This is a genomic window from Burkholderia sp. YHN3-13, assembly GCF_055810675.1.
This window is the reverse complement of the sequence record NZ_JBVVNQ010000017.1, coordinates 1-54999: the sequence shown is the minus strand read 5'-3', so window position 1 is coordinate 54999 and position 54999 is coordinate 1. Positions and strand designations below refer to the sequence as shown.

Sequence of the window (54999 nt, the reverse complement as noted above, 5' to 3'; positions counted from 1 at the left end):
GATGCTCGCAAGGACCGAGAACTACTGGCTCGAGTGGTCGGGCCGCTGCCAGGTGCAGGGCCGCTACGCGGCGGCCGTGCGCCGCTCGCTGATCACGCTGAAGGCGCTCGCGTACGAGCCGACCGGCGGCATCGTCGCGGCGCCGACCACGTCGCTGCCCGAGAAGATCGGCGGCAACCGCAACTGGGACTACCGCTACTGCTGGCTGCGCGACGCGACGATCACGCTGCTCGCGCTGATGCGCGGCGGCTACTACGACGAGGCGCGCGCGTGGCGCACGTGGCTCGGCCGCGTGATGGCCGGCTCGCCCGAGCAGATCCAGATCATGTACGGGATCGCCGGCGAGCGCCGGCTGCCGGAAATGGAGCTCGACTGGCTGCCCGGCTACCAGGATTCGAAGCCGGTCCGCGTCGGCAACGGCGCCGCGAACCAGCTTCAGCTCGACGTGTTCGGCGAGGTGATGGCCGCGCTGCACCTCGCGCGCGTGGGCGGCCTGCAGGCCGACGACACGGTCTGGTCCGTGCAGTGCGCGCTGCTCGACCATCTCGAGAAGATCTGGCAGGAACCCGACGAAGGGATTTGGGAAACGCGCGGCGGCCGCCTGCATTTCACGTTCTCGAAGGTGATGGCATGGGTCGCGTTCGACCGCGCGATCAAGTCTGCGGAAATGTTCCGGCTGCCCGGCTCGCTCGACCGCTGGCGCGCGCTGCGCGAGCGGATCCATGCCGACGTCTGCGCCAACGCGTGGCACGCGGGCAAACAGGCGTTCGCGCAGAGCTACGGCAGCGACGAGCTCGACGCGAGCGTGCTGCTGATGCCGCTGCTCGGCTTCCTGCCGCCGGAAGACCCGCGCATCGTCGGCACGGTCGAGGCGATCGAGCGCGAACTGCTGCACGACGGGCTCGTGATGCGCTACCGGACGACCGAGTACGACGACGGCCTGCCGCCCGGCGAAGGCACGTTTCTCGCGTGCAGCTTCTGGCTGGTCGACAACTACGCGCTGCTCGGCCGGATCGACGACGCGCACCGGCTGTTCAGCCGGCTGCTCGCGCTGTCGAACGACCTCGGGCTGCTCGCGGAGGAGTACGACCCGGTCGCCGGGCGGCTCGTCGGCAACTTCCCGCAGGCGTTCTCGCACGTGGCGCTCGTGCATACCGCGATGAACCTGATGCACCACGAGGACGCGATGGCGCGGGCCGCCGGCCAGCCCGCGCCGGCCGTGGCGACCGGGCGTTGACGGACGTTGGCGGGGTGTCGGGCGGCGGCACGGGCGGCTTGGTCAGAGATCGTCAAATCGCAAAATTTTGATGAAAAATCGGGGAAATGTTGCATTGCACCACCCATCGTTGTCCGATATGATCGACGCGATTGTCCGGCCGCACTGCAATATGGCCGGCCGCTGACCCACACGGCACGCCGCGACGCCCCACGCCGCCCTTGCGCTCCGTCCCCCACGCGGGAGTAGTCTGCATGCTTTACCAATTGCACGAATTCCAGCGCGCCATGCTGAGCCCGCTGACGGCCTGGGCCCAGGCCGCGTCCAAATCGTTCGCCAACCCGTCCAGCCCGTTCTCGCTGATGCCCGGCGCGCCGCGCATGGCCGCCGCGTACGAACTGATGTACCGGCTCGGCAAGGATTACGAGAAGCCCGAATTCAACATTCATCAGATCGTCAAGGACGGCCACAACATCCCGATCGTCGAGCAGACGATCGTCGAGAAGCCGTTCTGCCGGCTGCTGCGCTTCAAGCGCTATTCGGACGACGCCGACGCCGTCACGCAACTGAAGGACGAGCCGGTCGTGCTGGTCTGCGCGCCGCTGTCGGGCCACCACTCGACGCTGCTGCGCGACACGGTGCGCACGCTGCTGCAGGACCACAAGGTCTACATCACTGACTGGATCGACGCGCGGATGGTGCCGGTCGAGACGGGTCCGTTCCACCTGCACGACTACATCGCGTACATCCAGGATTTCATCCGTCACATCGGCGCGCGCAACCTGCACGTGATCTCGGTGTGCCAGCCGACGGTGCCGGTGCTCGCGGCGATCTCGCTGATGGCGAGCCGCGGCGAGGATACGCCGCTCACGATGACGATGATGGGCGGCCCGATCGACGCGCGCCGCAGCCCGACGTCGGTGAACTCGCTCGCCACGCAGCACTCGACCGCGTGGTTCGAGAACAACGTGATCCACACGGTGCCCGCGAACTATCCGGGCGAAGGCCGCCAGGTGTATCCGGGCTTCCTGCAGCATACGGGCTTCGTCGCGATGAACCCGGAACGGCACGCGCAATCGCATTGGGATTTCTACCAGAGCCTGCTGCGCGGTGACGAGGACGACGCCGAGGCGCACCGCCGCTTCTACGACGAGTACAACGCGGTGCTCGACATGGCCGCCGAGTATTACCTCGAGACGATCCGCGTCGTGTTCCAGGAATTCCGGCTCGCGGAAGGCACGTGGGACGTCGAAGGCGAACGCGTGCGGCCGCAGGACATCAAGCACACCGCGCTGATGACGATCGAGGGCGAACTCGACGACATCTCGGGCAGCGGCCAGACGCACGTCGCGCACGAGCTGTGCACGGGCATCCCGCAAGACGATCGCCGCACCCTGACCGCCGAGAAATGCGGCCACTACGGGATCTTCTCCGGCCGCCGCTGGCGCACGATCATCTACCCGCAACTGCGCGACTTCATCCGCGAGCATGCGCCGGAGCCGAAACACGGCACGACGAAGGATCATCCGGACGCGCCGGCGGCCACGACGCTCGCGGCCGTGCCGGCCGCCAACGCACCGACCGAGGCGACACGCGCCACGGTCGCGAAGCGCACGCGCGCCAAGGCGCCGGCCAAGGCCGCCGCCCCCGCCAAGGCCGCACCGGCCGCGAAGCGGGCCGCCGAAACCCCGCGCGCAAAAACCGTCCGCACGCGCAAGGCAGCCTGACGCGCTGCGTTCCGACGCAAAAACGCCGCCGTTGCCTGCGCACGGCGGCGTTTTTACATGCGGCGCCCGCTCGCCGGCACGTCAGCGCCGCAGCAGGTACGCGAGCAGCACCTCGGTGTTCATCCGGACCATCTCCGCGCGCTCGTCGGTATCGGTGAAGTCGCGACCGAGCGTCGCGGCGAGCGTGAAGCGGTTCGACACGATGTAGTAGCCGAGCCCCGACAGCGTCACGTAGAAGCGCAGCGGATCGACGTCGCCGCGGAACAGCCCGGCCTTCTGGCCGCGCATCAGCACGTTGCCGAGCTTCGCGACGATCGGCGACATCATCTCGCGGATCCGCGTCGACTTGTGCAGGTAGCGCGCTTCGTGCAGGTTCTCGTTGTTGATGAGCCTGAGCAGCTCCGGATGGTCGCGGTAGTAGTCCCAAACGAAATGCGCGAGCCGCGTGACGGCTTCGACCGGCGCGACGCCGTCGAGATCGAGCACGCGCTCGGCCTCGGTCAGCGCGGAGAACGCGTGTTCGAGCACGGCCGTGAACAGCTGTTCCTTGCTGCCGAAGTAGTAATAGAGCATGCGCTCGTTGGTTTCGGCCCGGCGCGCAATCTGGTCGACGCGTGCGCCGAACAGCCCTCCACTCGCGAACTCTTCGGCGGCCGCCATCAAGATGCGGCGGCGCGTACCTTCAGGATCTCTTTTGATTTTTGGCTGATTCATGGTGGCGTTTTGCTATGTGAGCCGCTTGATCCGGACCGGCACCCCCACCGCCTCGGCGCCGGCCGCCCTGGAACGGGCGCGCCGCGTGCGGCCGCCCTCCTGCTGAGCCCCTGCAAAAAAGCGGTTCGATTATGCGCACAGACGGCGTCCAGCGCAATGCGGGAAATCGGCGATAATCGAGCTTTGGCAAACCTTTCCGGCCGCGCCCCGCACGGCCGAGAGCCATTCGGCGCTGCTGCGCCCGTTGTCACCGTGACCGATTCCAAAACTCTCGCGGATCGCATCGAAGATCTGCTGCCCCAGACGCAATGCACGAAGTGCGGCTATAACGGCTGCCGTCCGTACGCCGAGGCGATCGCCGCCGGCGACGCGAACTACAACCAGTGCCCGCCCGGCGGCGCCGAAGGCATCGCGCGCCTCGCGGGCCTGCTCGGCAAGCCGGTGATCCCGCTGAATCCCGTCAATGGCAGCGAACATCCGCGCGCGGTCGCCTTCATCGACGAAAGCCTGTGCATCGGTTGCACGCTGTGCATGCAGGCGTGCCCGGTCGACGCGATCGTCGGCGCGCCGAAGCAGATGCACACGATCATCGAAGCGCAGTGCACCGGTTGCGATCTGTGCGTGCCGCCGTGCCCGGTCGACTGCATCGCGATGCTGCCCGTGACGGGTGAGCGCACCGGCTGGGATGCGTGGTCGCAGGAGCAGGCCGACGCCGCGCGCGAACGCCACGACCTGCGGCTCGCACGCCAGCGCCGCGAACGCGAAGCCGCCGAGGCCCGCGCCGCCGCCCGCCGCGCGGCCAGTGCCGCGAAGCCGGCCGCGGGCCCTCACCCGGCGGCCCCGCCGGACGCCCCGGACGCCCCGGACGCCCCGGCCGCCGACGACGCCGAAGCGAAGAAACGCGCGATCATCGCCGCCGCGCTCGAACGCGCGCGCAAGAAGAAGGAAGAATTGTCCGGGCAAGGCGCCGGGCCGAAGAACACCGAAGGCGTGAGCGCAGCCGTCCAGGCCCAGATCGACGCGGCCGAGGCGCGCCGCAAACGGCTCGTCGAACAGCAGGCGCGGCGCGACGCCGACGCCGCGGCGGCAAGCGGCAACGATCAACCGAACGACGCAGGCAACGACGACCCAGGCAGCCCATCCGCGCCGCCCGACCAGAACGCCCCATGAACGCCAGCAAACGACGCGCGATCTACGAAACGCTGCAGAGCCTCAATCCGCATCCCACCACCGAACTCGAATACTCGACGCCGTTCGAGTTGCTGATCGCCGTGATGCTGTCCGCGCAGGCGACCGACGTATCGGTCAACAAGGCGATGCGGAAGATGTTCCCGGTCGCGAACACCCCGCGACAAATCGTCGCGCTTGGCGAGGAAGGCGTCACCGAGTACATCAAGACGATCGGCCTGTACCGGACCAAGGCGAAGAACGTGGTCGCGACGAGCCGGATCCTGCTCGAGCGCTACGACGGCGAGGTGCCGGCCGATCGCGAAGCGCTCGAAGGCTTGCCGGGCGTCGGCCGCAAGACCGCGAACGTCGTGCTGAACACTGCGTTCGGCCAGCCGACGATCGCGGTCGACACGCACATCTTCCGCGTCGCGAACCGCACGGGGCTCGCGCCGGGCAAGGACGTGCGGGCCGTCGAGACCGCACTCGAGAAGTTCACGCCGAAGGAATTCCTGCAGGACGCGCATCACTGGCTGATCCTGCACGGGCGCTATGTATGCAAGGCCCGCAAGCCCGAATGCTGGCACTGCGCGATCGAGCCGTTGTGCGAATTCCGGCCGAAGACGCCGCCGCCCAACGAGTAAGCGTCAGGCCCGCCGGCGACACGCGATGCGGGCCGGCACCGCAGGCGCCGACGCGGCGCCCGCGTCGCGCCCCTCCCCGACTACGCGTTCGACGTCGCGGTCGCATCGTCGGCGGCCGCGCCGCCTGCGCGCACGAGCGCCAGCACCGCCGCCAGAATCGCGACGCCGCCCGCCCACTGCAGCGGCGACAACGCTTCCCCGAACAGCAGCGCCGCGAGCGCGACCGTCACGACCGGCTCGAGCGTCGACAGCATCGACGTCCGCGCGGCCCCGAGCCGTTCGAGCCCGGAGAAGAACGCGAGCATGGCCGCAACCGTCGACACCAGCGCGATCGCGAGCATCGCCGCCCAGCCGCCGCTCGTCGCGGGCCAGCGCGGTGGCGCGCCGAACGCGGCGGTCCGCACGACGGCGATCACCACGAGCGTGGCGGTCGCCGACAGGCAGATGATCGCCGTCGTCGCGAGCGGATCGACGCCGCGCGTCGCCTTCGTGCCGCCGACGATGTACAGCGAATAGATCACCGCGGCCGCCAGCGCGAGCGCGATCCCGAGCGGCTCGCCATGCCCGCCGCCGACCATCAGCGCGGAACCCGCGACGCACAGCACGAGCGCGACGGCCTTCGCGCGCGTCAGGCGCTCGCCCAGCCACCACGCGGCCAGCAGCGTGACGAACGCCGGATACAGGTACAGCAGCAGCGCGACGAGGCTCGCCTGCGCGTGCTGCAGCGCGCTGAAATAGCAGAACGACTGCCCGACGTAGCCGAGCGCGCCCATCGCGACGAGCGGCACGAGCGCGCGTCCGCGCGGCCAGGCGACGCGACGGCGCTTCGCGATCGCGGCCAGCACCGCGCCGCCGATCGCGAAGCGCACGATCAGCAGCCCGAGCACGTCGACACCGGCCGCATACGCGTAGCGGCCGAAAATCGCCATCGCGCCGAACGCGGCCGCGGATAGCGCGACATAAAGCGCGCCCTGCAGGGCGGCGGACGACGGGCGGGCGGTGGCGGTCATGATGAAACGGGCGAGCGAGGCGCCGGGGCAGGAACCGTCGGAGTGTAGCGGCGCGGCGGCCGCCCGCCTAGCCCGCGCTTGCCCGCGCTTGCCCGCCGCGCCGCGCGGGGCAGCCGCGACCGGTGCTGGCGGCACCGCCGCGCCGCCAGCGCCGTCCGCCGACCCGGCGTACAATGCCCGACGCGGCATGAGGCCGCCCGAATCACGACGTTTCCCCACCATGTTCAATCCAAGTCGCGACGACGTGCGTCGCTTTTTCACCGAGACCTGGCGCAAGCAGCGCGCGGGCGAGATCCTGACGCCGCTGGAAGCGATGGCCGCCGACTGGATCGTCGAGCATCCCGAATACCACGACGAACTCGCCGACGCCGACGGCGCGGCCGCGCGCAACTACACGCCCGAGGAAGGCCGGACGAACCCGTTCCTGCACCTGTCGATGCACCTCGCGATCAGCGAGCAGCTGTCGATCGACCAGCCGCCCGGCATCCGCGCCGCGCACGACAAGCTGGCCGCGAAGCTCGACTCGACCCACGACGCGCAACACGCGATCATGGAATGCCTCGGCGAAACGATCTGGGAAGCGCAGCGCACGAACACGCCGCCCGATACCGACGCGTACCTGCAGCGCATCCTGCGCCGCGCGTCCCGCGACTGAGCGCCGGGACCGGCCCGATCGCGGACAAAAAAATACCCCGCCGAGGCGGGGCATGCTTGCTGCGCGGGCCGCCGAGGCCCGGCACGCTTACTTCTTGAACACGAGGTCGGTTTCCTTCAGCGACTCGATGTAGGCCGCGATGTCCTTCATGTCGCTGACCGACAGGTTCTGCACCTGGGCCTGCATGATCGCGTTGTTGCGGCCGAGCAGCGGGTTCGTCAGCCCCATCTGGTACTGGCGCATCGACCACACGAGGTAGTCGGCGTGCTGGCCGGCCAGGCGCGGATATTCGGCGTTGATCGGCTTGTTCAGCTGCGCGCCGTGGCAGGCCGCGCAGTTGTGCGACTCGACCAGTTCCTTGCCCTTCGAGATGTCCGCTGCGTGCGCGGTACCGATCGCGAGGCCGGCCGCCAGTGCAACCGCCGCCGTCTTGAATGCGTTGTTCATGAATGCTCCTGTCCCGCCGGGAAGATCGGCGGCGCGCGCTTTACTTGTAGGGATTGTCCTTCGTGTCGGCCTTCTGGGCGGCGTAGTAGGCCGCCAGATCCGCGATGTCCTGGTCCGTCAGCGAACCGGCGATCGCATTCATCGACGGGAAGTGACGATCCTTCTTGCGGTAGGCCTTCAGCGCGTTCTCGAGGTATTGCTGGTTCTGGCCGCCCAGGACAGGCACCCGGTAGACCTCCGGATACGCCGCGCGGTAGTCCTGGATGCCGTGGCAACCGATACACATGGCGGCCTTGCTCGCCCCGTCCTTCGGGTTGCCGACCACACCGGCCGCCTGCGCGCTGCCCGCGAGCGCCACGAGCGCTGCGACAACGACGTGTTTGCCGACGAATTTGTTCATAGCTCTTGTAACCTAGCTTGAGGGGAAACTGGCGCCGAAGCGGCAACGGCCCGCGCCGTTTTGCTTGTCGGTCGCCACGCAGGCCAAAAAAAACGGCCAGATTGTACCGCGTCGGCAGGGAACGCGTCCATACGGCGCCCCCGTTCGCCCCGCCACAGCCCCGCAACGATACGCGGGCGCGGCCCAACCGGACAGCCCTTCTGACTTATACTGGGTTTTTTTCCCGATGAAGAAGAGCGCCGCCATGCGTTTCGAAGGGTCCTCGCACTACGTCGCCACCGACGATCTGAAGCTCGCGGTCAATGCCGCGCTGACGCTGCAACGCCCGCTGCTGATCAAGGGCGAGCCCGGCACCGGCAAGACCATGCTCGCAGAGGAAGTGGCCGCCGCGCTCGACATGCCGCTGCTGCAGTGGCACATCAAGTCGACCACCAAGGCGCAGCAGGGCCTGTACGAATACGACGCGGTGTCGCGGCTGCGCGATTCGCAGCTCGGCGACGAGCGCGTGAAGGACATCTCGAACTACATCGTGAAGGGCGTGCTGTGGCAGGCGTTCGACGCCGAGCATCCGAGCGTGCTGCTGATCGACGAGATCGACAAGGCCGACATCGAATTCCCGAACGACCTGCTGCGCGAGCTCGACCGGATGGAATTCCACGTGTACGAGACGCGCGAGACGGTGCGCGCGAAGCACCGCCCGCTCGTGATCATCACGTCGAACAACGAAAAGGAGCTGCCCGACGCGTTCCTGCGCCGCTGCTTCTTCCACTACATCCAGTTTCCCGACCCGTCGACGATGCAGAAGATCGTCGCGGTGCACTTTCCCGACATCCGCGAGGAGCTGCTGCGCGCGGCGCTCGAGAGTTTCTTCGAATTGCGCGGCGTGTCGGGCCTGAAGAAGAAGCCGTCGACGTCCGAGCTGCTCGACTGGCTCAAGCTGCTGCTCGCCGAGAACATCCCGGCCGACGCGCTGCGCGGCGCGGACGCGAAGCAGATCGTGCCGCCGCTCGCGGGCGCGCTGCTGAAGAACGAGCAGGATCTGAGCCTGCTCGAACGGCTCGTCTACATGAACCGGCACAACCGGTAATCCACTCACCCGCGAAGGCCCGGCCATGCTGCTCAATTTCTTCTACGCGCTGCGCGCAGCCAAGCTGCCCGTCTCGGTGAAGGAATACCTGACGCTGCTCGAATCGCTGAAGGCCGGGCTGATCTCGCCGTCGATCGACGCGTTCTACTTCCTCGCGCGGATGACGCTCGTCAAGGACGAGCAGTATTTCGACAAGTTCGACCAGGCGTTCGGCGCGTATTTCCACGGCGTGTCCGCGCTGCCGTCCGAGGCGTTCGACATTCCGCTCGACTGGCTCGAGAAGCGCCTCGAGCGCGAGCTGTCGCCGGAGGAAAAGGCGCAGATCGAGGCGATGGGCGGGCTCGACAAGCTGATGGAGCGGCTGAAGGCGCTGCTCGACGAGCAGAAGGAACGCCACGAAGGCGGCAACAAGTGGATCGGCACGGGCGGCACGTCGCCGTTCGGGCACGGCGGCTACAACCCCGAAGGCGTGCGCATCGGCGGCCCGTCGAACGGCAACCGCACCGCGGTGAAGGTGTGGGAGGCACGCGCCTATCGCGACTACGACGATTCGGTCGAGATCGGCACGCGCAACATCAAGGTCGCGCTGCGGCGGCTGCGCCGCTTCGCGCGCGAAGGCGCGGCGGAAGAGCTCGACCTGCCCGGCACGATCCGCAGCACGGCCGCGAACGCGGGCTGGCTCGACCTGCGGATGGTGCCCGAGCGCCACAACAACGTGAAGGTGCTGATGCTGCTCGACGTCGGCGGCTCGATGGACGACCACATCAAGCGCACCGAAGAGCTGTTCTCGGCCGCGAAGGCCGAATTCAAGCATCTCGAATTCTTCTACTTCCACAACTGCGTGTACGACCACCTGTGGAAGAACAACCGCCGCCGCCACTCGGAGCGCACCGCGACGTGGGACGTGCTGCACAAGTTCACGCCCGACTACAAGCTGATCTTCGTCGGCGACGCGACGATGAGCCCGTACGAAGTGCTGCAGCCCGGCGGCTCGGTCGAATACAACAACCCGGAGGCCGGCGCCGTATGGCTGCGCCGGCTGGCCGACCAGTTCCCCCATCATGCATGGCTGAACCCCGAGCCCGAGCGGCTATGGGAGTACCGGCAGTCGGTCGCGGTGATCCGCGACCTGCTCGGCCATCGCATGTATCCGCTCACGCTCGCGGGCCTCGAAACCGCGATGCGCGCACTCAGCAAGTAACGCCACCCCACTCGCACCAAACAAGGGCCGCGTCCGAGCGGCCTCCCCCGGAGATAGCATGAATCCCTCGCCCACCGCGAGCGCCAGCCGCGCCGGCGGCCGCCGCTTTTTCGCCGATACGTCCGTGTCGGCGCTCGTCGCCGGCTTCGTCGCGATGATGACCGGCTACACGAGTTCGCTCGTGCTGATGTTCCAGGCCGGCCGCGCCGCCCACCTCACCGACGCGCAGATCTCGTCGTGGATCTGGGCGCTGTCGATCGGCATGGCGCTGACGACGATCGGCCTGTCGCTGCGGTTTCGCGCGCCCGTCGTCGTCGCGTGGTCGACGCCCGGCGCCGCGCTGCTGATCGCGTCGCTGCCCGGCGTGCCCTACGCCGAGGCGATCGGCGCGTTCGTCGTGTGCGCGCTGCTGCTGACGGCCGTCGGCATGAGCGGCCTGTTCGACACGCTGATGCGCCGGATTCCGGCCGGCATCGCCGCCGCGCTGCTCGCGGGCATCCTGTTCGAGATCGGCATCGAGATCTTTCGCGCCGCGCAGTTCCAGACCGCGCTCGTGCTCGCGATGTTCTTCACCTACCTGATCGTCAAGCGGCTCGCGCCGCGTTATGCGATCGTGACCACGCTGATCGTCGGCACGGCGGTGGCCGGCGGCCTCGGCCTGCTCGACTTCAGCCGCTTCCACATCGCGCTCGCGCAACCGGTGTTCACGATGCCCGCGCTCTCGATCGCGTCGATCGTCAGCATCGGCATTCCGCTGTTCGTCGTCGCGATGGCGTCGCAGAACGTGCCGGGCATCGCGGTGCTGCGCGCGGACGGCTACCCGACACCGTCGTCGCCGCTGATCGCGACGACCGGCCTCGCGTCGCTGCTGCTCGCGCCGTTCGGCTCGCACGGCGTGAACCTCGCGGCGATCACGGCCGCGATCTGTACGGGCCCCGAAGCGCACGAGGATCACGCGAAGCGCTACACGGCCGCCGTGTGGTGCGGCATGTTCTACCTGGTCGCCGGCATCTTCGGCGCGACGATCGCCGCGCTGTTCGCGGCGCTGCCGAAGGCGCTCGTGGTATCGGTCGCCGCGCTCGCGCTGTTCGGCTCGATCATGAGCGGGCTCGCGAACGCGATGCAGGACGTGAAGCAGCGCGAGGCCGCGCTCGTCACGTTCATGGTCACCGCGTCGGGCCTCACGCTGCTGTCGATCGGCTCGGCGTTCTGGGGGCTCGTCGCGGGGATCGTCACGCAGGTGATCCTGAACGCGCGGCGCCCCGCGTGACGCGGCTCGCGGCCTGTCGCGGCGTGCCTCGGGCACGCCAAAACGTGCTCGACACGAATCGGGCCTAAAATGATGGATCCGGAAGCGGCGCCGCGCGCCGCTTCGCTTCGCCGCCGCGCTCGCGCGGCCCGTGAGAACCCGGCGCCCCGCGCCCTTCTTCCGAATCGCCATGACTACCGCACTCGACCAGCTGAAGCAGTACACGACCGTCGTCGCCGACACGGGCGACTTCCAGCAGCTTGCGCAATACAAGCCGCAGGACGCGACCACGAACCCGTCGCTGATCCTGAAGGCCGTCCAGAAGGATGCGTACAAGCCGATCCTCGAGAAAACCGTCCGCGATCACCGCAACGAAAGCACCGATTTCATCATCGACCGCCTGCTGATCGCCTTCGGCACCGAGATCCTGAAGCTGATCCCGGGCCGTGTGTCGACCGAAGTCGACGCGCGCCTGTCGTTCGACACGCAACGCTCGATCGACAAGGGCCGCGAGCTCATCAAGCTGTACGAAGCAGCCGGCATCGGCCGCGACCGCATCCTGATCAAGCTCGCGTCGACGTGGGAAGGCATCCGCGCGGCCGAGGTGCTGCAGAAGGAAGGGATCAAGTGCAACATGACCCTGCTTTTCTCGCTCGTGCAGGCCGCCGCGTGCGCGGAAGCCGGCGCGCAACTGATCTCGCCGTTCGTCGGCCGCATCTACGACTGGTACAAGAAACAGGCCGGCGCGGAATGGAACGAAGAGAAGGACGGCGGCGCGAACGATCCGGGCGTGCAGTCGGTGCGCCGCATCTACACGTACTACAAGACGTTCGGCTACAAGACCGAAGTGATGGGCGCGAGCTTCCGCACCACGAGCCAGATCACCGAACTCGCCGGCTGCGACCTGCTGACCATCAGTCCCGATTTGCTTCAGAAGCTGCAGGACAGCAACGAGACGGTCGCGCGCAAGCTGTCGCCGGAATCGCTGCAGGACAAGCCGTCCGAGCGCGTCGCGATCGACGAGGCGTCGTTCCGCTTCCAGCTGAACGACGAAGCGATGGCGACCGAGAAGCTCGCGGAAGGCATCCGCGTATTCGCCGCCGACGCGGTGAAGCTCGAGAAGCTGATCGACGCGCTGCGCTGACCCGCCACGCGCGTCAGCGGCTGTCAGCAACACGGGTAACAGCCGTCGGCAAGCACGCCGCACACGGCCGCGAACGGGATGTTCGCGGCCGTTTTTATTTTTCATTCCATCGTCAAGCGCGCGAACTACAATCCACGTCACGGGTGCGGCGGCCGCCTCCCGATGCGCCCTTCCCCAGTCAATCTTGCACGACGCCGAACCCGCGCCGACGCGCTGGCACGGCCCATTACAGGAGACAACGATGCAAGTCCAACCGTACCTGACGTTCTACGGTCGCGCCGACGAAGCCCTTCAGTTCTACGAAAAGGCGCTCGGTGCGAAGACGATGTTCAAGATGCACTTCAAGGATGGGCCGCCGAACCCCGACCACCCGATGTCGCCGGAGATGGCCGACAAGGTGATGCACGCGAGCTTCACGATCGGCGACTCGATGATCATGTGCTCGGACGGCGACTGCAGCCAGCCGGCCGGCGCCGCGCACGCCGGTTATTCGCTGTCGCTGAACCCGGCGACGGTCGACGAAGGGCAGAAGCTGTTCAATGCGCTCGCCGACGGCGGCGAAGTGACGATGCCGTTCGGCAAGACGTTCTGGGCGCTCGGCTTCGGGATGGCGAAGGATCGTTTCGGCGTGCACTGGATGGTCAACGTCGAGGACCTGTCGCAACGCGAGGCACTCGCGAAACACGCGCAGGGCTGATGCAAAAGGAACGCCCGCCACGTTGCGGTGGCGGGCGTTTTCGTTGCCGCGCGACGCATGCGCGGCACACCGCCGCGCATGCCGCCGCCGTCAGCCCTCGACGACGTCGAGATAGTCCTCCGGCCGCGTGCGGTCTTCCGCGTGTGCCATGCCCATCACGCGCACCAGCACGCTCACCGCCACCGCCACCACCAGGTTCACGATCAGCGACCAGACGGCCGCGTAGCCGGGAATCGCGAGGCCGAACAGGTGGATCGTGAAGATCGAGCCGGCCAGCTTCAGCGAAATCGCCATCCACGTGCCGCACACGATGCCTGCCGCCCAGCCGGCCAGCAAACCGCGATGGTCGAGCACGCGCGTGTACAGGCCGAGCACGATCGCAGGCAGCGTCTGGATGATCCAGATCCCGCCGAGCAGCTGCAGCTGGATCGCGTAGGTCAGCGGCAGCCCGAGGATGAACGCGACCGCGCCGACCTTCACGATCAGCGACACGAGCTTCGCGACGTGCGTCTCCTGCTCGTGCGTCATGTTGCGGTTCACGAACTCGCGGTGGATGTTGCGCGTGTACAGGTTCGCGGCCGCGATCGACATGATCGCCGCCGGCACCAGCGCACCGATGCCGATCGCCGCGAACGCGACGCCGACGAACCACGACGGGAAGTACTCGAGGAACAGCGCGGGCACCGCGAAGTTCGGACCGAACGCCTTGAAGTACGGCGCGTACTGCGGCATGTCCTTCACACCCGACGCGAGCGCCATGTAGCCGAGCAGCGCGAGCAGGCCGAGCACGAACGAGTACGCGGGCAGCATCGCCATGTTGCGGCGAATCGAGTTGCCCGACGACGACGACAGGATCGCCGTGACCGAGTGCGGGTACAGGAACAGCGCGAGCGCCGAGCCGATCGCGAGCGTCGCGTACGCGCTGTAGCCGTTCAGGCTCGCCGCATCGGGCGCCTTCAGCAGCAGCTTCGCCGGCGGCACGCTCGCGAAGATGTGCCCGAAGCCGCCGAGCTTCGCCGGGATCACGACGACGGCCGCCGCGATCGTGATGTAGATCAGGATGTCCTTCACGATCGCGATCATGGCCGGGGCACGCAGCCCCGACGTGTACGTGTACGCGGCGAGGATCGCGAACGCGATGATCAGCGGCAGGTCGCCGACGAAGCCGGTCGTGTCGAAGCCGAGCGCGCCGATCACCACTTCGATGCCGACGAGCTGCAGCGCGATGTACGGCATCGTCGCGACGATGCCCGTCACCGCGATCGCCAGCGCGAGCATCCGGCTGCCGTAGCGCGCGTTGACGAAGTCGGCGGACGTCACGTAGCCGTGCCGCTTCGCGATGCTCCACAGCTTCGGGAACACGACGAACGCGAACGGATAGATCAGGATCGTATAGGGCAGCGCGAAGAAGCCCATCGCGCCGGCGCCGAACACGAGCGCGGGCACCGCGACGAACGTGTAGGCCGTGTAGAGGTCGCCGCCGAGCAGGAACCACGTGACGATCGTGCCGAAGCGGCGTCCGCCGAGGCCCCATTCGTCGAGATGGGCGAGATCGCCGCGCCGCCAGTTCGCGGCCAGGAAACCGATGATCGTGACGCCGATGAACAGCAGGACGAAGACGAAGGTTGCGCCGAGATTCATCGCGCACCTCCCTGCGGGCCGCCCGCCTTCCACGCGTTCTTGGTCTTGAAGTACACGAACGCGGTGATCACCGCGCTGATGAAGACCCAAAGCAGCTGATACCAGTAGAAAAACGGAAAACCGAACATCTGCGGTTCGATCTTGCTGTACGACGGTACCCAGACCATCGCAATCAGCGGCAGTACCAGCAGCCAGAGCCAGCGCTTCGCGGCCCGGTTGGCGTCGGCATCGTGAGCCATGACGTCTCCTCTTCTTTCCCGGATATCGATCTTGTTGAGCGGGTACGGCGCCGGGAGGAGCGGCGAAACGGGTAGGCTGCGGCTCCCCTGGCTTCGCGCCAGTATAGGAGCCGCGAGCACGCGGTCAAGCAGGGGCGAACCCGAGGTGATCCGCCCCTTGTCGCATGGTTGCACCGGGCTGCCGCCGGTGCGTGAAGCGTCAGATCGCGAACGAGGTGTCGCGTGCGCCGGTCGTTTCTTTCAAAGCTTTCACCCACTTGCGCGCGGGCAGCTTCAGCGTGTCCTCGATCAGCTTCGCGCGGGCGTCGAGCTGCGCGAACGGCACGTCGAGCGCCGGGCCCGAGAACGCGATCGCGATCCGGTTGCCGTCGTGCACTTCGGGCAGCGCGATCACGCGATGATCGAACGCCGCGTTCAGGTGCTTCATGTTGCGCACGAAGCTCGGATGATCGCCGAACAGGTTGATCGTCGCGATGCCCGCCTCCGCGAGACAGCCGCGCACCGCGCGGTAGAACGCGACGCTGTCGAGCACGGGGCCGCGCGCGGTCGCGTCGTACAGGTCGATCTGGATCGCACCCGTCGTGCCGCGGTTGGCCGGGTCGTTGACGAAGTCCCACGCGTCGGCTTCATGCACGACGAGGCGCGCGTCGTCGGGCGGCAGCGCGAACATCGTGCGCGCGGCGACGATCACGGCCGGATTCAGTTCGACGGCCTCGACCTTCGCGTCCGGCAGGAAACGGTGCGAGAACTTGGTCAGCGCGCCGGTGCCGAGCCCGAGCTGGACGATCCGCTCGGGCGTTTCGAGGAACAGCAGCCATGCCATCATCTGCTGCGCGTATTCGAGCTCGATGGCGAGCGGCTTCGAGATCCGCATCGCGCCCTGCACCCATTCGGTACCGAAGTGCAGGAAGCGCACGCCGCCTTCTTCGGAGAACGTAACGGGCGCGAAGCGCGGCTTGCGCGGCGCTTCGAGCACCGGCACGTCGTCGTGTTCGTCGATGTCCGGGCGACGCTTCACGCGCGGCGGCTGGAGCTTTTCGGAGCCGTTGTACGAGGACGGCTTGCCTTGCTTGAATGCACGCGCCTCGGCGGACGCGCGCTTGATCAGTCGGGTCATGATTGAATCTCGCTGGGTGATGCTGGTTTTGGCGGACGAGAGGATAGCATTGGTGCGTGATGGCGGCCGCGACGCGCGCCTCGCGGTGCACGATCCCGGATGCCGTCGACGCGAGGCTGCCTTCATCGATCGAAGGAGGACACATGACATCGAACGACAGGAAGATCTGGTTTCCGGCGAAACGCTACGGCTGGGGATGGGGTTTGCCGGTCGCGTGGCAGGGCTGGGTCGTGCTGCTGCTGTTCGCGGCCGGCATCATCGCGACTGCGTGGCGGGTGCCGCCGCAACGCTCGCCGCTTGCATACGCCGTTTGCATCGCGGTGTGGGTCGCGCTGCTGATTGCGGTGTGCTGGCTCAAAGGCGAGAAGCCCCGGTGGCGATGGGGCGAGGACGATTGACGATCGTGCCGAACCGGCATCGGCCGTCGACGCCGGAATTCCAGCCCCCGCTCGAACGACGGCATTGCCTTCGCCGGGCTCGACGAAGGCAGCACGAGCGTCTCGTACCCGGCCTGGCCGATCACGTCGGCAAAGCGCCCCACCATCTTGCCGTTGAAGCACACGCGCTTCAGCCGCGGCGCATGCTCGCGCGACGAATCGAAATCGTTCGGTCTTGCTTTCCGGATCGCCGAATCGAGACTGCCCTGGCGATGGCAGGCATCGAGCACGTCCCGGATGCCGATGCCATGCGAAGGCACGCACACGAGCCGCGCGTCGTACGACAGCGCATGCAGCATCGGCTCGCCGAGCACCGCGCCGAGCAGCCGCCAGAACGGGTTGCCATTTTGTTCAGTTTGACATCGGCGTCGGTCAGACAGCATGCTGCTGTCGCACCTGCATGCTCTTTCGACGTGACCTGTACGCAGTAACGTCATCGAAGCCTGCCAACATCCGTTCCGGCCATACCTGCTCCATCACACGGGATTTCGCATTCATGAGTCACATCCACTTCATCGGCGGGGAAAAAGGCGGCGTCGGCAAATCGCTCGCCGCCCGTGTGCTGGCCCAGTATTTCATCGATCGGAGCGTGCCCTTCGTGGGCTTCGATACCGACCGATCGCACGGCGCGCTACTGCGGTTCTATGCCGATTTTGCCGCGCCTGCCGTGCTCGACCAGCACGACAGCCTCGATCCGGTCATGGAATCGGCACTCGAAGATCCTCAGCGGCGCATACTGGTCGACCTCGCGGCCCAGACGCGGCAGTCGCTCGCAAGATGGCTCGACGATTCGGACGTGCTGGATTTTGCCGCAGAACACGGCCTCACGTTGACGTGGTGGCACGTGATGGACACCGGGCGCGATTCGGTCGATCTGCTGCGGCAATGGCTCGACGAATTCGGTGGACGAATCAAGCTGGTGCTGGTACTGAATGAAGTTCGCGGCGATCGCTTCGAGATTCTGGAGGCGTCCGGCGAACGCGAGCGGGCCGAGGCCCTCGGCGCCAGCGTGATTACGCTGCGCCGCCTGCCCGATACGACGATGCAGAAGATCGATCGTCAAAGCGCGAGCTTCTGGGCGGCGGTCAATCATCCCGACCGCGCCGCCACGGGGCTCGGCTTGCTGGAGCGGCAGCGCGTCAAGGTCTGGCTGCATCGTACTTACGAGGAGCTGGGCACGCTCGCCTTGTAGTGCGGGGCCGCTGCGACGGCGCGGCGGGTGCGGCGAGTGGCCGGAATGGCTCATGCGGGGAAACTTGGAGGTTGCGATGGCCGATCACGACAGACTGCATCCACTCCGTCCGTTCCTGAAAAATTGGGTTTGGGAGCACGGCCGGATCGGGACGCGCTATCTCGACTGCGTCGATGGCGAAATCAAGTTCGATGCAGGCAAGAAATCGCATTTCGCTGCCGAGCAATATATCTACGTGCCGCTGGGCAAGAACACTGACGACGACGCATCCGCGGAGGGTCCCGCGATCCACGAGGAAGGACTTGCCCGCTTTTTGCGGGCTGCGCAGCTGGGAACGCCAGGGGAAGCCGGTTCTGTAGCGGAGGTTCAGCGTGCGGTGCAGGACTGCGTGGAAATCGGCCTGTTCAGCGCGTATCAATGGGAGGCTCGACAGGCATTTGCCCGCTACGCGCAGGAACCCATGTTCGAGGACGAGATCCGCGCGGCGGTCGTCGACGACATCCGGCGAACGTACGTCGCCATGCGAGAGCAGCTGGCGCTGTACGATTTCAGTGTGCTCTACGGCTTGCCCACGCCGCTGCTGATCAGCGATACACCCTTCATCGACTGGCGCGTGATCGCCAGTCCGGCACTTCCGTTCGTATCGCTTCCGCTGGGACCTTACTGCCTGCTGGTGGGCGCGCCGTCGGGCAGGAGTAGCCGAATCGGCCCGGTGGTCTGGAAGGCCGCTGCCGCGATGGGCCCGTTGAAGGACCACAACCGCCGGATCGAAGAGCACGCGCGTCTGTGGCTGGTGGCGACCACCGACGACCCACTCGTCGCCGCACAGGGTCGCATCACCGCGGCCAGGGGCGCCAGGCACCTGCCGCCGCCCGCCTGATAGCGCTGCTTCACCAACCCGGCCTCCACCGCGCCTCAGGTGCGAAGTGCACGCCAGAGCACCAGTTTCTGTTCGAACGACAACGTCGCGTTCGCTGGACTCGACGAAGGCAATACGAGCGTTTCATAACCCGCCGCGCCGATTACATCGGCAAACCGCCCCGCCGTCTTGCCGTTGAAGCAGACTTTCTTCAGCAACGGCGCGTGCTCGCGCAACGAAGCAAAGTCGTTCGGCTTCGCATTCCGGATCGCCGAATCGAGACTGCCTTGTCGATGGCAGGCATCGAGCACGTCCCAGACGCCGATGCCGTGCGCAAGCACGCGTTCGAGCCGTGCGTCATACGCGAGTTCGTGCAGCCCGGGTTCGCCGAGCACCGCGCCGAGCAGCCGCCAGAACTGGTTGCGTGGATGCGCGTAGTACTGCGCGGCATCGAGCGACGCCTCGCCCGGAAAGCTCCCGAGGATCATCGTGTGCGTATCCGGCGCGACGACCGGCGGAAAACCCCGCAGCATCACGCGTCCCCACGCGGCCCGACGGAGCGCGGCCCGTCGCCGTGCGCGGCGAGATGGCGCCACAGCGCCGGCAGCATGCACTCGGTGACCATCAGCGGCTTGCCGTAACGCTGGAACACCGAACGCCGCGCGGCGAACGCATGCGGCGCGCGCGCGCCGATGCCGAGCGCATGGCTCGCGAGCGCATACAGCGGATGACCGGCGATCACGCGCCGGCTGACGAGCGCCGAGCGCTCGACCTGCGGATCGCTGTACAACAGCTCCGCGAGCGGCCGCGTGCGCAGCCGCCGCATCGCCTGCCACACGCCCTTGCTGGCCGCGAGCGGCGCGATGCTGTGCGCGGCGACGTACGGCACGCCGTCGACCGACAGGATCACCTCGCGCACCCACATCGGCGCGCGCGGCGCACAGGCAAGCGCGTCCGGCTCGTCGAACCACGGACCGTCGACGGCCTCGCGCGTCACGCGCACGCTCACGCGGCCGAGCCGCGCGAGATGGGCCGTCAGCGATCCGCCGCGCGTCAGCCAGTCGCGCTGGTCGAGCGAGCAGCCCGGCCGCGGCGTCTCGCGCCAGCCGGCCTGACCGCCGTCGAATCGCATGCGCGGATTCACGCGGCGCGCGACAGCAGCAGCGCGTTGGTCCGCTTCACGAAGCTCGCCGGATCGTCGAGCATGCCGCCTTCGGCCAGCAGCGCCTGATCGAACAGCAGATGGCACCAGTCGCCGAAATCGGCGCTGTCGGCGTTCAGCTGCTTCACGAGCGCGTGATCGGGATTGATCTCGAGGATCGGCTGCATCGCCGGCGCGTTCTGCCCTGCGGCCTTCAGCATCCGCTGCAGGTAGCCGCTCATGTCGTTGTCGTCCGCGACGAGGCACGACGGCGAATCGGTCAGGCGGAACGTGACGCGCACTTCCTTCACCTTGTCGCCGAGCGCTTCCTTCATCTTCTCGACGACCGGCTTGATCGCTTCGCCCGCCTGCTCCTGCGCCTTCTTCTCCTCGTCGTTCAGCTCGCCGAGATCGAGATCGCCGCGGGCCACGCTCGCGAGCGGCTTGCCGTCGAATTCATGCAGGAACGACAGCATCCATTCGTCGACGCGATCGGTCAGCAGCAGCACCTCGACGCCCTTCTTGCGGAACACTTCGAGGTGCGGGCTGTTCTTCGCGGCCTGCCACGTATCGGCCGTCACGTAGTAGATCTTGCTCTGCTCGGGCTTCATGCGCGACACGTAGTCGGCGAGCGACACGTCCTGAGCGTCGGTGTCGCCGTGCGTCGACGCGAAGCGCAGCAGCTTCGCGATGCGCTCGCGGTTCGCGTGATCCTCGCCGAGGCCTTCCTTCAGCACCTGGCCGAACGCGCCCCAGAACGTCTTGTACTTTTCCTTGCCGGTTTCGTCTTCCGCATTGGCGAGCTCCTCGAGCATCGACAGCGCGCGCTTGGTCACGCCTTCGCGGATCGCCTTCACGTCGCGGCTTTCCTGCAGGATCTCGCGCGACACGTTCAGCGGCAGGTCGGCCGAATCGACGACGCCCTTCACGAAACGCAGGTATTGCGGCAGCAGCTGCTCGGCGTCGTCCATGATGAACACGCGCTTCACGTACAGCTTCAGGCCGCCGCGATAGTCGCGGTTCCACAGGTCGAACGGCGCGTGCGACGGCACGAACAGCAGTTGCGTGTATTCGCTGCGGCCCTCGACGCGGTTGTGCGTCCAGGTGAGCGGATCCTGGTGATCGTGCGCGATGTGCTGGTAGAACTGCGTGTACTGCTCGTCGGTGACGTCGCTCTTCGAACGCGTCCACAGCGCGCTCGCCTGGTTGACGGTCTCGTCCTCGTCCTTCAGGACCATCTCGCCCTTTTCCTGATCCCATTCTTCCTTGCGCATCAGGATCGGCAGCGCGATGTGATCGGAGTACTTCTGGATGATCGAGCGCAGGCGGTGCGACGACAGCAGCTCGTCCTCGCCCTCGCGCAGGTGCAGCGTGATCGTCGTGCCGCGCTGCGCGCGCTCGATCGCGTCGATCGTGAAGTCGCCCTCGCCCGCGCTTTCCCAGCGCACGGCTTGGTTCGCCGGCAGGCCGGCGCGGCGCGTCTCGACGGTGATCTTGTCCGCGACGATGAAGCCCGAGTAGAAACCGACGCCGAACTGGCCGATCAGCGCCGCGTCCTTCTGCTGGTCGCCCGACAGCTTCGTGAAGAATTCCTTGGTGCCCGAGCGCGCGATCGTGCCGAGGTTCGCGATCGCCTCGTCGCGGCTCATGCCGATGCCGTTGTCGTCGATCGTGATGGTGCGCGCGGCCTTGTCGTAGCCGATGCGGATGCGCAGGTTCGGATCGTTCTCGTACAGCGCGTTGTCCGCGAGCGCTTCGAAACGCAGCTTGTCGACCGCGTCGGACGCGTTCGACACCAGTTCGCGCAGGAAGATTTCCTTGTTGCTGTAGAGCGAATGGATCATCAGGTGGAGGAGTTGCTTGACCTCTGCCTGAAAGCTCATCGTTTCATGTGCCATGGATGCTGTTTCCTCTTACTTGAACAGGGATGGTGTGGCGCAGGCGCCCGGGGCGCGATGCCCGCGAGTCCGTGGAGGACGACCGCCCGGCGCCAGCGGTTTGCGCGCGTATCTGGGGACGGCGCGCGCGATTTCAAGACACGACGCGCCGCGTCACGACGCGCGCCGCACCGCCGAGTCGATATAGCCGGCCAGCAGCCCCGGCAGCGCCGGATCGCCGCAGTTCGCGACATTGAAGCGCATCCAGGTCGACGGCGACTGCTGCGGCGAGAACAGGCTGCCCGGCGTCAGCAGGAAGCCGGCCTCGTGCGCGACCGCCGCGAGCGCGTCCGAATCGACGCCCGTGTCGGCCCACAGGAACATCCCGGCCGCCGGCATCGTGAACAGCCCGAGCCCGGTGCGCTCGAGCATCCGCGCGGTCTTGTCGCGCACGCCGTCGAGCCGCGCGCGCAGCCGCTCGACGTGGCGCCGGTAATGCCCTTCGGTCAGGATCTTGTACAGCACGCGCTCGTTGAGCTCGGGCGTCGTCATCCCGACCAGCATCTTCTGGTCGGTGACCGCCTTCGCGATCTCCGGCGCGCACGCCACGTAACCGACCCGCAGGTTCGCCGCGAGCGTCTTCGAATAGCTGCCGAGGTAGATCACGCGCTTCAACTGGTCGAGGCTCGCGAGGCGCGTGGCCGGATAACTCGGCGGGCACAGGTCGCCGTACACGTCGTCCTCGACGACGAGGAAATCGTACGCCTCCGCGAGCTTCAGGATCCGGAACGCCTGCGCGGCCGACAACGACGTGCCGGTCGGGTTCTGCAGCACCGAGTTGATCACGAGCATCTTCGGCCGCCACATCTGCACCAGCGTTTCGAGCGCGTCGAGATCGGGGCCGTCGGGCGTGTACGGCATCCCGACGAGCTGCGCGCCCTGCGCCGCGAAGCGCCCGAACATCTGGAACCACGCGGGATCGCCGACGATCACCGCGTCGCCGGGCCGCATGTAGATCCGCGAAATCAGGTCGATCGCCTGCGTGATCCCCGAGACGAGCACGATCTGCTCGGGTTTCGCGCCGATCTCGACTTCGGCGAGGCGCGTCTGCAGTTGCTGGCGCAGCGGCAGGAAGCCCTGCGCGGTGCCGAAACCGAGCATCTGCGCGCCCGACTGGCGCCCCAGCGCGCGCAGCGCGCCGGTGATCAGCTCGCCGTCGAGCCAGCGGCCCGGCAGGTAGCCGAGGCCCGGCCCCTTCTCCGGGCTGACAGTGTGCAGCATGTTGCGCAGCAGCCAGACGACGTCGATCGTGTTGTGCACGGGCGCGGCCTCGGCCACGCGCGCGACGCCGTCGGCCGGCTGCGGGCCGGCGCCCGTGCGCTCGCGCACGTAGAAGCCCGAGCCGCGCCGCGAGTCGAGGTAGCCCTGCGCGACGAGGCGCTCGTACGCCTCGACGACGGTGAAACGCGACACGCTCTTGTCGAGCGCGAGCTTGCGGATCGACGGCATCCGCATGCCGGGACGGAACACGCGTTCGTCGATGCGCCGCCGCGCCCACTGGACCAGCTGGTCGACGAGCGTGAGCGTGGCCGTGTCGTGCGGCGCGGGAATCTGGGCGAGTGGGACGATGGACATGGGCGGCAGCTCCAACTGTACCGAAGGCTATCGCGCCGATTGTACCGTTACTGTGCCGGTAACGCCGATTACAGTTGACCGGAATGGCGCGCGTGCGGCCGTCGTTCCGGCCCCGCCGCACCGGCGCCGCGCCGCCCGGCCCGCGTCGCGGCCGGTGCGCCGGCCAGGCCGGCTACCGCCCGGCGCCTCGCCCGCCTACCATGACACTTTCGCTTCCCGACCGACGTTCATGCCAGCCCGCTCCCTGACACTCGACCATCTCGTGATCGCCGCGCGCACGCTCGACGAAGGCGTTCGCCATGTCGCCGACGCGCTCGGCATCGAACCGGCCGGCGGCGGCCGCCACCCGCTGATGCGGACCCACAATGCGCTGTTCGGCGCGTGGGGCGGGCTCTACCTCGAAGTGATCGCGATCGACCCCGACGCGCCTGCCGCGGACGACGGCGCGAAGCCGCCGCGCGCACGGCTGTTCGGCCTCGACGATCCGGCGATGCACGCACGGCTCGCGCAGGGCCCGTTCCTCGCGCACTGGGTCGCGCGCGTCGACCGCCCGCGCCAGCTTGCCCTGTGGCAGAGCCAGTACCCGGCCCGCATCGCGCCCGTGGTCGCGATGAGCCGCGGCGACCTGCGCTGGGGCCTCACGGTGCCCGACGACGGCAGCTTCCCCGCCTGGCAGGGCTCGGGCGACGGGCTCGCGCCGTCGCTGATCCAGTGGGACAGCCCGCGCCACCCGGCCGAGTCGCTGCCGGGCAACGGCGTCGCGCTGAAGGCGCTCAAGGGCACCCACCCGCGTGCCGACGTCATCCGCGAGCAGCTCGACTGGCTCGGTGCCGCCCACCTGCTCGATCTCGACGCGGGCGAAGGTCCGCCCGCGCTCGTGGCCGAATTCGATACGCCGCAAGGCGCCCGTACGCTGCGCTGAACGCGCCGCCGCGTTCCCGACGACAACGACCTGCAATACGGAGACACCGCCACATGAATTCGCGCGAAACCCGGGGCATGCTGCTCGGCCTGATCGGCGTGATGATCTTCAGCCTGACGCTGCCGATGACGCGAATCGTCGTGTCCGAACTCAACCCGCTGCTCAACGGGCTCGGCCGCGCGCTCGCCGCCGCCGTGCCGGCCGGCCTGCTGCTGTGGTGGCGCCGCGAGGCGCTGCCGACCCGCGCGCAACTGAAAAGCCTCGCGATCACGTCGGCCGGCGTGATCATCGCGTATCCGGTGTTCTCCGCGTGGGCGATGAAATCGGTGCCGGCGTCGCACGGCGCGGTCGTCAACGGGCTGCAGCCGCTGTTCGTCGCGCTGTACGCGGCGTGGCTGTCGCACGAGCGGCCGTCGAAGGCGTTCTGGGCCAGCGCGGTCGCGGGCAGCGCGCTCGTGATCGCGTTCGCGCTGCGCGACGGCGGCGGCACCCTGCAGGCCGGCGACGCGCTGATGCTCGTCGCGGTCGGCATCGGCGCGCTCGGCTACGCGGAAGGCGCGCGCCTCGCGCGCCAGATCGGCGGCTGGCAGGTGATCTGCTGGGCGCTCGTCGTGTCGGCGCCGTTCCTCGTGCTGCCGGTCGGCTGGCTCGCGTGGATGCAGCATGCCGCGCATCCGGGCCCGCTCGCGCCGCGCACGTGGCTCGCGTTCGGTTACGTGACCCTTTTTTCGCAATTCATCGGCTTTTTCGCCTGGTATGCGGGGCTCGCGATGGGGGGCACCGCACGTGTCGGCCAGGTGCAGCTGCTGCAGATTTTCTTCACGATCGCCTTTTCCGCCCTGCTGTTCGGCGAGACCGTCACGCCGTCGACGTGGCTGTTCGCGGCGGCCGTGATCGCCACCGTGGTGCTCGGGCGCCGCTCGGCGGTGGCCACGGCCCCGCGTCCCGCTCGCGCCGGTTGATGAGGTGCGCCATAATGTTTGTTTTGCCTGATCGGTTTTGCCCACCCGGCCGCGAAGGCTCGATCGCGCTCGCGCCTGCCCACCCGGCGGTGTCGAAACGATTCGCCCGAACGACCTTTCTTGACTGACCACGATATCCGAACGAGGAGACTATGAATCCGAGCGACCTGCATCCGCCGCACTGGCAGCTTTCCGAACGCGCCCGCAAGCTGACGAGCTCTGCGATCCGCGAGATCCTGAAGGTCACGGAACGCCCCGAGGTCATCTCGTTCGCCGGCGGCCTGCCCGCCCCCGCGACGTTCCCGGCCGAGCGCATGCGCGCCGCCGCCGACCGCGTGCTGCGCGACGCGCCGGCCGCCGCGCTCCAGTACAGCGCGACCGAAGGCTACCTGCCGCTGCGCGAATGGATCGCCGAGCGCTACAGCGTGCGCGTGTCGCAGGTGCTGATCACGACCGGCTCGCAGCAGGCGCTCGACCTGCTCGGCAAGGCGCTCGTCGATCCGGGCAGTCCGATCCTGGTCGAAACGCCGACCTACCTCGGCGCGCTGCAGTCGTTCTCGCTGTACGAGCCGCGCTACGTGCAGGTGCCGACCGACGAACAGGGCCTGCTGCCGGAAGGCCTGACGCCCGAACTCACGCAAGGCGCGCGCCTGCTGTACGCGCAACCGAACTTCCAGAACCCGACCGGCCGCCGCCTGCCCGTCGAGCGCCGCCGCGCGCTCGCCGCGTTCGCGCAGTCGAGCCCGTTCCCGGTGCTGGAGGACGATCCGTACGGCGCGCTGAACTATCGCGGCGAACCGCTGCCGACGATGCTGTCGATGGCGCCCGACCACGTCGTGCACCTCGGCACGTTCTCGAAGGTGCTCGCACCGGGCCTGCGGATCGGCTACATCATCGCGCCCGAGGAACTCCACTTCAAGCTCGTGCAGGCCAAGCAGGCCACCGATCTGCACACGCCGACGCTCACGCAGCGCATCGCGCACGAAGTGATCAAGGACGGCTTCCTCGACGAGCACATCCCGACGATCCGCGAGCTGTACAGCGCGCAGTGCGACGCGATGCTCGGCGCGCTGGCGCGTCACATGCCGGAAGGCGTCACGTGGAACCGCCCGGAAGGCGGGATGTTCATCTGGGTGAACCTGCCCGCGCAGATCGACAGCATGAAGCTGCTCGCCGCGGCCGTCGACAACCACGTCGCCTTCGTGCCGGGCGCGCCGTTCTTCGCGGACGACGCGCAGCAGAACACGCTGCGCCTGTCGTTCGTGACGGTGCCGCCCGAGAAGATCGAGGAAGGCGTCGCGCGCCTCGGCAAGCTGCTGCGCGAGCGCCTCTGATCCCCTTTTTCCTGTCACGACTCTCTACGAGGAATCGATTACATGGCTAACGTCTACGACAAGCTGAAGTCGCTCGGCATCGAGCTCCCGACCGCCGGCGCACCGGCCGCCGCCTACGTGATGAGCGCGCAAAGCGGCAACACGGTGTACCTGTCGGGCCACATCGCGAAGAAGGACGGCAAGGTCTGGGCCGGCAAGCTCGGCGCCGACCTGCAGACGGAAGACGGCAAGGCGGCCGCGCGCGCGATCGCGATCGACCTGCTCGCGACGCTGCACGCGCATACCGGCGACCTGAACAAGGTCACGCGCATCGTGAAGCTGATGAGCCTCGTCAACTCGACGCTCGACTTCACGGAACAGCACGTCGTGACGAACGGCGCGTCGGAGCTGATCGCCGAGGTGTTCGGCGACGCCGGCAAGCACGCCCGCTCGGCCTTCGGCGTCGCGCAGATCCCGCTCGGCGCATGCGTCGAGATCGAGCTGATCGCCGAAGTCGCGTAACGGGCCCGGCACGATGTCCGGCCGCCTCGTCCGCTTCAAGCAGGTCGACGTGTTCTCGTCGGTGCCGTTCAAGGGCAATCCGCTGGCCGTGGTGTTCGACGCCGATTCGCTCGGCGACGACGCCATGCTCGAGATCGCCCGCTGGACGAACCTGTCGGAAACGACGTTCCTCTGCACGCCGACCGATCCGGAAGCCGACTACCGCGTCCGGATCTTCACGACGGGCGGCGAATTGCCGTTCGCCGGCCACCCGACGCTCGGCACCGCGCATGCGTTCCTGGAAAGCGGCGCGCGGCCGCGCACGCCGGGCCGGCTGATCCAGCAGTGCGGGGTCGGCCGGGTCGCGCTGCGCGAGCAGGCCGGCGGCTGGGCGTTCGCCGCGCCGCCGGCACGCGTCACGCCGCTCGACCGTTCGGACTACGCGGCGCTGGCCGCCGCGCTGCGCAGCGACGCGCTCGACCTCGATGCCGAGCCGTGCGCGGTCGACAACGGCGCGCCGTGGCTGGTCGTGCGGCTGAAGTCGGCCGACGCGTGCATCGGCCTGTCGCCCGATCCGGTCGCGCTGGAAGCGCTGACCCGCCGCTACGGCGTGGACGGCCTCGCCGCCTACGCGCCGCACGCCGAAGGCGGCCCCGCGACGTTCGAGATCCGCTGCCTGATGACGGGCGGCCAGTTCGGCACCCCCGGCGAGGATCCCGTCACCGGCAGCGCGAACGCCGCGCTGGCTGGGCTGCTGACGCGGCAGAATCGCCGCCCCGGCCCGTCGTACACGGCCCGCCAGGGCACGGCGATCGGCCGCGACGGCCGTATCGCCGTCCGCTACGACGAAGACGGCACGACATGGATCGGCGGCGACGTCGTGACGGTCGTCGACGGCACCTTCCGGTCGCCTGCCTGACATTCCGCGATGTGCGATGGCGCCGGCTCGTTCGGCGCCCTACGCTTCGCCCAACTATCGCAAAAACGTTCCAGCCAGTAATATCGGGCCTAATCCGTTGTTTCGGACGTCTGTCCATGGTTGCGCATCCCGCGAACGAACAGACGCCGGGATAACCCCAACCCAAGCCAGCCATCCGGACGGATGGCGCACGCGAGCAGGACGCCACCCGCTTCGATGAGCTCCGCCCGGTCCAACCACACGCCGCCGAACCGGCCGCTGCGCACGCCGCGCAAATCGCGCCGGCGGGCGCTATTTGCGATCCCGCTGCTCGGGATGCTGGCGCTCGCGCTGTTGTGGGCCGTGATCATCGCGCGGCTGTCGGTGGAAAAGGACAGCGCGTACAAGGAAGCGGCGGCCTCCGCCGCGATCCTCTCCTCCGCGCTCGAGCAGCATACGGTCAAGGCGATCCACCAGGTCGACCAGATCACCCGCTTCGTCAAGTTCGAATTCGAGAAGTCCCCCGCGCACTTCAACCTCGCGAGCGCCGTCGAAAAAGGCGTCGTGCCGAGCGATACGCTGATCCAGGTGTCGCTGGTCAACGCGAAGGGCATCCTGTTCGCGAACACGGCCGAGCTTCATCCGCAGCCGATCAACCTGTCCGACCGCGAGCACTTCAAGGTCCACCTCGCGCACAACGACGACCGCCTGTTCATCAGCAAACCCGTGCTCGGCCGCGTGTCGAGCCACTGGACGCTGCAGATGACGCGGCGCCTGAACAACCCGGACGGTAGCTTCGCGGGCATCGTCGTCGTGTCGGAAGACCCGAGCTATTTCACCAACGACTTCTACAACAACGCGGCGATCGGCAAGGAAGGCGTGATCGCGGTGGTGTCCGACACGGGTACGGTGCTCGCGCGGCGCACGGGTTCGCTGAACAACGCGCCCGGCGCGTTTTCGGCATCGGGCGTCTACCCGATCGCCGAGCGCGTGACGGGCACGATCATCGACCCGATCGACGGGGTGACGCGCATCGTGTCGTACCGCCACCTCGACGGCTATCCGCTCGCCGTGATGGTCGGGCTGTCGCAGACGGAAGAGTTCGCGGACTACTACCACACGCGCAACGTCTACCTGTTGATGACGAGCTTCATCACGCTCGCGATGCTCGCGTTCTTCGGCGTCGCGACGGGCCTGATCGGCAAGCTGCTCGGCCGCGAGCGCGAGATGACGCAGCTTGCCGAATACGACCTGCTCACCGGCCTCGCGAACCGCTACGCGACGCTGCGCGGACTGCGCAACGACGTGTCGATGCCGGCGAGCCTGTCGCGGCTCGGCCTGCTGTTCATCGATCTCGACAACTTCAAGACCGTCAACGACACGCTCGGCCACAACGCCGGCGACATCGTGCTGCAGATGACCGCGTCGCGCCTGGCCGATGCGGTCGGCGACGAAGGCTCGCTCGCGCGCATCGGCGGCGACGAGTTCGTCGTCGTGATGAAGGGCGACGACGTCGAGCGGCGCGCGGTGCGGCTCGCCGAAGCGATCATCCGGATGTTCGGCGAGCCGTTCGACGTGCGCGGCAGTTCGTTCGTGCTGCATGCGAGCATCGGCATCGCGCTGCACACCGTCGCGAACGAAAGCGAGATCGACCTGCTGAAGAAGGCCGACCTCGCGATGTACAGCGCGAAGGACGCCGGCAAGAACTGCTACCAGTTCTATGCGCCGCACCTGTCGCACCGCGCCGATCACCTGATGCGCTGGGAACAGCAATTGCGCGTCGCGCTCGCCGAGGGGCAGCTGTTCCTCGCGTACCAGCCGAAGATCGACCTCACGCACCGGTACATCACCGGCTTCGAGGCGCTCGCGCGCTGGGATCACCCCGAGCACGGGATCATCTCGGCGAACGAATTCATTTCGATCGCAGAATCGACGGGCCTGATCGTGCCGATCGGCGACTTCGTGATCCGCACCGCGTGCGAGCAGATCGCGCGCTGGCGCGACGAGGGCCACGACACGCTGACGCTCGCGGTCAACATCTCGCCCGTGCAGTTCTGGCGCGGCGACCTGATCGAGACGATCTCGCGCACGCTGCTGGAAACCGGCATCGACGCGAACCGGCTCGAACTCGAAATCACCGAGACCGCGATGATGGAATATCCGGAGCTCGTGTCCGAGAAGATCGTCGCGCTGAAGAAGCTCGGCATCCGCATCGCGCTCGACGATTTCGGCACCGGCTATTCGTCGCTGTCGTACCTGCACCGCTTCTCGGTCGACACGCTGAAGGTCGACCGCTCGTTCGTGCAGGCAATCCCGAACGATCGCAGCGTGTGCGTGATGGTGTCGTCGATCGTGCATCTCGCCCGCTCGCTCGGCCTGACCGTCGTCGTCGAAGGCACGGAAACCGAGGAGCAGATCACCTGGCTGTCCGCGCTCGGCGAGATCGAGGCACAGGGCTTCCTGTTCTCGCGCCCGGTGCCGGCCGACGCGATTCCCGCCCTGATCGCGCGCTTCGGCGTGCGCGGCGACCATCCGAACGTCATCGCCCATCGCGCGACCGGCAGCACGGGCGTCTGAGCGGCGAAACCGCCGCTATCGCGGCGCGCGTTGCGCACCGCCACAATTGTTGCGTTTCCCGATCCGATCGTTTAGTTCATTAACTAGCGTTTTCGCGCATGGCAGTGTCACGATGCGCGGCGGACAATCGGGAGGGCCTACGTGTCGGCGGGCCGCCGGCATGGCCATACGCGAGAGATCCGGCCCTGCGCCAACCACACAACCATGACTACCGTCGAAGTCGAAGCGACCGCTCGTGTCGAAGAGGCACAGGCATCCCTATGGACCTTGTTCAAGGTCGTCGCCGGCATTTCCGCGCTCTCGTGGGGTGGGCTTTCGATGATGGCGCAGCTCGAACGCCACTACGTTGAACGGCTGCAGCGCATCGAACCGCACGTATTCGGCGATCTCGTCGCGCTCGCCTGGCTCGTGCCGGGCCCGGTCGGCTGCAACGTGGCGGTGCAGGTCGGCCAGACGCTGCACGGCCGCGCCGGCGCCTGGGTTGCCGGTATCGCGAGCGTGCTGCCGTTCTCGATCCTGATGACGCTGTTCGCGATCTTTTATCAGACGCCGCTCGTGCGCTCGCTGGCCGCGCCGATGCTGATCAATCACTTCGGGATGGTGCTCGCCGCGCTGATCGGCGTCACGTGGGTCAAGCAGCTGCGCGCGCTCGCGCGCACCCGGCTCGAGCAGGCGATCGCCGCGCTGTCGACGATTCTGCTCGCTTTCGCGCATACTCCCGCCGCTTTCGTCGGGATTCTCTTCGCCGCGTTTGCAGCGGGCTGGCTGACGGGGCCGACCCAGCGCGACGCGGTCGAATTCACGCTGTCGAAGCGCGACCGCAACCTGCTCGTGCTGCTCGGTGTGCTCGTCGCGCTGTTCGCGGTGCCGCTGCCAGGCGATTACCAGGCGCAGCTACTGTGGCCGCGCCTCGCGGGCGCCGGCATGACGCTGTTCGGCGGCGGCTTTTCCGCGCTGCCGGTGCTCAAGACGCTGTTCGTGTCGCCGGCGACGGGCATCTCCGATCATGACTTCACGCTGGCGTTCGCACTGTCGCCGGTGGCACCGGGCCCGCTGCTGAACGTCGTGCCGTTTCTCGGCTACCTGACCGACGGCTGGGTCGGCGCGCTGCTCGCGACGGCCGCGCTGTTCATCCCGTCGGGATGCCTCGTCGTGTTTGCGCAGAACCACCTGTCCCGGCTCAAGCGCCACGCGCGCTTCGAGCACGGCATGCGCCTGCTGCGCGCGGCGACCACGGGCTTTCTCGTCGTCGCCGTCGCGAAGATCCTGCATCGCGAGCCGGCCGACCCGGTTTACTGGCTGACGGGCGCCTTCGCGACGCTGTGCTTCGCGCGCTTCAAGGTGCCCGTCTATGCCGTCTACGGCGCGGTCGCCGTGGCGTGCGGCGTGTGGCTGTGGGCCGCCGCGCACTGACGGGCCCCCGCAGCCCTGCTCCACCGCCCGCCACCGGCGCGCCGCCCCTCCTCAACCGGCCTGCACCGCGACCCGGCGAGCCATCCGGCGGGCCCGCAGCGCGTCATACGCGAGATTGAAGCAGAACGTGTAAGGCAGGAAGAACAGCACGATGCCGAGGTCGAGCAGCAGTGCCTCGACGAGGCTCACGTTCAGCCACCACGCGGCCACCGGCACCACCATCGCGACGAGGCCGAGCTCGAACATGACCGCGTGCGCGATCCGCATGCCGAGCGTGCGCTTCAATCCCGCGCGACGCTCGAAGCGGTCGAACAGCGTGTTGAACGCCATGTTCCACGCCATCGCGATCAGCGACACCATCACCGTCAGCACGCCGACGTGCGACACCGGCATGTCCAGCAGCCATGCACCGATCGGCGCGCACAGCGCGATCGCGACCAGCTCGAACGTCAGCGCGTGCAGCAGCCGTTCCGTCACCGTTTTGTTCACCTGTTTCATGATGCCCTCCTATTCGTTACGTCATGCATGTCGGCCATTTTGATCGGCGATACCGGTTGAATCCAGTTTGTTATCATCGGTTTTACCGATAATAAGAAGTCTGGAGCACCGCATGCACCACGCCCCCGAAGCCCTGCTCGCATTCGCCGAGGCCGCGCTGCTCGGCTCGTTTACGGCCGCCGCACGCAAGCTCGGCAAACGCCAGTCGACCATTTCGGAAGCCATCGCGAACCTCGAAATCGATCTCGGCGTGCAGTTGTTCGACCGCTCGACGCGCGCGCCGACCCTGACCGACGCCGGCCGCGCGCTGTTGCCGCAGGTGCAGCGCGCGCTCGAGGCCAGCGCGGCGATCGACCGAACGGCCGCGCGGCTCGCGCACGGCGAGGAAGCGCGGCTGACGCTCGTCGTGTCCGACACGTACCAGTCGAAACGCTACGAGGAAACGCTGATGGCGCTCGAGCGGCGCTTTCCGGCGCTCGAGCTCGAATGCCAGATCGCCGAACACGAGGACGTGCTCGACCTGATCCAGCAGGGCCGCGCGCAGCTCGGGCTGATGGCCGCGCGCGCGGCCTACCCGGCCGATATCGGCGCGGCGACGGTGGCGGAGGAATCGGAGATCGGGCTGTTCGTCGGGCGCACGCATGCGCTCGCCGAATACGGAGACGCCGAGGTGCCGCACGCGGCGCTGCGCGACGTGCGCGAGCTGCGCCTCAATACCTATGTGAAAACGGAAGGCCGCGGCACCGACGACCGGATCGTCGTCGGCACGCAGCACTGGCTGGCGCCCAGCTACCTGATGCTGCTGGAGATGGCCGTACTGGGGTTCGGCTGGGCGGAACTGCCGCGCTGGATGGTCGAGCACTTCGCGCGCGATCGCCTGTGCGAGCTGCGCTCACGCGGCTGGCCGCGCCGCGTGCGCGTGGATGCGGTCTGGTCGCGCAACCGGCCGCTCGGCCCGGCCGGCGCGTGGTTGCTCGATGCGATGCTGGCCGCGTAGCGGCGCGGGCGACCCGGCCGGCAGCCCGCGGCGAGCGATCAGAACCCGCGCGACAGCACGGCCGCGCCGATCGTGACGACGCCGAGCACGAGATTGACGACAACGAGCAGGCGCACGGCATTCACCGCGCGCGCGCCGTCCGGCCAGTTCTGCGCCTGCACCGCGCGGCGGATGCGCGGGAACAGCGCGAAGCGGATATGGCCGAAGATCAGCATCATCACGACGCCGAGCCCGGCCATCGCGTGCAGCGACCACGTCGCGTGCGCGCCGCCGAATTCCACGAGCAGGAAGCCGCCGGACAGCAGGATCACGATCACGGAACCGGCCACCCAATTGAAGAAACGGCCGAACACGCCTTCGATCAGCGGCAACCGGAGCTGCGGCGACAGGTCGGACAGCGCCGGGCGCAGGCAGAAGTGCGCGAAAACCATCCCGCCCACCCACACGGCAACGGCCAGCAGGTGAAGAAACAGCGCGACGGCAACAGCGTGGGACATGGCGACAATCCTGTGATGAGTGGGGACCAGCGAACGGCCGCGTCGCGCGCGGCATCAAGCGACGTTCGACCGGCCAATTGCGTCCCGGTTCAGACCCCCGGCGCGATTTCACATTATTTTGCAAGTTCCGCGTGACAGCGCCACACGTGGCTTACCCGAATCGCCGCATCCAAACAAAAGGCCGCCCACCCGCCGAAGCGGATGGGCGGCCTGTCGATCGCGGCCGAACCGGGCCCGGCGTCAGCCGAGCAGCGGGCGCAGTTCGTTGACGACCTTGAGCTTCGTCTCCGGCGCGCGGCCCTTGCGTGCGCGCTTGCCGACGTGCGGCGCGAGCCCGGCGTACGACAGCGTCTCGTCCTGCGCCTTGCCGCCGCGGCCGGTACCGATCAGCACGACGCCGGCCGGATCGATCGCCAGCGCCTGCACGAGCGTTTCCTTGTCGTCGAGCGCCATCAGGATCACGCCGCGCCCGCCGCCGGACAGCGTCTTCATCTCGTCCATCCCGAATACGAGCAAGCGGCCGCCGCTCGACAGGCATGCGACCTGCGTCGCGTTCGGCAGGACCGGCATCGGTGCAAGCGGCACCGCACCGGCGTCAATCGTCATGAACGCCTTGCCGGCCTTCACGCGGCTCACCATGTCGCCGACCTTCGCGAGGAAGCCGAAGCCGTTGCTCGACGCGAGCAGCAATTGCTGGTCGGCCGACGCCGCGTAGTAGTGCATCAGGTGCGAGCCCGATTCGAGCTCGATCAGCGACGTGACGGGCACGCCGTCACCGCGCCCGCCCGGCAGCACCGACACGTCGACCGAGTACACGCGGCCGCTGCTGCCCCACGCGATCAGCCGGTCCGGCGTGCGGCACTGGAACGCCGCGTACAGGCTGTCGCCCGCCTTGAACGAGAACGCGGCCGGGTCGAGCCCGTGGCCCTTCAGCGCGCGCACCCAGCCCTTCTGCGACACGACGACCGTCACCGGCTCGTCGACCACCTTCGCCTCGAACGTCGCGCGCTTTTCCTGCTGGATCAGCGTGCGGCGATCGTCGCCGTACTGTTTCGCGTCGGCCTCGATCTCCTTGATCATCAGCCGCTTCATCGCGCTTTCGTTCGCGAGCAGTTCCTCGAGCTTCGCCTTCTCGTCGCGCAGCGCTTCGAGTTCCTTCTCGATCTTGATCTTCTCGAGCCGCGCGAGCTGACGCAGCCGGATTTCGAGGATGTCTTCCGCCTGCCGCTCGCTGAGGCCGAACGCGCTCATCAGCGCGGCCTTCGGCTCGTCCGACTCGCGGATGATGCGGATCACCTCGTCGATGTTCAGGAAGACGATCATCCGCCCTTCGAGGATGTGGATGCGGTCGTCGACCTTCGCGAGACGATGGCGGCAACGGCGCGTCATCGTCAGCTGGCGGAACTTCACCCACTCGTCGAGGATCGTCAGCAGGCCCTTCTGGCCCGGCCGGCCGTCGGCGCCGATCATCACGAGGTTCAGCGTCGCGTTCGACTCGAGGCTCGTGTAAGCGAGCAGCGTGTTCACGAATTCCGTCTGGTCGATCGTGCGCGACTTCGGCTCGAACACGAGCCGCACCGCCGCTTCCTTGCCCGACTCGTCGCGCACCGCGTCGAGCAGGTCGAGCATCGCCTTCTTCGTGTTGAGCTGCTCGGGCGTCAGCGTCTTCTTGCCGAGCTTGAGCTTCGGGTTGGTCAGTTCCTCAATTTCCTCGAGCACCTTCTGGCCCGACGTGCTCGGCGGCAGCTCGGTCACGACGAGCTGCCACTGGCCGCGCGCGAGATCCTCGATCTTCCATTTCGCGCGCACCTTCAGGCTGCCGCGGCCGGTTTCATAGGCCGCCGCGATTTCGGCGTCGCTCGAGATGATCTGACCGCCGCCCGGGAAATCCGGGCCGGGAATCAGGTTCATCAGCTCCGCGTGCGTGAGCTTCGGATTGCGGATCAATGCGACCGCAGCGGCCGCGACTTCGCGCAGGTTGTGCGACGGGATTTCGGTCGCGAGGCCGACCGCGATGCCCGACGCGCCGTTCAGCAGCACGAACGGCATGCGGCTCGGCAGCGTCTTCGGTTCCTCGAACGAGCCGTCGTAGTTCGGCATGAAGTCGACCGTGCCCTGGTCGATCTCGTCGAGCAGCAGCTTCGCGATCGGCGTGAGGCGCGCTTCCGTGTAACGCATCGCCGCCGCGCCGTCGCCGTCGCGCGAGCCGAAGTTGCCCTGCCCGTCGATCAGCGGGTAGCGCAGCGAGAAATCCTGCGCGAGACGCACGAGCGCGTCGTACGCCGACTGGTCGCCGTGCGGGTGGTATTTACCGAGCACGTCGCCGACCACGCGCGCCGACTTCACCGGCTTCGCATCGGGCCCAAGGCCCATTTCGTTCATCGCGAACAGGATCCGGCGCTGCACCGGCTTCTGGCCGTCGCACACGTCGGGCAGCGCGCGGCTCTTCACGACGCTGACCGCGTAGCTGAGATACGCCTGCTCCGCGTAGTTGCCGAGCGTCAGCGCTTCGGCGTCCGGTGCATCGGACCCGGCGAAGAGATCGGAAGTATTGTCGTCCATCAGAATTCCGTATTCGTAAGTGGCGTGAGGCCGGGCCGGGCGTCATGCCCGGCCGCGCGGATGCGTGGCTTAGATGTCCGCTTCGACGTCGTTGCCCTTTTCCTCGAGCCAGCCGCGCCGCGCGGCTGCCTCGCCCTTGCCCATCAGCATCGTCATGCGCGCGACGGTTGCCTCGTAGTCGAGCTCGCCGAGCTTCACGGGCATCAGGCGGCGTGTATCGGGGTTCATCGTCGTGTCCCACAGCTGCTCGGCGCTCATTTCGCCGAGACCCTTGAAGCGGCTGATGCTCCACTGCGTCTCGCGCACGCCGTCCTTGCGCAGCTTGTCGAGCGTCGCCTCGAGTTCGCCGTCGTCGAGCGCGTAGAGCTTCTGCGCGGGCTTCTTGCCGCGCGCGGGCGCATCGACGCGGAACAGCGGCGGACGGGCGACATACACGTGGCCGCGCTCGATCAGCTGCGGGAAATGCTTGAAGAACAGCGTGAGCAGCAGCACCTGGATGTGCGAGCCGTCGACGTCCGCGTCCGACAGGATGCAGATCTTGCCGTAACGCAGGTTCGACAGGTCGACGGTGTCGTCGGGGCTGTGCGGATCGACACCGATCGCCACCGAGATGTCGTGCACCTCGTTGTTCGCGAACAGGCGGTCGCGCTCGGTTTCCCACGTGTTCAGCACCTTGCCGCGCAACGGCAGGATCGCCTGGTATTCCTTGTCGCGGCCCATCTTCGCGGAGCCGCCCGCCGAGTCGCCCTCGACGAGGAACAGTTCGTTGCGCGCGATGTCCTCGGTTTCGCAGTCGGTCAGCTTGCCGGGCAGCACCGCGACGCCCGAGCTCTTGCGCTTCTCGACCTTCTGGCCCGCCCGCGTGCGCGCCTGCGCCTGCTTGATCACGAGCTCGGCGAGCTTCTTGCCGTGCTCGACGTGCTGGTTCAGCCACAGTTCGAGCGCCGGGCGCGAGAACGACGACACGAGCTTCACCGCGTCGCGGCTGTTCAGGCGCTCCTTGATCTGCCCCTGGAACTGCGGATCGAGCACCTTCGCGGACAGCACGAACGACACGCGCGCGAACACGTCTTCCGCGAGCAGCTTCACGCCCTTCGGCTGCAGGTTGTGCAGCTCGACGAAGCTCTTCACGGCCTGGTACAGGCCGTCGCGCAGGCCGGATTCGTGCGTGCCGCCGGCCGGCGTCGGGATCAGGTTCACGTACGACTCGCGCACGAGCGCCCCCTCCTCGCTCCAGGCGACGACCCACGACGCGCCCTCGCCCTCGGCGAACGAATCGTCGCCCGAACGCGAATCGGCGAACCGCTCGCCTTCGAACAGCGGGATCAGCAGCTCGCTGCCGTTCATTTCGTCGAGCAGGTAACCGCGCAGGCCGTCTTCATACTTCCACGCCTGGCGCTCGCCGGTCTTCTCGTTGACGAGCACGACCTCGACGCCCGGCAGCAGCACGGCCTTCGAGCGCAGCAGGCGCTGCAGCTCGCCGAGCGGCAGGTTCGGCGAATCGAAGTACTTCGGATTCGGCCACACCTGCACGCGCGTGCCGGACTTCTTCTCGCCTCGGCCCGCGGCCTGCGTCGCGAGCGGCTTGACGACGTCGCCTTCGGCAAAGCCGAGCTCGGCGATCTTGCCGTCGCGCCACACCGTCACGTCGAGGCGCGTCGCGAGCGCGTTCGTCACCGACACGCCGACGCCGTGCAGGCCGCCCGAGAACGTATAGGCGCCGCCGGCGGCCTTGTCGAACTTGCCGCCTGCGTGCAGGCGCGTGAACACGATCTCGACGACCGGGACACCCTCTTCGGGGTGCATGCCGAACGGGATGCCGCGGCCGTCGTCCTCGACCGAGACCGACTGGTCGGCGTGCAGCGTGACCGTGATCTGCTTGCCGTAGCCGCCGAGCGCCTCGTCGGACGCGTTGTCGATGACTTCCTGGATGATGTGCAGCGGATTCTCGGTACGGGTGTACATGCCGGGCCGCTGCTTGACCGGCTCGAGACCCTTGAGCACCTTGATCGATGCTTCGCTATAGGCCGCGCTGGGTTTCTTCGTTGACATAGGCGCTGAATTTCGTCATTCATCGGGACGTTGTCCACACCTCGTGTGGATAACATCGTGGACAAAACGTTGAGTTCCGTAAAAAAGCGAATCGAAACAACGGTGTGCTTGGACTGCTCCGAAAGCGGGCGCGCGGCGTGCGCTGCGCGGCCCTGAACGCGCGGTATTTTACTGGTTCCGCGTGGCGCGCCAATCGCGGGATCGGCGCGCGCCGCACGCGTCACGCCGGCTTGCGCTTCGCCTCGAGCGTTTCCCACCGTTCGAGCGCGGTGAGCAGTTCGTCGTCGATCGCCGCGAAGCGCTCGGTCAGGCGCGTGCCTTCCTGCGGATCCTTCGCGAAAATCGAACCGTCCTCGAGCCGCGCATTGATCGTCTTCTGCTCCGCTTCGAGCGCGGCGATCTTCTCCGGCAGCGAATCGAGCTCGCGCTGCTCGTTGAACGACAGCTTCACCGTGCGCTGCGCGTTGCGGCCCGGGGCGCTCTTCGCCGCGTCTTCCTTCACCGGCACCGCTTCCTTGACCGCGCGCTTCGCGGCTTCCTGTTGCGCGAGCTGCTCCGAACGCTCGCTCTGGATCTGCCAGTCGCTGAAGCCGCCGACGTATTCGCGCCACTTGCCGTCGCCCTCGGCCGCGATCACCGACGTCACGACGTTGTCGAGGAACGCGCGATCGTGGCTGACGAGCAGCACCGTGCCGTCGTAGTCGGCCAGCAGCTCCTCGAGCAGCTCGAGCGTCGGGATGTCGAGGTCGTTGGTCGGTTCGTCGAGCACCAGCACGTTGGCCGGGCGTGCGAACAGGCGCGCGAGCAGCAGCCGGTTGCGCTCGCCGCCCGACAGCGACTTCACCGGCGAACGCGCGCGCTCCGGCGCGAACAGGAAATCGCCGAGATAGCTCATCACGTGCTTGCGCACGCCGCCGATCTCGACCCACTCGCTGCCGGGGCTGATCGTATCGGCGAGGCTCTTGTCCTGGTCGAGCTGCGCGCGCATCTGGTCGAAATACGCGACCTGCAGGTTCGTGCCGGTGCGCACGGTGCCCTCGTCGGGCTTCAGCTCGCCGAGGATCAGCTTGAGCAGCGTGGTCTTGCCCGCGCCGTTCGGGCCGACGAAGCCGATCTTGTCGCCGCGCATGACCGTCGCCGAGAAGCGGTCGACGACCGTGCGGCCGTCGTAGCGCTTCGTCACGTCGGTCAGCTCCGCGACGATCTTGCCGGACTTCTCGCCCTGCGCGACGTCGAGCCGCACGTTGCCCTGCGCATTGCGGCGCTCCGCGCGCTCGTTGCGCATCTGCACGAGCCGCGCGATGCGGCCGACGCTGCGCGTGCGGCGCGCCTCGACGCCCTTGCGGATCCACACTTCTTCCTGCGCGAGCAGCTTGTCGAACTTCTCGTTTTCCACGCGTTCGACTTCGAGCTGCTGCGCCTTGCGCGTCTGGTACGCGGAGAAATTGCCCGGGTACGACAGCAGCCGGCCGCGATCGAGCTCGACGATGCGTGTCGCGACGCGATCGAGGAACGCGCGATCGTGGGTGATGAACAGCAGGCCCGCGCGCTGCGAGACGAGCAGCTCTTCCAGCCAGCGGATGCCGTCGAAGTCGAGGTGGTTGGTCGGCTCGTCGAGCAGCAGCACGTCGGGCTGCAGCACCAGCGCGCGCGCCAGCGCGACGCGCTTCTGCATCCCGCCCGACAGCGCGTCGACGCTCGCGTCGCCGTCCTGCAGGCCGATCTGCGCGAGCGTCATCGCCACGCGCGTGCGCCAGTTCCATGCGTCGTGCGCGTCGAGCGACGACTGCAGCGCGTTCATCCGCGCGAGCAGCGCGTCGTGCTCGGCGCCTTCCGGCGTATCGGCGAGACGATGCGCGATCGAATCGTATTCTTCGAGCAGTTCGCGCGTGTGCGCGAGCCCCGACGCGACCGCGTCGAACACCGTCGCGCCCGGTTCGAACTCGGGCTCCTGCGGCACGTAGACGGTCACGAGCTCCTGCTGGCGCGTGATCAGGCCGTCATCGGGCTTCGCGAGGCCGGCGACGATCTTCAGCAGCGACGACTTGCCCGCGCCGTTGCGGCCGATCAGGCCGACGCGTTCGCCGGCTTCCAGCGAGAAATCCGCGTGATCGAGCAACGCGACGTGACCGAACGCGAGCTGCGCGCCGGTAATGGAATAGAGCGACATGGGGAGACGGCGAAGAGAGGAATCGGAAGCGCCCATTGTACCGGGCGCGGAGGCCGGCACCGGCATGGCTGGATGGACGAGCATTGCAACCGGTACGCGAAACGCGCCGGCGCGGTGCGACGCGTGGCTGGCGGCCGGTATCCGGGCCGAAAACCGCCGTGCGGGTTGCGTGCCCGCACGAACGGGCGAAGGCCGGCCCGATGCCCGTGGCCGGCCGATCGGCGATCCCGCGCGCGGCACACCGGGCGCCCGCGCGAGACGTGCGATTACTTCACGTTGACGGTGATCGTCGAGCTGATTTCGGGGCCGTACGAACGGTGGGCGCCGTCGCCGAGTTGCAGCGTCAGCGTGTGCTTGCCGGGTGCCAGCTTCACGTCGGTTTCGGTCTGGCCCTTGCCGAAATGCAGCGAATGGTCGCTCGCCGGGATCACGTCGCCCTTCGGCACCGGCTTGCCGTCGATCAGCAGGTGATGGTGGCCGGTATCCGGCGTCATGTCGCCGGCGGGCTTGAGCTCCATGCCGTCGAGACCGAACTTCACGTGCACGGGGCTCGACACCGTCGCGCCGTCCTGCGGCTCGACGAAGAACACGCGCGCTTCGGCACGCGCGAGCGTCGACACGGCCAGCGCCGCGACACACACCGCACCCGCGATCCACTTTCTGTTGAGCATCGTTTTCCTCCTTCAGATTGACAGGCCCACGAAGCATACACTGCATGCCCGCGCCACGCGATGATGCCCGTTGTTCGCGATGCGTACGTTTAAAACGACGTTGCCTAGGTGTTCGGCGAAATTCCGGTACTATTGCGCCTTTCGTCCGCTGGACAGGGTGCGGACGGCATTACCGAGTTTCCATTTTTCCCGAGCACCACATGAGCGAAGTAACCGAATACCAGAGCTGGGTCTGCCTGATTTGCGGGTGGGTCTACAACGAAGCCGAAGGACTGCCCGACGAGGGCATCGCGGCCGGCACCCGTTTCGCCGACATTCCCGCCGACTGGCGCTGCCCGCTGTGCGACGTGGGCAAGGAAGATTTCGTCGTCGTCGATTTCTGATGGTTCGTTCCGATCGCGGGTGATTCCGCGATACGCGCGTCGGCACGCATTCCGCGCCGCCGACGCGCCGCGCGTTTGCTATACTCTGCGCGCTGTCCACACCGCCGTCCGGTTCGCGTTTTTCGCGTGATCGACTGGATATGGCTCTCCCCGTAGTTCAATGGATAGAACAAGCGCCTCCTAAGCGCTAGATACAGGTTCGATTCCTGTCGGGGGGACCAGACTAGTTCCCAACACTTCCCAAGTTTGCCCAAAAAGTCGCGCACAGCCTTGTGTCGCCTGGACTTTTGCTGCCATCATTGCCCAAGGTTGCCCTGTACAAGCAACCTAACTTGGGGGCATCTTTTGGGACATGCCTCCATGCCCCCAAACTCGATGCCCCCACGCCATGCCGAAGCGCGCCACTCCGCTGACTGAGATGCAGATCCGCAAGGCCAAGCCGGCCCAGAAGCCGTATCGCCTAGCCGACGGCAAGGGCTTGTACCTTGAGGTCATGCCGAACGGATCACGCTACTGGCGGATGAAGTATCGATTCGACGGCAAAGAGAAACGCGCCGCCTTCGGCGTCTATCCGGAGGTGACGCTCGCTGAGGCTCGGCAGGCCTGCCTCAATGCGCGGAAGCAACTCGCCGCCGGCACCGATCCGACGGAGCAGAAAAGGGAAGTCAAACGCACCCGGGCGATCGAAGCTGCGTCGACGTTTGAGGCTGTCGCACGCGAGTGGTTTGCGGCCCAAAAGGATGGGTGGACCGAGGTGTATGCGGGCAAGGTGATCAGTTCGCTCGAGGTCGATGTCTTTCCTAAAATCGGTCATCGCCCGATCCGAGACATCGAGGCGCCCGATATGCTTGAGATCTTGAGGGCTGTCGAATCTCGCGGTGTGCGAGAGACGGCAAAACGCATCCTCCAGCGCTCGCGAGCGGTGTTCCAGTACGGAATCATGACGGGGCGATGCCCTCGCAACCCCGCTGCAGACATTGACGCCGAGACTGTTCTCAAGAAAGGCACCGGCGTCAAACACATGGCACGGGTCAAGCCCGTCGAAATCCCGCAGCTCATGAGAGACATCGCCGCGTACCAAGGCGATCTCGTCACGCGGCTGGCGCTCCGCTTCATGGCACTGACGTTCACTCGGACAACCGAGATGATCAACGCCGAGTGGGATGAGTTCGACGAACGCGCCGCCGAATGGCGGATTCCGCCCGAGCGGATGAAGATGCGCGACCCGCACATCGTCCCGCTGTCACGTCAGGCGCTCGACACCTTGGCCGCGTTGCGCGAGTTGAACAGCGCCCACCGGCATGTGTTCTACAGCGTCCAGGGCCGAAGCCACATCTCGAACAACACGATGCTCTATGCGCTCTACCGCATGGGCTACAAGTCACGCATGACCGGCCACGGGTTCCGTGGTCTGGCCGCGACCGTGCTTCGCGAACTCGGTTATAGCCGAGACGTCGTTGATCGGCAGCTTGCCCATGCAGAGCGAAATCAGGTCACCGCGGCATACGTGCATGCTGAGTTCCTGCCCGAGCGCCGAAAGATGATGCAGCATTGGGCGGATCACCTCGATGCACTCGAAGCGGGTGCTGCGGTCTTCCCGATCAACGTCGGGCGATAAGAATTACAGTAACAAGCGCATGGACAAATTCGAGCTGATATGTAATGAGGCCCTTCCAAATTGAAAGGGCCCCGTCTACACACAAATAGGAGTGCAGCAACGCGCTTTATCGCTATGTCGCATAGTGATGGTCGGCTAGCAGCCTCGCACCGGCCACCGGTTTATGCTGCTCCGGGACGCCGTCAAGCCCACGCTTAAGCTGCACGCTCGACGTATGCTTACCGTCAAACGAGTGATCAATTGCCCATACACGATCTTGAGTCAACGCCTCTCGAAGAGGGAGGCGTCCTTGCAGCAGCGAAGCAACCATGTCTGTATTACAGTGGACCGCGATGTACCGAACAATCCTGTCCTTCGGATCAATCGCGGACGTATACAGCAAGTAAGTTTCGCTTCCCGCACGGGCAGTGAACAAGGTCGGGCCATCGTCCTCATCGAGAACATCCACCACATCGAACTCAGCGAAGAGCCCTGGATTTTCTAAGGTACCTTCTGCAGGCCATAACATGACGATCTCCTGCCTTACTTGAACAATGCGGCCCGATCGATCCCATTACAAGGCCACCACGTATGGTGCGAATCCGGCGCCTTCCTATTTGGGGTCGCAACAACAACGCCGTCTTTCGCGTCCAACGTCCCTTGCGCGACGTGCGTCCCCTTCCACGGATAAAGCTGCACCTTGTTGGCCACATCACGGTGATCAGTATAGACACTCACTCCGTGTGACTGGCATTCCTTACTGGGTGAGACGGCCATCCCGAGTTCAGCATATGTCTGAAGATGGACTGCCGAAACTGGGGGCCCGAAGGTTTGACGGTAGACCGTCAACGACGAAGGTGCTGTAGCGTTCTGCGGCGGGCAGTTAGCCGGAAGTCCGTTGAAGTTCGCCATTCAGCATGTCCCCATTATTTTTTTACACTCAACGCATCTATGCGCCCCGACAGCCTGTCTTTTCCGCAACGCAACTTGACAAGTATGGCGATTCAGGATGTCGAATCTGACTAGCACTTTATCCCGCTGATTCCAGCATGTCCATAGCACATAACGACAAACTGTGACCAAATCTTAGCGTGTCGCGATCCCACCACTGAACGCTGCAAGTTTTGCACCAATGCCCAATCGGCGCCCCTCAAAGCCTCTCCCATCAGGAAGTACCGTGAAAGAGCGACGAATCTGTTGCCTCTGTGAAACGACCGGCGAGCAACGACGAATTAGTGACAGAATATAAGCTCAAAGCATCCCTTGATTTCACGGGATCGTCGCAGGGAACCCAATGAAACTTGACCGCACCTATCAACGAGAGCTACTCCAAGAGCTAGCAGCCTGTTATCCGGATCGAGCGGTCTGGTTCGAGCGCGTCGACTCAATGGACGCAGAGACCAAAGCGAAGTACCTCGCCAATCTGGCTTACTTGAATGAGCACGGCCTCGTCTCCTCAATGAACGACAGCACGCTTCAGTTCGATTTCTCCAGAAGCCCCTGCATCACCGCCAAGGGTATGGACTTTCTCGCCGATGACGGCGGCCTATCGTCGATCCTGGGCGTCGTGACCGTTAAGCTCCACGAGGACACACTGAAGGAGTTGATCGGCCAGCGGATTGCTGAGTCCGATCTGCCCACGCCCGAGAAGTCTCGGCTCCTCGATCAACTCAAGTCGCTGCCAGGCGAAGCAATCAAGCACCTCACACTGAAGCTAGTCGATGCCGGGCTCTCAAATTGGCCAGCGGCATTGCAAGCAATCGAGACATTCGCCCATCGAGCCATCTGACAGCGTTACGGGATTGTCAATGACAGCAGCATTCGATTGGCAGGAATACGAGCTGAAGGTTGAATCGACATCGCGCTTCGTTATTTGCCTGCTTGCGTTGGCGGCCCTCCTACTGATCGCGTTGCTGACTGGTTCGTGTCAGAGGACGGACGCTGCCTACGGCACTTTCCCGACGAAAGTCGATGCATCCCCATGCGCTACGACGACTTCTGCGAGCGACTTCGAAACCTTGGACGATGATAGATCGGCGACGCAGCGCCATGACTCAAGAACGCGAACTTCGCGCCAACCACGATCCATGTAGCGAATACCCCGCGTTGGAACCTTTGCTGCCACACTATTTCTGACCGCCTACGATGCAGGGGCCAATTGGATAGTCTTCGTCAAGCTGTTGCCATCCCGGATGATTGATACCTGGACAAGTTCACCGGCATGGGCGCGAGCAAGACGCAGAAAATCCTCACTACTTCGGACGGGTTCGCCAGCGATCGTCATCAGGTAGTCCCCCTTGAAGATGTCAGCTTTGTATGCGGGCGACCCGATCACCACCACACGAACAACAACACCGGCATTTGTGCCGATTTGCTTGTGCTGATCAGCACTCAACGGCGACACGTTGACGCCGAAAATGGGCGGTTTCATCTTGACCCAGTAGCCAGCGTAGTAGTTTGCCCGATGAATCGTTACCGGAACGTAGGTCGTTGTTGTCCCATAGGTTGTCGTTGCTCCGAATCCGGTCATATGCGTCGCGCCATATGCCGGGTTGAAAGCCGTCCCACCGAAGGATGTGTAGGAAGTAGCAGAATTTGGCGTCGCCATCGGCATAGAGATGATATCTGAGCCGGCATCGCCTTCTGCCAGCACAACTGAATCGGCGCCGATCACTTTGGCTTGAGATACGGCCTTTGATTCCGCGAACCGGCTACGCGGTCCTTGAAAGCTCGACTCTCCTACCAGCGCATATCCATTCTCCGCGAGCAAGTCGCTTTCACTCCGCACATTCGCGGTCACAATCACCTTCGGCTCAACTTCGGCTCGAGCGCCGACGCCAGCCAAAACCTGCTCCCGCGTCATCCCGTGATAGTACTGCGCGAAGCCATTGGCGCACCCGGACAGCAACGCGGCGCATGCAATTAAAGCTACAAGCGTTCTTTTCATTATGTTCCCCATTTAGTGGTAGGTTGTCTTGATCGCAACCTCTCCTACCAAATCATTACCACGTGCTTGATGCGTCGCCCGCCGACGGCATACCTTTGCGAAGCGAAAAACTGCTAAGAAGACGTCCAAATGAAGTTCGCAGCAGCCTGAAACAGTTTTTCTGCCTCAAGTCGGTCCTGCTGATAGAGCGTGGCAAATGACCGAGCGCAGTTCGTATGTGGCGCCTTGTGGGATTGAAAGGCGGTGACAAGGCGATGTGCTACGGCATCGCTTGGATTCTTGGACATTGCTTCCAGTTGAGGCCAGAGTGCAGTAATAATCGACGCACGCTCTCGAAAGAGGTTTTTCCGTTTGATCGGGTCTGCGAGTTCGAAGAACTCAATCGTAGCTAATGCTCGATGCCGATTATGCCCGCTGGCATCTACCGGCTGCGGCGACACGCCCTGAAATTTTATTAAAGCTTCGGGGGCAACATCGAAGTCACCGAGGGGATAAATTAGCAGTGGTTGTTCGGATACGAGCTTCGTCGGATTGCTACCGGCGAACTTGTAGGCACCCACGATGGGAAAGTAATCACTCTTGAGAGTGCTATTGCAGGGCTTGCAGGACGCACTGTAATTAAAGAGATGATAGGGCAATAGATGGTACCCGGGTGCGTTTGCACCAGGATCAGTGATCGTCACGCCCTCGGCGACGAGCGTTGCTGGCAGCTTCCAACGACGCACGTTCCCCTTGGGTCGGAAATGCTCGACGTCTTGTTCGATCAGTCCGCGTTCTTCGCTCTCCAGCTTACGCTCGCAGTAAATGCACTTAGACTCGCCCTGGAGGCGCATATAGACACTCTTCACCTCCGACCAAATACTACTTACCTCGTCGTATTTCCCTGCGGCGCGGAAGTTGGCGGTGCGCTTCTTTGCTCGCGCCACCCATCCCGGCACCTTGGCTTCAATGAGTGTCTCCAAATCCTTATAGGTAATCTTGTAGCCAATCATTCGCCTTGCTCTCCGCCACGAGACATCTCTTCTAGGAGTTGCCTTGCGGCAATCGGGTCACCCTTGCTCGCGCGGAGGCTTAGGGACTTGATCCTTCTCTTCCGTCCCTCTGCCCGAGTCGACTGAAGCCCGAAGAATTCGGTGAGTAGAACCTGGTCGGCGTCTAAGCCGTGTACCGGTTGCGGAATGCGCTTGGCCCGACTTGCTTGGCCAATTGCCGGCTGCATTGTCACGATGTTCATCCACTCAAGCGATCCGACGATTAAGGGACTATGGGAGGTCACGATGAACTGAATCTTCGGCAATGCATTGGCAAGCCTAGGAAGCACATGCATTTGCCACTCCGGGTGCAAATGTAGATCGATCTCGTCGACCATCACGATGCCGCGGTTATCGACCAGCTTCTTGTCCTCCGGACAGGTCGTGACGACGTGATACAACAGATCCCCAACCCAACTCAGAAAGGCCCGATAACCGTCGGAAAGCGCAGGAAAGGGGACGCGCAAGCCTCGGCGCTCGAATAAATACTCGCCGCCCTCCATCTCGCCGGTGAGCCAGTAGTGCCCCTTGCCGACGAGGTCGTTTAGCAGTTTGACGACTTCCCGGAATCGCCGAGGATCTTTTCTATGCTGGTACTCAGGTAGCCAACTGTTCAGCGGAACCAAGGAGTAAGAGTCCTCGAAAAGGCTTTGCACGCGAAGCGCGCGTGCAAACGAGTGTCTCTTGCGACTGCCAGGATCGTACCGCTCCTTCTGTTCGACTCGCCGGGTAGCGCCGTAGCCGACAAAGAAAAGCGCATCGGTTTCCGTGCTGAAAATGGGTTCCCATGCCTCATACTGATCGTGCGACCAGTCCATCTCTTCGAAGTCGCCGAATCGCCTCAACCGCACTTCAGATGCGAGTTGAAACGTTCCCTCAGGTACACGATCCTGATCGTGAGGCGTGAAGGTGGCTTGGATCACTGCCTCCGATACGTCTAAACGCCTGACGCTATGGGAATGTACCGAGCTCGCCGACGCGGTCGGCCTGAGTGGTGGACGGTTGCGAGGTTCTTGTCGTACTAGTCGGTAGGGATAGATACCGGACTTCCCTACAGAGGGGCCCAGACATGCCAGCGCAATGGCTTTCAGGAGCGTGGTCTTGCCTGCCCCGTTGTTGCCAAGCAGCAGGTTAACATTCTTGATCCGTGGCTCCGGAAGTTCGAGCTGACCGAAGTCCCGATCGCCATGCAAGAACTGTACGCTTGTTCTTCGAAAGGTACGGAAGTTCTGCAAGTCTATTCGGTTGATGTACATGTGATCCCTGCTTGGAGAGGCGTCGTACTGATGAAATCCTACATAGCTTAGCCTAGTTGCCTCATACCGGAGCGCGCATGGCTGACCAGGACCCTCACTTTCCCTCAGAACGCTCTTTCTCGCATTGCGGGCGATGCGCGGCTCGCTTATCGGACGCCATTTGGGCGCTATAAGAGCCATCTTTACGTGTCAGTCACCGGCGAATGCTCGTTGTACGCAGTCGTCGTGACAAAATCCTCCGCATATGAGGAAGGTGGATTTCCGCGGGCGGCCATCGGTTCGCTGTATTGCGCCAATCAGCGCGGCTGCCCCGCTCGAAGGATGTTGGACGCTGCATCGGGGCCGTCCTCTGCGAGCGCAGCAAGAGAAGCCACGTTGAGCGCGAATCGTTGCTCGCCGTCGCTTTCAGCGTCTTCATTGACTTGCTCGGCATATTCCCGTAGCTCAGATGCGATCCGAGCACGCTGCTCCGCCGTCAAAGCGAAGCAAATCGCCCGAAGCACGGTTGATACGAGCAGAAAAGGATCATTGTCCGGCGAATAGGATGCTTGCCTCATGGTCACCTCACATCGTGGTTGTTCAGGAATATATCGAGCGATCGGAGCGACAACGAATTCGACACACGTTGCCACTGGCCGCAGCGCGAGTTCAGCCTCGAATATCCGATCCATTCAGGATGAGTTGCACGGGCGCGCTCGAGTCACCCCGGACCGTCAAAGGAAGAACCTTGCCTACCAGCGAGAGAAAGGCCGATGCCGTGCGCGGGTCTTTGGCTCGCTCGACGAGATAGTCGACTCCGCCTGCCTCTTCCAGCGCCTGCCGGATCATTTCCTTGACCTCGACCGTCATCTTGTTCGGTACGCCCTTCTTGCGTCCGGGCCCAGGTGTACCGTCCCCGACGACACGTTTCTTTCCTGTTTGTTTAACGGGGGAAGTCATTTTTAGCGCGCCCTCGGATCATGATGTTCAGCGGCATACCAGTGCGATACGAAGTCCTGGCACTCGCCGAGGTTGGTAAAACGCAGCGCGCGGTCTGGCCGCTCTTCGTCGAACTCTTCGGGGTAGAGCGTGATGACGTAGGCGTCGCCACGATTGCGCACGTTCAGGAGCGCGCCCTTGCGCCAGTCGGACGGCGGTTGGACACGAACATCTGCGGGTGATTCGTCCTGCTCGATCGGCGCTGGCAATTGCTCGCCTTCGTAAATACTGGAAGATGCAATACGACGAACTTTATCGTGCGGCATGGCGCGCTCCCTTCAGAACTGGCGCGAGATCCGTGCGCAAACGAGCAGCGTCCGAAACGAATCCATCCACGTCAGACCTGCAGCCACGCTGAGTGGTCGTGAGCCACCAGTCAACGAATTCGACGGGAAAATAACCGTAGCTCGACCATACTGCCTCGAGACATGGCTTCAGTGCCTCGTCGAACCATTGGGAATCGGCATGCGGCGAGAGCCGCTTGCGAACCGTCTCCTCGGCCGCGCGCCGGTCGCAAGGCACATTATTTCCGTTAACGCTACCGGCCTGTCGATAATCGATCAGCAGTTCCTCGCCCGTCGCGATGTCCCGGATCGCGTACATATCGATGTCGCCATCCGGCGCAGCATCAGTGCGAATGCCTACAATGTTCGGCCGAATCGAGTGATTGATGTATCGGCCCGCAGGGGTGCGATTACGATCGATGCGCGCTGGCACGACAAGTTCGCCGCGCCTAAAACCACGTTTCGCGTAAAGACCCTGCCCGTGTACCGGCGATGCATGGAGCTCCACCCGGGCGGCAAAAGGTGCCGGCATCGCCACTTGATCCGTCTGGCGCGCGAGAAGTGCGTCGATCACATGCTGCGTAAGCCCGAATTCAATACGGAATCGAGAATAGTCGATCTGGTCAGAGCCAATCGTAATGGCCGTCATCGGGGACATATTTCCCCTTATTGTCACGTCATTGAAACTCATGGCGATGCCTTCAGCTTGTTACGCGAGTCGAAAGGGGACAGACTATCGGGCTCGATCAATTCAGCCGCAATCGCATCGAGGTCAGTGCTCTCCCTCCGATGCACGGTCATGCAGGTTGCATCAGTCAACCGCGCCTTCTCGAGTGCGGCAACACGCACGGCGTCGAGTGCACGCTTCTGTAGCAACGAATTGCTGCTCATTTTCGCCACTCCTGCTTCCATGCACCGGAAGCGAGATCCAGATGCCGGCCCGGCGCGTTCGGATCGTCCCTAAGCTGCTGACTCGCTTTGTCGAACCAGAGCCGCGTCGGTCCTTCCCAGGCGAAATGACGCTGCTTCTCGCAGAGCAGAAGCACGTCGGGCACGCGGCGCAGTTCATCGAGCTTGGAGACCCGCTTCGCCTCATCCTGAAGCTGGCGTGCCGCCTGAACGCTGTTCTCCTTGTGCTTGTTCCGATGCACGATCAGCACGTTGTCGACCAAGTCCGTGATCTCGCCGGCGCCCTTGATATCGAACTTGTCCGGCGCGGACTTTTCGGTGTCGCCCTTGCGGATGTGGTGCACGAGGTGAATATGCACACCGGTATCTCGCGCCATCACGCACAGCGAATCGACGAAACGCGCCTGCGCGGCGTAGTCGTCCGGTGCCATACCGCATTTCATGAGGCTGTCGATCACCATGTGGTCGATACCCAACTCCTTGCGGCAGTATCGCGTAACCGCGACCATTCGATCTCTTGTCGTCGCACCACGGTGGGCATACAGCCAGAGGCGTGCGTCGGTCCAGCGATGAAACTTCGTGATGTAGTCGATCGACGGCGACGCGCCACCGGCCGACTGTGCGCACATCCGGCTCATGGTTGCCTGCATCGGCATCTCGAGCGATGCGATACACGCACGGCGGCCGCGCGCCATCGCATCCAGCACCACGTAACCGAGTGCCCCGGACTTGCCGTGTCCGTTCACACCGGCCCATAACGTCACCTCGCCCGAGCGAAACTTCAGGTTGTCACCCAGCGAAGGCCACGGCGACGGATCGCCGGCCACTTCTTCGGTGCCGTGGAACATGCGGATAACGTCGTCCATGAACTCAGATGCCGGGCGCACGTCAGCGCGGCCGTCGTCCGTATCGTTGACGTAGGCGTTCCAGTCGATCGAATCGGGAATCGTACGTGCCATCAGATCATCTCCGAAGTTTTCAGGTGGTTTTCCGCGGCGAGCTGCGCAACGAGCTCGCACGCTTGGTCGTAGGGATTCGGCAGCGTGTCGCCCAGGGCATCGAATAGGCGACGCGCCAACGTGTGCGATGCCTGCCAGCAGATGGGCGCGATCGGCATCGGGAACCAGTCGAAGAGCGCGAAGTCCTCGCCAGGCACCGTGCGCCGCTCGCCGCAATACACGCGCGGGCCTTCACGAAACGTGAGTGTCAGGGTGTCAGGCACCGCGGCCGCGATGTCGGCCAGCGTGCGCAGGAGATCGCTCCAGGGCACATCCGCCGACGCGAATACCTCGACGTCGAGCGCGGCAACAGGACGCCAGTCGAAGGGCTGGCCGGCGATGGCCGCGAGCGTCACGTTGTCGAAGCGCAGCGGCCCTGCGAGCGCCACGAGCACCGGCAGCTCCGGCACACGACCGGCTCGACGCATGGTCGCGAGCGCGGTGCCATTGATGGGATAGTGGAGGCTCATGGCACGGGCGCCCAAGGGTCGAACGCTTGGCCGTTTGCCGCGTCAGCACCAAGCGGCAACTCGTCTTCCCAGCGACGTTGATTGAGGTACGTCAGGGGTGCAGGCTCATAGCCGTCCAGCCATTGCCGCGTCGCTTTCATCGCCACCACATGTCCGATTACCTGCTCGGCGATGGCATCCAGACAAGCCCCTCGCCACTTCTCTCGGCACTTGGCCTTCGCCACCTTCCGCCCCGTGGACGGCCATGCATCCCAGAAGCGACCGAACTCGGATGAGCCATTGGGCGATGCCGAGTCACCGCGAGGTGACGATATGTTTTTTATTGAAGATGAAGATGAAGATGAAGAGCCGTCACCAAAGGGGGGCTTTGGTGCGTCCTTCGATGCGCTGTCGTCGCCCTCACTTTGGAAGCGCGACGATTCGCCGCGAACCGAACGCACGTACTCGTCCTTTACCATCCGCGACGAGTACCAGATCGGCCCCTCTTGCTCGGCAACCAGCGTAACCGGGTTGCCGTCGCGACGGCCGGACCGCGGGACATAGATGCACGCGGCGCACGACTGGCCGTTGTCGGCCCCTTTCAACACGCCCTTGCTGACGATGGCCCTGAGCATCGAGAGTGGCGCGCCGATCGCCTGCGCGATCTCCTTGAGCGGCCAGCGCAGGACGCCATATTCCTCCGAGTCGTGCAGCAGGCACATGACATCGATCCACGCGCCCTTCTCCGAGTGGGTACAACGCCGCAGGTTGCTGTTCGCCTGCCAGTCGCCTGGATAGAACTGGAACGACGGCCGTGTCATGACTGCCACCCGTTCAACGTACCGTGTGGGTGACTACGATCGAGATCTGCGCTGCGAAGGGCATCAAGGATGTGCTGAACCGCAGCCGACGTCATATCGTGAAGGTAGGCCCAGCAGCGACCGTCATTCCAAACGACTGCCGGCCACGTCAGATCCTTGCTGACCATCCATGCGCCGCGCACTACGCTGAAATCGACTGGCGCTCTACCCGGACCACCGAAGCGAACTCGAGCGCGATTGGATTTTCCAACCATGGCGCCCCCTTACGCAGCGATCGACCGGGCTTGATATGCCGCTGGATCTTTCATCCAGCGATGGACTTCCTCGTTGCTATAAACCGTGCAACGTTCTGTCCATCGCTGCGGCTGGGGGGCGCGCCCCTCCTTGACCAGCTTGCGCCACGTTTCGCGGCTAACAGGGATGAATTGTCGAAGCTGCTCCCAGCGAGAAAAACCAATGGCAGGGAGTGTTTGAGGAGCGTTGACGGACGTTTCGCCGCCCCGTTGAGTGTCAGCTGCTTTGCGAGCCATCGCGATGCCTCCTGAGGCGTCGTTTGCAATGGCTAAACTTTGATGCGGCGCGAGCGGGGAAAAATTCAGGGAGATTAAATATCCGCTTTTACCGTTATAGTTCTTTGGACCGTTAGTGCCGCTTTCTCATTCTGAGATTGACGGGCTTGCCCTTCGGATGGGAGTAGTTATCGATGGCCTCGCGGATGCTCACGTCCTGCGAATCCTTCTGGGCTTCCAAATTGCTTACCTCCGGTTCCTCGCGCCAATTCTTCAACATCTTGCGGACCTGGGTGTAGACCGTTTCAAGCATTTCAGCCGCGCGATGCTCCCCAATTTCGCCGTCCCTTTCCCCTCGCGTGACCGAGGGATCGAGTGGTGGCAAACCGATAGCGGCGCGGAGCCGGTTGAGGTTCTCGGGGGCGTTATTGTGCCGCTGAATCGCCGCGATCAACTCCTCGCGCACGGCCCCTTTCATTTTGAGCTTTCGTCCATCTGCCTTTGCCTGTTCCATGCGCTGCTCTACTTGATATGCGAGCGCCGCATAGTTCGACTTTTGAGAGATAGTCACCTTGCCATTTGTGTCCGAGACAAATGCATCACCGTCGTGGCTCGGCCTACCTCGTTTGACGGGCGCCCTGTTATCGCGGTCGAGCCTCGAAGCAAGCTCGATCGCCGCCTGTTTCCACTGCTCTTTTGTCCAGGCTGACTGCGGACGCTCAAACTTTTCCGCAAATTCGTTCAGAACAGACATTGCGCCCTCACGCAAAGCCCCTTATGAGCAGCCGCGCCAGCCGGGTAAGGGAGCCCGGTTTTCGCCCCGTCGAGCTAGGCGCGGTTAATCTGATTATGCCGCACGGATACCATGCGGCATATTGCGGTGCAGCGCTACTTGGAACGCCAGCAATCTGCACCGTCCCGTTCATTGAACGGGTCTAGATGCCCCCGGAAGTGGTGCCCCCTCCTCCGAACATCCTGATATGCAGCCACAGAGGCAGGGCGTCTTCGAACCCTTGTCGCTGGGAACCCTCCACGCTGCCAATAGCACCACGAATCTTCGATGCGGGCTCGGGATACGCCGGAGACAAATAGCGCTTAGCCATGTTGCCCTCCCAGTTCGTCGAGCGTTGCAAGCAGCTCGGCGCATGCAAGGATATGATCCGCCAGCATGCCGAAGATGCGATAGTGGTTACGCTGCGTATTTCGGCGAACGTGATCAGCGATTTCGGTTGAACGTGATCAGTGGTTCCGATTGATGGTGATCGGCCGTTTCGGTCGAAGGTGATCGCTGATCACCGGTTTCCGAAA

55 protein-coding genes, 1 tRNA gene and 1 pseudogene (1 of these 57 only partly in view) are annotated in these 54999 nt (G+C 65.3%); 25 read left to right on the top strand and 32 right to left on the bottom strand.

From position 1 onward, the window contains the following. Window positions 1-1237, top strand: the 3' portion of a protein-coding gene (locus AC0KUR_RS29295; RefSeq protein WP_473376756.1) for a glycoside hydrolase family 15 protein. It extends 593 nt beyond the left edge of the window; 1237 of the gene's 1830 nt are visible here — the last part of the coding sequence; the start codon falls outside the window, past its left edge; the stop codon is at window positions 1235-1237. Between the two features lie 233 nt (window positions 1238-1470). Beyond that, a complete protein-coding gene (locus AC0KUR_RS29290; protein WP_034190741.1) occupies window positions 1471-2943 on the top strand; it encodes a polyhydroxyalkanoate depolymerase in 1473 nt (490 codons plus the stop codon). An 81-nt stretch (window positions 2944-3024) separates the two neighbouring features. On the opposite strand, the gene AC0KUR_RS29285 is transcribed toward AC0KUR_RS29290, so the two are convergent. After that, on the bottom strand, window positions 3025-3657 hold the full coding sequence (locus AC0KUR_RS29285) for a TetR/AcrR family transcriptional regulator (RefSeq protein WP_049031880.1): 633 nt from the start codon (window positions 3655-3657) through the stop codon (window positions 3025-3027). Between the two features lie 156 nt (window positions 3658-3813). Here AC0KUR_RS29285 and rsxB point away from each other — a divergent pair, with 156 nt between their 5' ends. Both rsxB and nth read left to right on the top strand, forming a co-directional pair. Beyond that, window positions 3814-4827, top strand: a complete 1014-nt coding sequence (rsxB, locus tag AC0KUR_RS29280) for an electron transport complex subunit RsxB (RefSeq protein ID WP_473376755.1) — start codon at window positions 3814-3816, stop codon at window positions 4825-4827. After that, window positions 4824-5468 carry an endonuclease III gene (gene nth / locus AC0KUR_RS29275; protein WP_034190738.1) on the top strand — a complete coding sequence of 215 codons (645 nt, stop codon included), beginning with the start codon at window positions 4824-4826 and terminating at the stop codon, window positions 5466-5468. The genes rsxB and nth overlap by 4 nt, the downstream gene beginning before the upstream one ends. A gap of 80 nt (window positions 5469-5548) precedes the next feature. Here the strand turns inward: nth and AC0KUR_RS29270 are convergent, their stop codons facing one another. Beyond that, window positions 5549-6478, bottom strand: a complete 930-nt coding sequence (locus AC0KUR_RS29270; RefSeq protein ID WP_200088507.1) for a DMT family transporter — start codon at window positions 6476-6478, stop codon at window positions 5549-5551. Between the two features lie 187 nt (window positions 6479-6665). Here AC0KUR_RS29270 and AC0KUR_RS29265 point away from each other — a divergent pair, with 187 nt between their 5' ends. Next, complete coding sequence (locus tag AC0KUR_RS29265) at window positions 6666-7133, top strand: DUF1841 family protein (RefSeq protein WP_376698792.1); 468 nt, start codon at window positions 6666-6668, stop codon at window positions 7131-7133. A gap of 87 nt (window positions 7134-7220) precedes the next feature. On the opposite strand, the gene AC0KUR_RS29260 is transcribed toward AC0KUR_RS29265, so the two are convergent. Both AC0KUR_RS29260 and AC0KUR_RS29255 read right to left on the bottom strand, forming a co-directional pair. Continuing rightward, window positions 7221-7580, bottom strand: a complete 360-nt coding sequence (locus AC0KUR_RS29260; protein WP_034190735.1) for a c-type cytochrome — start codon at window positions 7578-7580, stop codon at window positions 7221-7223. A 40-nt stretch (window positions 7581-7620) separates the two neighbouring features. Further along, window positions 7621-7980 carry a c-type cytochrome gene (locus AC0KUR_RS29255; RefSeq protein ID WP_011885616.1) on the bottom strand — a complete coding sequence of 120 codons (360 nt, stop codon included), beginning with the start codon at window positions 7978-7980 and terminating at the stop codon, window positions 7621-7623. Between the two features lie 244 nt (window positions 7981-8224). Between AC0KUR_RS29255 and AC0KUR_RS29250 the strand changes: the two genes are divergently transcribed. The 5 genes from AC0KUR_RS29250 (at window position 8225) to AC0KUR_RS29230 (ending at window position 13358) form a co-directional block, all read left to right on the top strand. Further along, window positions 8225-9067, top strand: a complete 843-nt coding sequence (locus AC0KUR_RS29250) for an AAA family ATPase (RefSeq protein WP_021158556.1) — start codon at window positions 8225-8227, stop codon at window positions 9065-9067. Between the two features lie 25 nt (window positions 9068-9092). Continuing rightward, window positions 9093-10268: a vWA domain-containing protein gene (locus AC0KUR_RS29245; protein WP_034190734.1), complete on the top strand. Its 1176-nt coding sequence runs from the start codon at window positions 9093-9095 to the stop codon at window positions 10266-10268. Between the two features lie 58 nt (window positions 10269-10326). After that, complete coding sequence (locus tag AC0KUR_RS29240; protein WP_034190733.1) at window positions 10327-11538, top strand: benzoate/H(+) symporter BenE family transporter; 1212 nt, start codon at window positions 10327-10329, stop codon at window positions 11536-11538. Between the two features lie 169 nt (window positions 11539-11707). Then, window positions 11708-12661 carry a transaldolase gene (tal, locus tag AC0KUR_RS29235; protein ID WP_034190732.1) on the top strand — a complete coding sequence of 318 codons (954 nt, stop codon included), beginning with the start codon at window positions 11708-11710 and terminating at the stop codon, window positions 12659-12661. 241 nt (window positions 12662-12902) lie between these two features. Next, complete coding sequence (locus tag AC0KUR_RS29230) at window positions 12903-13358, top strand: VOC family protein (protein WP_034190731.1); 456 nt, start codon at window positions 12903-12905, stop codon at window positions 13356-13358. A 90-nt stretch (window positions 13359-13448) separates the two neighbouring features. Here AC0KUR_RS29230 and mctP read toward each other — a convergent pair whose 3' ends face one another. From mctP to AC0KUR_RS29215, 3 genes are all read right to left on the bottom strand, one after another. Continuing rightward, on the bottom strand, window positions 13449-14999 hold the full coding sequence (gene mctP / locus AC0KUR_RS29225; protein WP_034190730.1) for a monocarboxylate uptake permease MctP: 1551 nt from the start codon (window positions 14997-14999) through the stop codon (window positions 13449-13451). Beyond that, the gene (locus AC0KUR_RS29220; protein ID WP_034190729.1) at window positions 14996-15238 is read right to left on the bottom strand and encodes a DUF3311 domain-containing protein; all 243 of its coding nucleotides are present in this window, start codon (window positions 15236-15238) and stop codon (window positions 14996-14998) included. Before AC0KUR_RS29220 ends, mctP begins: the two co-directional genes overlap by 4 nt. Before the next feature lie 199 nt (window positions 15239-15437). Then, window positions 15438-16355, bottom strand: coding sequence for a class I SAM-dependent methyltransferase (locus AC0KUR_RS29215; RefSeq protein WP_049031028.1), 918 nt, complete (start codon window positions 16353-16355; stop codon window positions 15438-15440). A gap of 143 nt (window positions 16356-16498) precedes the next feature. Between AC0KUR_RS29215 and AC0KUR_RS29210 the strand changes: the two genes are divergently transcribed. After that, window positions 16499-16753, top strand: coding sequence for a hypothetical protein (locus AC0KUR_RS29210; protein ID WP_082744701.1), 255 nt, complete (start codon window positions 16499-16501; stop codon window positions 16751-16753). Window positions 16754-16794: 41 nt separating this feature from the next. Here the strand turns inward: AC0KUR_RS29210 and AC0KUR_RS29205 are convergent. Next, window positions 16795-17133 (bottom strand): annotated as a pseudogene (locus AC0KUR_RS29205) (DNA-deoxyinosine glycosylase); the annotation flags it as partial. 155 nt (window positions 17134-17288) lie between these two features. Between AC0KUR_RS29205 and AC0KUR_RS29200 the strand changes: the two are divergent. Together AC0KUR_RS29200 and AC0KUR_RS29195 are read left to right on the top strand one after the other, a co-directional pair. Further along, window positions 17289-17984, top strand: coding sequence for a P-loop NTPase family protein (locus AC0KUR_RS29200; RefSeq protein ID WP_049031027.1), 696 nt, complete (start codon window positions 17289-17291; stop codon window positions 17982-17984). Between the two features lie 76 nt (window positions 17985-18060). Next, window positions 18061-18864, top strand: a complete 804-nt coding sequence (locus AC0KUR_RS29195; protein ID WP_034190831.1) for a hypothetical protein — start codon at window positions 18061-18063, stop codon at window positions 18862-18864. A gap of 35 nt (window positions 18865-18899) precedes the next feature. On the opposite strand, the gene AC0KUR_RS29190 is transcribed toward AC0KUR_RS29195, so the two are convergent. The 4 genes from AC0KUR_RS29190 to AC0KUR_RS29175 all read right to left on the bottom strand — a co-directional run bounded on the left by AC0KUR_RS29190 (window position 18900) and on the right by AC0KUR_RS29175 (window position 23496). Beyond that, window positions 18900-19376, bottom strand: a complete 477-nt coding sequence (locus AC0KUR_RS29190; protein WP_034190726.1) for a DNA-deoxyinosine glycosylase — start codon at window positions 19374-19376, stop codon at window positions 18900-18902. After that, window positions 19376-19975, bottom strand: a complete 600-nt coding sequence (locus AC0KUR_RS29185; protein WP_473376754.1) for a chorismate--pyruvate lyase family protein — start codon at window positions 19973-19975, stop codon at window positions 19376-19378. Before AC0KUR_RS29185 ends, AC0KUR_RS29190 begins: the two co-directional genes overlap by 1 nt. Window positions 19976-19983: 8 nt before the next feature. Then, window positions 19984-21882, bottom strand: a complete 1899-nt coding sequence (gene htpG, locus AC0KUR_RS29180; RefSeq protein ID WP_069705577.1) for a molecular chaperone HtpG — start codon at window positions 21880-21882, stop codon at window positions 19984-19986. 153 nt (window positions 21883-22035) lie between these two features. Continuing rightward, entirely contained in the window at window positions 22036-23496 is a 1461-nt protein-coding gene (locus tag AC0KUR_RS29175) for an aminotransferase-like domain-containing protein (protein ID WP_034190724.1), read from the bottom strand. 229 nt (window positions 23497-23725) lie between these two features. Between AC0KUR_RS29175 and AC0KUR_RS29170 the strand changes: the two genes are divergently transcribed. The 7 genes from AC0KUR_RS29170 to AC0KUR_RS29140 all read left to right on the top strand — a co-directional run bounded on the left by AC0KUR_RS29170 (window position 23726) and on the right by AC0KUR_RS29140 (window position 32082). Continuing rightward, entirely contained in the window at window positions 23726-24418 is a 693-nt protein-coding gene (locus tag AC0KUR_RS29170; protein ID WP_034190723.1) for a VOC family protein, read from the top strand. Between the two features lie 53 nt (window positions 24419-24471). Beyond that, entirely contained in the window at window positions 24472-25380 is a 909-nt protein-coding gene (locus AC0KUR_RS29165; protein ID WP_034190722.1) for a DMT family transporter, read from the top strand. A gap of 152 nt (window positions 25381-25532) precedes the next feature. Next, a complete protein-coding gene (locus tag AC0KUR_RS29160; protein WP_049031287.1) occupies window positions 25533-26714 on the top strand; it encodes an aminotransferase-like domain-containing protein in 1182 nt (393 codons plus the stop codon). 42 nt (window positions 26715-26756) lie between these two features. Next, window positions 26757-27215 carry a RidA family protein gene (locus AC0KUR_RS29155; RefSeq protein ID WP_034190720.1) on the top strand — a complete coding sequence of 153 codons (459 nt, stop codon included), beginning with the start codon at window positions 26757-26759 and terminating at the stop codon, window positions 27213-27215. A gap of 13 nt (window positions 27216-27228) precedes the next feature. Further along, entirely contained in the window at window positions 27229-28113 is an 885-nt protein-coding gene (locus tag AC0KUR_RS29150) for a PhzF family phenazine biosynthesis protein (RefSeq protein ID WP_034190719.1), read from the top strand. Between the two features lie 216 nt (window positions 28114-28329). Then, window positions 28330-30669 carry a bifunctional diguanylate cyclase/phosphodiesterase gene (locus tag AC0KUR_RS29145; RefSeq protein ID WP_473376753.1) on the top strand — a complete coding sequence of 780 codons (2340 nt, stop codon included), beginning with the start codon at window positions 28330-28332 and terminating at the stop codon, window positions 30667-30669. Between the two features lie 204 nt (window positions 30670-30873). Next, complete coding sequence (locus tag AC0KUR_RS29140) at window positions 30874-32082, top strand: chromate transporter (RefSeq protein ID WP_059558161.1); 1209 nt, start codon at window positions 30874-30876, stop codon at window positions 32080-32082. Window positions 32083-32133: 51 nt separating this feature from the next. Here AC0KUR_RS29140 and AC0KUR_RS29135 read toward each other — a convergent pair whose 3' ends face one another. After that, window positions 32134-32580, bottom strand: a complete 447-nt coding sequence (locus AC0KUR_RS29135) for a multidrug/biocide efflux PACE transporter (RefSeq protein ID WP_473376752.1) — start codon at window positions 32578-32580, stop codon at window positions 32134-32136. Window positions 32581-32692: 112 nt separating this feature from the next. On the opposite strand from AC0KUR_RS29135, the gene AC0KUR_RS29130 reads away from it, so the two are divergent. Continuing rightward, window positions 32693-33577, top strand: coding sequence for a LysR family transcriptional regulator (locus tag AC0KUR_RS29130; RefSeq protein WP_034190715.1), 885 nt, complete (start codon window positions 32693-32695; stop codon window positions 33575-33577). Window positions 33578-33615: 38 nt separating this feature from the next. On the opposite strand, the gene AC0KUR_RS29125 is transcribed toward AC0KUR_RS29130, so the two are convergent. The 5 genes from AC0KUR_RS29125 to AC0KUR_RS29105 all read right to left on the bottom strand — a co-directional run bounded on the left by AC0KUR_RS29125 (window position 33616) and on the right by AC0KUR_RS29105 (window position 41529). Then, complete coding sequence (locus tag AC0KUR_RS29125; protein ID WP_034190714.1) at window positions 33616-34074, bottom strand: CopD family protein; 459 nt, start codon at window positions 34072-34074, stop codon at window positions 33616-33618. A gap of 240 nt (window positions 34075-34314) precedes the next feature. After that, complete coding sequence (parC, locus tag AC0KUR_RS29120; protein ID WP_473376751.1) at window positions 34315-36636, bottom strand: DNA topoisomerase IV subunit A; 2322 nt, start codon at window positions 36634-36636, stop codon at window positions 34315-34317. 69 nt (window positions 36637-36705) lie between these two features. Next, the gene (locus AC0KUR_RS29115; RefSeq protein WP_473376750.1) at window positions 36706-38688 is read right to left on the bottom strand and encodes a DNA topoisomerase IV subunit B; all 1983 of its coding nucleotides are present in this window, start codon (window positions 38686-38688) and stop codon (window positions 36706-36708) included. Between the two features lie 220 nt (window positions 38689-38908). Then, complete coding sequence (locus AC0KUR_RS29110; protein WP_473376749.1) at window positions 38909-40858, bottom strand: ATP-binding cassette domain-containing protein; 1950 nt, start codon at window positions 40856-40858, stop codon at window positions 38909-38911. Window positions 40859-41124: 266 nt separating this feature from the next. Further along, window positions 41125-41529, bottom strand: coding sequence for a DUF4399 domain-containing protein (locus AC0KUR_RS29105; protein WP_059558167.1), 405 nt, complete (start codon window positions 41527-41529; stop codon window positions 41125-41127). Window positions 41530-41729: 200 nt separating this feature from the next. Between AC0KUR_RS29105 and AC0KUR_RS29100 the strand changes: the two genes are divergently transcribed. The 3 genes from AC0KUR_RS29100 to AC0KUR_RS29090 all read left to right on the top strand — a co-directional run bounded on the left by AC0KUR_RS29100 (window position 41730) and on the right by AC0KUR_RS29090 (window position 43530). Next, on the top strand, window positions 41730-41912 hold the full coding sequence (locus tag AC0KUR_RS29100; protein ID WP_034190709.1) for a rubredoxin: 183 nt from the start codon (window positions 41730-41732) through the stop codon (window positions 41910-41912). A 146-nt stretch (window positions 41913-42058) separates the two neighbouring features. Next, window positions 42059-42133 (top strand) — tRNA-Arg (locus AC0KUR_RS29095). 167 nt (window positions 42134-42300) lie between these two features. Beyond that, window positions 42301-43530: a tyrosine-type recombinase/integrase gene (locus AC0KUR_RS29090; RefSeq protein ID WP_473376748.1), complete on the top strand. Its 1230-nt coding sequence runs from the start codon at window positions 42301-42303 to the stop codon at window positions 43528-43530. Window positions 43531-43642: 112 nt separating this feature from the next. On the opposite strand, the gene AC0KUR_RS29085 is transcribed toward AC0KUR_RS29090, so the two are convergent. Continuing rightward, window positions 43643-44038, bottom strand: coding sequence for a hypothetical protein (locus AC0KUR_RS29085; protein ID WP_369466716.1), 396 nt, complete (start codon window positions 44036-44038; stop codon window positions 43643-43645). A gap of 765 nt (window positions 44039-44803) precedes the next feature. Between AC0KUR_RS29085 and AC0KUR_RS29080 the strand changes: the two genes are divergently transcribed. Beyond that, window positions 44804-45298: a hypothetical protein gene (locus tag AC0KUR_RS29080; RefSeq protein WP_369466717.1), complete on the top strand. Its 495-nt coding sequence runs from the start codon at window positions 44804-44806 to the stop codon at window positions 45296-45298. A 351-nt stretch (window positions 45299-45649) separates the two neighbouring features. Here AC0KUR_RS29080 and AC0KUR_RS29075 read toward each other — a convergent pair whose 3' ends face one another. From AC0KUR_RS29075 to AC0KUR_RS29015, 13 genes are all read right to left on the bottom strand, one after another. Continuing rightward, window positions 45650-46456, bottom strand: coding sequence for a PDZ domain-containing protein (locus tag AC0KUR_RS29075; protein WP_473376747.1), 807 nt, complete (start codon window positions 46454-46456; stop codon window positions 45650-45652). Window positions 46457-46569: 113 nt separating this feature from the next. Continuing rightward, the gene (locus AC0KUR_RS29070) at window positions 46570-47448 is read right to left on the bottom strand and encodes an HNH endonuclease family protein (RefSeq protein WP_473376746.1); all 879 of its coding nucleotides are present in this window, start codon (window positions 47446-47448) and stop codon (window positions 46570-46572) included. Further along, complete coding sequence (locus tag AC0KUR_RS29065; RefSeq protein ID WP_473376745.1) at window positions 47445-48743, bottom strand: AAA family ATPase; 1299 nt, start codon at window positions 48741-48743, stop codon at window positions 47445-47447. The genes AC0KUR_RS29070 and AC0KUR_RS29065 overlap by 4 nt, the downstream gene beginning before the upstream one ends. A gap of 296 nt (window positions 48744-49039) precedes the next feature. Beyond that, on the bottom strand, window positions 49040-49300 hold the full coding sequence (locus tag AC0KUR_RS29060) for a hypothetical protein (RefSeq protein WP_473376744.1): 261 nt from the start codon (window positions 49298-49300) through the stop codon (window positions 49040-49042). Between the two features lie 91 nt (window positions 49301-49391). Next, window positions 49392-49682, bottom strand: a complete 291-nt coding sequence (locus AC0KUR_RS29055; RefSeq protein ID WP_473376743.1) for a hypothetical protein — start codon at window positions 49680-49682, stop codon at window positions 49392-49394. A gap of 2 nt (window positions 49683-49684) precedes the next feature. Beyond that, complete coding sequence (locus AC0KUR_RS29050) at window positions 49685-49987, bottom strand: hypothetical protein (protein ID WP_473376742.1); 303 nt, start codon at window positions 49985-49987, stop codon at window positions 49685-49687. Continuing rightward, window positions 49974-50696 carry an SET domain-containing protein gene (locus tag AC0KUR_RS29045; RefSeq protein ID WP_473376741.1) on the bottom strand — a complete coding sequence of 241 codons (723 nt, stop codon included), beginning with the start codon at window positions 50694-50696 and terminating at the stop codon, window positions 49974-49976. Before AC0KUR_RS29045 ends, AC0KUR_RS29050 begins: the two co-directional genes overlap by 14 nt. Next, window positions 50693-50896 carry a hypothetical protein gene (locus tag AC0KUR_RS29040; protein ID WP_473376740.1) on the bottom strand — a complete coding sequence of 68 codons (204 nt, stop codon included), beginning with the start codon at window positions 50894-50896 and terminating at the stop codon, window positions 50693-50695. Before AC0KUR_RS29040 ends, AC0KUR_RS29045 begins: the two co-directional genes overlap by 4 nt. After that, window positions 50893-51873 carry an AAA family ATPase gene (locus tag AC0KUR_RS29035; protein WP_473376739.1) on the bottom strand — a complete coding sequence of 327 codons (981 nt, stop codon included), beginning with the start codon at window positions 51871-51873 and terminating at the stop codon, window positions 50893-50895. Before AC0KUR_RS29035 ends, AC0KUR_RS29040 begins: the two co-directional genes overlap by 4 nt. Next, window positions 51873-52382 (bottom strand): histidine ammonia-lyase, encoded by a 510-nt coding sequence (locus tag AC0KUR_RS29030; RefSeq protein WP_473376738.1) that lies wholly within the window; start codon window positions 52380-52382, stop codon window positions 51873-51875. The genes AC0KUR_RS29035 and AC0KUR_RS29030 overlap by 1 nt, the downstream gene beginning before the upstream one ends. Beyond that, window positions 52379-53182 carry a hypothetical protein gene (locus AC0KUR_RS29025; RefSeq protein ID WP_473376737.1) on the bottom strand — a complete coding sequence of 268 codons (804 nt, stop codon included), beginning with the start codon at window positions 53180-53182 and terminating at the stop codon, window positions 52379-52381. Before AC0KUR_RS29025 ends, AC0KUR_RS29030 begins: the two co-directional genes overlap by 4 nt. 263 nt (window positions 53183-53445) lie before the next feature. Next, window positions 53446-53712 carry a helix-turn-helix transcriptional regulator gene (locus tag AC0KUR_RS29020; protein WP_473376736.1) on the bottom strand — a complete coding sequence of 89 codons (267 nt, stop codon included), beginning with the start codon at window positions 53710-53712 and terminating at the stop codon, window positions 53446-53448. Window positions 53713-53824: 112 nt separating this feature from the next. Further along, on the bottom strand, window positions 53825-54445 hold the full coding sequence (locus tag AC0KUR_RS29015; RefSeq protein ID WP_473376735.1) for a hypothetical protein: 621 nt from the start codon (window positions 54443-54445) through the stop codon (window positions 53825-53827). Between the last annotated feature and the right edge of the window lie 554 nt (window positions 54446-54999).

Excerpts from the sequence above, each read along its gene's own strand:
- AC0KUR_RS29290 (WP_034190741.1), top strand. The coding sequence starts at position 1,471 with ATGCTTTACCAATTGCACGAATTCCAGCGCGCCATGCTGAGCCCGCTG.
- AC0KUR_RS29285 (WP_049031880.1), bottom strand. The coding sequence starts at position 3,657 with ATGAATCAGCCAAAAATCAAAAGAGATCCTGAAGGTACGCGCCGCCGC.
- rsxB (WP_473376755.1), top strand. The coding sequence starts at position 3,814 with ATGCGGGAAATCGGCGATAATCGAGCTTTGGCAAACCTTTCCGGCCGC.
- nth (WP_034190738.1), top strand. The coding sequence starts at position 4,824 with ATGAACGCCAGCAAACGACGCGCGATCTACGAAACGCTGCAGAGCCTC.
- AC0KUR_RS29270 (WP_200088507.1), bottom strand. The coding sequence starts at position 6,478 with ATGACCGCCACCGCCCGCCCGTCGTCCGCCGCCCTGCAGGGCGCGCTT.
- AC0KUR_RS29265 (WP_376698792.1), top strand. The coding sequence starts at position 6,666 with ATGAGGCCGCCCGAATCACGACGTTTCCCCACCATGTTCAATCCAAGT.
- AC0KUR_RS29260 (WP_034190735.1), bottom strand. The coding sequence starts at position 7,580 with ATGAACAACGCATTCAAGACGGCGGCGGTTGCACTGGCGGCCGGCCTC.
- AC0KUR_RS29255 (WP_011885616.1), bottom strand. The coding sequence starts at position 7,980 with ATGAACAAATTCGTCGGCAAACACGTCGTTGTCGCAGCGCTCGTGGCG.
- AC0KUR_RS29250 (WP_021158556.1), top strand. The coding sequence starts at position 8,225 with ATGCGTTTCGAAGGGTCCTCGCACTACGTCGCCACCGACGATCTGAAG.
- AC0KUR_RS29245 (WP_034190734.1), top strand. The coding sequence starts at position 9,093 with ATGCTGCTCAATTTCTTCTACGCGCTGCGCGCAGCCAAGCTGCCCGTC.
- AC0KUR_RS29240 (WP_034190733.1), top strand. The coding sequence starts at position 10,327 with ATGAATCCCTCGCCCACCGCGAGCGCCAGCCGCGCCGGCGGCCGCCGC.
- tal (WP_034190732.1), top strand. The coding sequence starts at position 11,708 with ATGACTACCGCACTCGACCAGCTGAAGCAGTACACGACCGTCGTCGCC.
- AC0KUR_RS29230 (WP_034190731.1), top strand. The coding sequence starts at position 12,903 with ATGCAAGTCCAACCGTACCTGACGTTCTACGGTCGCGCCGACGAAGCC.
- mctP (WP_034190730.1), bottom strand. The coding sequence starts at position 14,999 with ATGAATCTCGGCGCAACCTTCGTCTTCGTCCTGCTGTTCATCGGCGTC.
- AC0KUR_RS29220 (WP_034190729.1), bottom strand. The coding sequence starts at position 15,238 with ATGGCTCACGATGCCGACGCCAACCGGGCCGCGAAGCGCTGGCTCTGG.
- AC0KUR_RS29215 (WP_049031028.1), bottom strand. The coding sequence starts at position 16,355 with ATGACCCGACTGATCAAGCGCGCGTCCGCCGAGGCGCGTGCATTCAAG.
- AC0KUR_RS29210 (WP_082744701.1), top strand. The coding sequence starts at position 16,499 with ATGACATCGAACGACAGGAAGATCTGGTTTCCGGCGAAACGCTACGGC.
- AC0KUR_RS29200 (WP_049031027.1), top strand. The coding sequence starts at position 17,289 with ATGAGTCACATCCACTTCATCGGCGGGGAAAAAGGCGGCGTCGGCAAA.
- AC0KUR_RS29195 (WP_034190831.1), top strand. The coding sequence starts at position 18,061 with ATGGCCGATCACGACAGACTGCATCCACTCCGTCCGTTCCTGAAAAAT.
- AC0KUR_RS29190 (WP_034190726.1), bottom strand. The coding sequence starts at position 19,376 with ATGCTGCGGGGTTTTCCGCCGGTCGTCGCGCCGGATACGCACACGATG.
- AC0KUR_RS29185 (WP_473376754.1), bottom strand. The coding sequence starts at position 19,975 with ATGCGATTCGACGGCGGTCAGGCCGGCTGGCGCGAGACGCCGCGGCCG.
- htpG (WP_069705577.1), bottom strand. The coding sequence starts at position 21,882 with ATGGCACATGAAACGATGAGCTTTCAGGCAGAGGTCAAGCAACTCCTC.
- AC0KUR_RS29175 (WP_034190724.1), bottom strand. The coding sequence starts at position 23,496 with ATGTCCATCGTCCCACTCGCCCAGATTCCCGCGCCGCACGACACGGCC.
- AC0KUR_RS29170 (WP_034190723.1), top strand. The coding sequence starts at position 23,726 with ATGCCAGCCCGCTCCCTGACACTCGACCATCTCGTGATCGCCGCGCGC.
- AC0KUR_RS29165 (WP_034190722.1), top strand. The coding sequence starts at position 24,472 with ATGAATTCGCGCGAAACCCGGGGCATGCTGCTCGGCCTGATCGGCGTG.
- AC0KUR_RS29160 (WP_049031287.1), top strand. The coding sequence starts at position 25,533 with ATGAATCCGAGCGACCTGCATCCGCCGCACTGGCAGCTTTCCGAACGC.
- AC0KUR_RS29155 (WP_034190720.1), top strand. The coding sequence starts at position 26,757 with ATGGCTAACGTCTACGACAAGCTGAAGTCGCTCGGCATCGAGCTCCCG.
- AC0KUR_RS29150 (WP_034190719.1), top strand. The coding sequence starts at position 27,229 with ATGTCCGGCCGCCTCGTCCGCTTCAAGCAGGTCGACGTGTTCTCGTCG.
- AC0KUR_RS29145 (WP_473376753.1), top strand. The coding sequence starts at position 28,330 with ATGAGCTCCGCCCGGTCCAACCACACGCCGCCGAACCGGCCGCTGCGC.
- AC0KUR_RS29140 (WP_059558161.1), top strand. The coding sequence starts at position 30,874 with ATGACTACCGTCGAAGTCGAAGCGACCGCTCGTGTCGAAGAGGCACAG.
- AC0KUR_RS29135 (WP_473376752.1), bottom strand. The coding sequence starts at position 32,580 with ATGAAACAGGTGAACAAAACGGTGACGGAACGGCTGCTGCACGCGCTG.
- AC0KUR_RS29130 (WP_034190715.1), top strand. The coding sequence starts at position 32,693 with ATGCACCACGCCCCCGAAGCCCTGCTCGCATTCGCCGAGGCCGCGCTG.
- AC0KUR_RS29125 (WP_034190714.1), bottom strand. The coding sequence starts at position 34,074 with ATGTCCCACGCTGTTGCCGTCGCGCTGTTTCTTCACCTGCTGGCCGTT.
- parC (WP_473376751.1), bottom strand. The coding sequence starts at position 36,636 with ATGGACGACAATACTTCCGATCTCTTCGCCGGGTCCGATGCACCGGAC.
- AC0KUR_RS29115 (WP_473376750.1), bottom strand. The coding sequence starts at position 38,688 with ATGTCAACGAAGAAACCCAGCGCGGCCTATAGCGAAGCATCGATCAAG.
- AC0KUR_RS29110 (WP_473376749.1), bottom strand. The coding sequence starts at position 40,858 with ATGTCGCTCTATTCCATTACCGGCGCGCAGCTCGCGTTCGGTCACGTC.
- AC0KUR_RS29105 (WP_059558167.1), bottom strand. The coding sequence starts at position 41,529 with ATGCTCAACAGAAAGTGGATCGCGGGTGCGGTGTGTGTCGCGGCGCTG.
- AC0KUR_RS29100 (WP_034190709.1), top strand. The coding sequence starts at position 41,730 with ATGAGCGAAGTAACCGAATACCAGAGCTGGGTCTGCCTGATTTGCGGG.
- AC0KUR_RS29090 (WP_473376748.1), top strand. The coding sequence starts at position 42,301 with ATGCCGAAGCGCGCCACTCCGCTGACTGAGATGCAGATCCGCAAGGCC.
- AC0KUR_RS29085 (WP_369466716.1), bottom strand. The coding sequence starts at position 44,038 with ATGTTATGGCCTGCAGAAGGTACCTTAGAAAATCCAGGGCTCTTCGCT.
- AC0KUR_RS29080 (WP_369466717.1), top strand. The coding sequence starts at position 44,804 with ATGAAACTTGACCGCACCTATCAACGAGAGCTACTCCAAGAGCTAGCA.
- AC0KUR_RS29075 (WP_473376747.1), bottom strand. The coding sequence starts at position 46,456 with ATGAAAAGAACGCTTGTAGCTTTAATTGCATGCGCCGCGTTGCTGTCC.
- AC0KUR_RS29070 (WP_473376746.1), bottom strand. The coding sequence starts at position 47,448 with ATGATTGGCTACAAGATTACCTATAAGGATTTGGAGACACTCATTGAA.
- AC0KUR_RS29065 (WP_473376745.1), bottom strand. The coding sequence starts at position 48,743 with ATGTACATCAACCGAATAGACTTGCAGAACTTCCGTACCTTTCGAAGA.
- AC0KUR_RS29060 (WP_473376744.1), bottom strand. The coding sequence starts at position 49,300 with ATGAGGCAAGCATCCTATTCGCCGGACAATGATCCTTTTCTGCTCGTA.
- AC0KUR_RS29055 (WP_473376743.1), bottom strand. The coding sequence starts at position 49,682 with ATGACTTCCCCCGTTAAACAAACAGGAAAGAAACGTGTCGTCGGGGAC.
- AC0KUR_RS29050 (WP_473376742.1), bottom strand. The coding sequence starts at position 49,987 with ATGCCGCACGATAAAGTTCGTCGTATTGCATCTTCCAGTATTTACGAA.
- AC0KUR_RS29045 (WP_473376741.1), bottom strand. The coding sequence starts at position 50,696 with ATGAGTTTCAATGACGTGACAATAAGGGGAAATATGTCCCCGATGACG.
- AC0KUR_RS29040 (WP_473376740.1), bottom strand. The coding sequence starts at position 50,896 with ATGAGCAGCAATTCGTTGCTACAGAAGCGTGCACTCGACGCCGTGCGT.
- AC0KUR_RS29035 (WP_473376739.1), bottom strand. The coding sequence starts at position 51,873 with ATGGCACGTACGATTCCCGATTCGATCGACTGGAACGCCTACGTCAAC.
- AC0KUR_RS29030 (WP_473376738.1), bottom strand. The coding sequence starts at position 52,382 with ATGAGCCTCCACTATCCCATCAATGGCACCGCGCTCGCGACCATGCGT.
- AC0KUR_RS29025 (WP_473376737.1), bottom strand. The coding sequence starts at position 53,182 with ATGACACGGCCGTCGTTCCAGTTCTATCCAGGCGACTGGCAGGCGAAC.
- AC0KUR_RS29020 (WP_473376736.1), bottom strand. The coding sequence starts at position 53,712 with ATGGCTCGCAAAGCAGCTGACACTCAACGGGGCGGCGAAACGTCCGTC.
- AC0KUR_RS29015 (WP_473376735.1), bottom strand. The coding sequence starts at position 54,445 with ATGTCTGTTCTGAACGAATTTGCGGAAAAGTTTGAGCGTCCGCAGTCA.